This is a genomic window from Caballeronia glathei, from assembly GCF_000698595.1.
GTDB lineage: Bacteria > Pseudomonadota > Gammaproteobacteria > Burkholderiales > Burkholderiaceae > Caballeronia > Caballeronia glathei.
In genome coordinates this window covers 1-53,316 of sequence record NZ_JFHC01000060.1, presented here as the reverse complement: position 1 = coordinate 53,316, position 53,316 = coordinate 1, and the positions used below count along the sequence as shown (strand labels likewise).

29 protein-coding genes are annotated in these 53,316 nt (G+C 62.7%); 11 read left to right on the top strand and 18 right to left on the bottom strand.

Translation table 11 applies throughout. From position 1 onward, the window contains the following. From BG61_RS28890 to BG61_RS28855, 8 genes are all read right to left on the bottom strand, one after another. Window positions 1-4,351, bottom strand: a 4,351-nt coding sequence (locus BG61_RS28890; RefSeq protein ID WP_152565247.1) for a non-ribosomal peptide synthetase, incomplete at its 3' end; no start/stop codon positions are given. Window positions 4,352-4,692: 341 nt separating this feature from the next. Next, window positions 4,693-5,589, bottom strand: a complete 897-nt coding sequence (locus tag BG61_RS28885; protein WP_035924270.1) for a cupin-like domain-containing protein — start codon at window positions 5,587-5,589, stop codon at window positions 4,693-4,695. Window positions 5,590-5,611: 22 nt separating this feature from the next. Continuing rightward, on the bottom strand, window positions 5,612-5,797 hold the full coding sequence (locus tag BG61_RS28880; protein ID WP_035924271.1) for an MbtH family protein: 186 nt from the start codon (window positions 5,795-5,797) through the stop codon (window positions 5,612-5,614). Between the two features lie 222 nt (window positions 5,798-6,019). Beyond that, window positions 6,020-7,654 carry a cyclic peptide export ABC transporter gene (locus BG61_RS28875; protein ID WP_035924273.1) on the bottom strand — a complete coding sequence of 545 codons (1,635 nt, stop codon included), beginning with the start codon at window positions 7,652-7,654 and terminating at the stop codon, window positions 6,020-6,022. Between the two features lie 20 nt (window positions 7,655-7,674). Then, entirely contained in the window at window positions 7,675-7,878 is a 204-nt protein-coding gene (locus BG61_RS28870; protein ID WP_035924276.1) for an MbtH family protein, read from the bottom strand. A 13-nt stretch (window positions 7,879-7,891) separates the two neighbouring features. Further along, window positions 7,892-9,412 carry a 4-hydroxyphenylacetate 3-hydroxylase N-terminal domain-containing protein gene (locus BG61_RS28865; protein ID WP_035924279.1) on the bottom strand — a complete coding sequence of 507 codons (1,521 nt, stop codon included), beginning with the start codon at window positions 9,410-9,412 and terminating at the stop codon, window positions 7,892-7,894. Beyond that, a complete protein-coding gene (locus BG61_RS28860; protein WP_035924282.1) occupies window positions 9,405-22,691 on the bottom strand; it encodes a non-ribosomal peptide synthetase in 13,287 nt (4,428 codons plus the stop codon). The genes BG61_RS28865 and BG61_RS28860 overlap by 8 nt, the downstream gene beginning before the upstream one ends. A 4-nt stretch (window positions 22,692-22,695) precedes the next feature. Further along, window positions 22,696-23,982, bottom strand: coding sequence for an NtaA/DmoA family FMN-dependent monooxygenase (locus BG61_RS28855; RefSeq protein WP_035924314.1), 1,287 nt, complete (start codon window positions 23,980-23,982; stop codon window positions 22,696-22,698). Window positions 23,983-24,171: 189 nt separating this feature from the next. On the opposite strand from BG61_RS28855, the gene BG61_RS28850 reads away from it, so the two are divergent. Beyond that, window positions 24,172-24,534: a DUF6072 family protein gene (locus BG61_RS28850; protein WP_035924283.1), complete on the top strand. Its 363-nt coding sequence runs from the start codon at window positions 24,172-24,174 to the stop codon at window positions 24,532-24,534. A gap of 104 nt (window positions 24,535-24,638) precedes the next feature. Here BG61_RS28850 and BG61_RS39440 read toward each other — a convergent pair whose 3' ends face one another. Continuing rightward, window positions 24,639-25,334 carry a class I SAM-dependent methyltransferase gene (locus tag BG61_RS39440; RefSeq protein WP_051672844.1) on the bottom strand — a complete coding sequence of 232 codons (696 nt, stop codon included), beginning with the start codon at window positions 25,332-25,334 and terminating at the stop codon, window positions 24,639-24,641. A 107-nt stretch (window positions 25,335-25,441) separates the two neighbouring features. Between BG61_RS39440 and BG61_RS28840 the strand changes: the two genes are divergently transcribed. The 3 genes from BG61_RS28840 to BG61_RS28830 all read left to right on the top strand — a co-directional run bounded on the left by BG61_RS28840 (window position 25,442) and on the right by BG61_RS28830 (window position 34,826). Continuing rightward, the gene (locus BG61_RS28840) at window positions 25,442-26,536 is read left to right on the top strand and encodes a prohibitin family protein (protein ID WP_035924286.1); all 1,095 of its coding nucleotides are present in this window, start codon (window positions 25,442-25,444) and stop codon (window positions 26,534-26,536) included. 58 nt (window positions 26,537-26,594) lie between these two features. Next, complete coding sequence (locus BG61_RS28835) at window positions 26,595-26,798, top strand: hypothetical protein (RefSeq protein ID WP_035924288.1); 204 nt, start codon at window positions 26,595-26,597, stop codon at window positions 26,796-26,798. An 870-nt stretch (window positions 26,799-27,668) separates the two neighbouring features. Further along, window positions 27,669-34,826: a non-ribosomal peptide synthetase gene (locus BG61_RS28830; protein WP_075584248.1), complete on the top strand. Its 7,158-nt coding sequence runs from the start codon at window positions 27,669-27,671 to the stop codon at window positions 34,824-34,826. A gap of 87 nt (window positions 34,827-34,913) precedes the next feature. Here the strand turns inward: BG61_RS28830 and BG61_RS28825 are convergent, their stop codons facing one another. Next, on the bottom strand, window positions 34,914-36,605 hold the full coding sequence (locus tag BG61_RS28825; RefSeq protein ID WP_035924290.1) for a cyclic peptide export ABC transporter: 1,692 nt from the start codon (window positions 36,603-36,605) through the stop codon (window positions 34,914-34,916). Beyond that, window positions 36,593-37,480, bottom strand: a complete 888-nt coding sequence (locus BG61_RS28820; RefSeq protein ID WP_232255939.1) for an alpha/beta fold hydrolase — start codon at window positions 37,478-37,480, stop codon at window positions 36,593-36,595. Before BG61_RS28820 ends, BG61_RS28825 begins: the two co-directional genes overlap by 13 nt. A gap of 256 nt (window positions 37,481-37,736) precedes the next feature. On the opposite strand from BG61_RS28820, the gene BG61_RS28815 reads away from it, so the two are divergent. Further along, the gene (locus tag BG61_RS28815) at window positions 37,737-38,009 is read left to right on the top strand and encodes a DUF6900 domain-containing protein (protein ID WP_232255940.1); all 273 of its coding nucleotides are present in this window, start codon (window positions 37,737-37,739) and stop codon (window positions 38,007-38,009) included. Between the two features lie 60 nt (window positions 38,010-38,069). Then, entirely contained in the window at window positions 38,070-38,729 is a 660-nt protein-coding gene (locus BG61_RS28810; protein WP_035924294.1) for a hypothetical protein, read from the top strand. 169 nt (window positions 38,730-38,898) lie between these two features. On the opposite strand, the gene BG61_RS28805 is transcribed toward BG61_RS28810, so the two are convergent. Both BG61_RS28805 and BG61_RS44185 read right to left on the bottom strand, forming a co-directional pair. Continuing rightward, window positions 38,899-40,227: an ATP-binding protein gene (locus tag BG61_RS28805; protein WP_035924296.1), complete on the bottom strand. Its 1,329-nt coding sequence runs from the start codon at window positions 40,225-40,227 to the stop codon at window positions 38,899-38,901. 892 nt (window positions 40,228-41,119) lie between these two features. After that, window positions 41,120-41,275, bottom strand: a complete 156-nt coding sequence (locus BG61_RS44185; RefSeq protein ID WP_241486496.1) for a helix-turn-helix domain-containing protein — start codon at window positions 41,273-41,275, stop codon at window positions 41,120-41,122. Here BG61_RS44185 and BG61_RS44180 point away from each other — a divergent pair. Both BG61_RS44180 and BG61_RS28795 read left to right on the top strand, forming a co-directional pair. Continuing rightward, window positions 41,202-41,531 carry a carboxymuconolactone decarboxylase family protein gene (locus BG61_RS44180; protein ID WP_241486497.1) on the top strand — a complete coding sequence of 110 codons (330 nt, stop codon included), beginning with the start codon at window positions 41,202-41,204 and terminating at the stop codon, window positions 41,529-41,531. The genes BG61_RS44185 and BG61_RS44180 overlap by 74 nt on opposite strands. Window positions 41,532-41,810: 279 nt before the next feature. Next, window positions 41,811-43,565 (top strand): FAD-dependent oxidoreductase, encoded by a 1,755-nt coding sequence (locus BG61_RS28795; protein WP_035924298.1) that lies wholly within the window; start codon window positions 41,811-41,813, stop codon window positions 43,563-43,565. 157 nt (window positions 43,566-43,722) lie between these two features. Here the strand turns inward: BG61_RS28795 and BG61_RS28790 are convergent, their stop codons facing one another. After that, window positions 43,723-44,814 carry an SDR family oxidoreductase gene (locus BG61_RS28790; RefSeq protein ID WP_035924325.1) on the bottom strand — a complete coding sequence of 364 codons (1,092 nt, stop codon included), beginning with the start codon at window positions 44,812-44,814 and terminating at the stop codon, window positions 43,723-43,725. Between the two features lie 100 nt (window positions 44,815-44,914). Here BG61_RS28790 and BG61_RS28785 point away from each other — a divergent pair, with 100 nt between their 5' ends. The 3 genes from BG61_RS28785 (at window position 44,915) to BG61_RS28775 (ending at window position 48,445) form a co-directional block, all read left to right on the top strand. After that, a complete protein-coding gene (locus BG61_RS28785; protein WP_051672841.1) occupies window positions 44,915-45,790 on the top strand; it encodes a LysR family transcriptional regulator in 876 nt (291 codons plus the stop codon). A 1,151-nt stretch (window positions 45,791-46,941) separates the two neighbouring features. Further along, window positions 46,942-47,838 (top strand): fructose bisphosphate aldolase, encoded by an 897-nt coding sequence (locus tag BG61_RS28780; protein WP_035924303.1) that lies wholly within the window; start codon window positions 46,942-46,944, stop codon window positions 47,836-47,838. Between the two features lie 160 nt (window positions 47,839-47,998). Further along, window positions 47,999-48,445, top strand: a complete 447-nt coding sequence (locus BG61_RS28775) for a hypothetical protein (RefSeq protein ID WP_035924305.1) — start codon at window positions 47,999-48,001, stop codon at window positions 48,443-48,445. Between the two features lie 598 nt (window positions 48,446-49,043). On the opposite strand, the gene BG61_RS28770 is transcribed toward BG61_RS28775, so the two are convergent. From BG61_RS28770 to BG61_RS28750, 4 genes are all read right to left on the bottom strand, one after another. Further along, complete coding sequence (locus tag BG61_RS28770; protein WP_035924328.1) at window positions 49,044-49,448, bottom strand: GlcG/HbpS family heme-binding protein; 405 nt, start codon at window positions 49,446-49,448, stop codon at window positions 49,044-49,046. Window positions 49,449-49,928: 480 nt separating this feature from the next. Continuing rightward, the gene (locus BG61_RS28760) at window positions 49,929-50,873 is read right to left on the bottom strand and encodes an oxidoreductase (RefSeq protein WP_035924307.1); all 945 of its coding nucleotides are present in this window, start codon (window positions 50,871-50,873) and stop codon (window positions 49,929-49,931) included. 241 nt (window positions 50,874-51,114) lie between these two features. Further along, on the bottom strand, window positions 51,115-52,677 hold the full coding sequence (locus BG61_RS28755; protein WP_035924310.1) for an MDR family MFS transporter: 1,563 nt from the start codon (window positions 52,675-52,677) through the stop codon (window positions 51,115-51,117). A 9-nt stretch (window positions 52,678-52,686) separates the two neighbouring features. Beyond that, the gene (locus BG61_RS28750; RefSeq protein WP_051672840.1) at window positions 52,687-53,145 is read right to left on the bottom strand and encodes a MarR family winged helix-turn-helix transcriptional regulator; all 459 of its coding nucleotides are present in this window, start codon (window positions 53,143-53,145) and stop codon (window positions 52,687-52,689) included. Window positions 53,146-53,316: the final 171 nt, after the last annotated feature.

The following is a 53,316-nucleotide window of genomic DNA, read 5'->3' as shown; positions in this document are numbered from 1 at the left end:
CGAGCAGCTCGATGCCGTCGAAGGCCTCCTGCTCATCTGCCGAGCCTTGATTGTGGCGATAGTTGAGCAACGCGCTAAAAAGTGGAGCGGGGGCGGCTACGCCACTGCATCGTTGAGCGAGCGCGAGCGGCGCATGTTGATGCTGCAGCAGCGCCGCGAGACGCTCATGCGTGTCACGCGCGCTGTCGGCGACCGAGGCGTCGTTCACGTCGAGCCGGATCGGCAGCGTATTGATCAACAGCCCCAGGGCCTGATGCACGCCCGCTTGCATGCGCCCGAGCAGCACGGTGCCGAACACGATGTGACCGTCGGAGTCGACCGCGCTGGCGGCACCGAGCACGCGTGCCCAGGCGAGATGGCACAGGCTCGCGAGACTCACGCCGAGCTGGCGAGCCTGAGTGCGCAGGCTCGTATCGAGGGACGCGGGCAGCGTCAGGTGCGCTTCGGCGACGGACGAGCCGTCATGGTGGACGTCAGTGAGGCCGAAGGGCAGCGTGGGTTCGCTCACGTCGGCGAGCATGTCGCGGAAGAAGGCTTCATGCGCTTCCTGATTCGCACCGATATGCGCCTGTGCGACCAGATCGCGGAACGGCTGAGCCGCGCCGAGCGCATGACCCCGGCCGTTGAGGATCGCACCGATTTCCGCATGCATCACTTCCAGCGTCGCATGATCGCCGATCAGGTGATGCCAGTTCAATTGCACAAGCCAGCGCCCGTTTTCAGCTTCGCGCGCAATCGCGATTTGCAGCAAGGGAGCCTGAGCGAGATCGAGGCGTTGCGTGCGTGCATCGAAATGGCGCGCCAACTGCTCGGCGGCGTGGCCGTCTGTGAACTCGATCTCCGTAATCATCACGGGCGCCTCGCGCCAGACCACTTGAGCGGGCGTGCTCAGGGCGTCGTGGATGAAGGCGGTGCGCAGGATGTCATGCCGCTTGACGACCTGTTGCAGGGCATCGAGCCATGCATCGAGACGTGCACGACTGTCGAAGGCGAGGCGCGCGGTTTGCAGATACGGATCGCCTTCGGTGCTCAGCATGTGGTGGAACAGGATGCCTTCCTGCAGCGGCGCGAGCGCGTAGATATCTTGCACATTGGCGAGCCCGCCGGGCACCTGTTCGACGATGCGATCGATGTCGGTTTGCGTAAGCGCGATGAGCGGCAGCATCGCTGGCGTAAGCGCGGTGCAGTCGGGCGTAATCGCATTGGGCGGCACGACGATGTCGGGCTTGGGCGCGCTGTCTTCGAGCGAAGCCGCGAGCGCGCTGAGCACGGGCGTGGCGAACAGATCACGCACGCTGGCGTGCAGGCCGATGCGGCGCAGCCGCTCGACGAGCGTCACGGCGAGCAGCGAGTGCCCGCCAAGGGCGAAGAAGTTGTCGTGGCGGCCGACGCGCTCCAGGCCGAGCAACTCGGCCCACAGATCGGCGAGTGCGATTTCGGCTCGGCCCCGTGGTGCTTCGAAGGGACGCAGCGCGAAGGCCTCGGCTTGCGGATCGGGCAGCGCGCGGCGATCGAGCTTGCCGTTGGGGGTGAGGGGCAGCGCGTCGAGCACGACGAAGGCCGAGGGCACCATGTAGTCGGGCAGACGCGGGGCGAGATGCTCACGCAGGGCGCTGGCGTCGATCTCGGCAACCAGCGTGACATAGGCGACGAGCTGCTGATCCTGCGCATCATGATGTCGCGCACGCGCGATGACCACTGCTTCGCGCACCGCCGGATGGCTGGCGATTTGCGTCTCGATCTCACCGGGTTCGATGCGAAATCCGCGAATCTTGATCTGGAGGTCATTACGGCCGAGGAATTCGATATTGCCATCGAGGTGATAGCGTGCGAGGTCGCCGGTACGGTAGATGCGTTCGCCCGGAACGAACGGATCGTCGAGGAAGCGCTCGGCGGTGAGGTCGGGCCGATTCAGATAGCCACGCGCCACGCCCGCACCACCGATATAGAGTTCGCCCACCGCGCCCGGAGGCACCACTCGACGCCGCGCATCGAGCACATAAGTGCGCGTGTTGGCGAGCGGCTTGCCGATGACGGGCTGCTTCTGTTCAGCCGTGATCTCCGCGACGGTCGCATCCACCGTGCACTCGGTCGGGCCATAGACGTTGAAAGCGCGGATCTGTTCGGCGTGCGCCAGACGGCTCCAGGTCGGAGGCGTGAGTGGCTCGCCGCCCACGAGCACCGTCAGGGCCGACTGCCGTTGTTCGAGCAGACCGGCGGAGAACAGCGATTCAAGCTGAGTCGGCGTACAGTCGAATACGTCGATGCCAGCTGTATCGAGGAATTCGATCAACGCCATGGCATCGGTGCGCACGTCGGCCGAAATGATGACCAGCCGATGTCCGGACAGCAAGGCGGTGAGGTTTTGCACAGACGCATCGAATGCGATGCTGGCGTTCAGCGTGACGCTGGAGTGCGGGGCACAATGTGCAAACACCGTCGAATGCAATGCGTGATGCAGATTCAGCACATGCCGATGCTCGACCATTACGCCCTTGGGCTTGCCGGTGGAGCCGGACGTGTAGATCGCGTAGGCAAGATGATGCGAGGCGAGGCCGGGCACAAACGGATCGTCCTGCGGCAGTGCGTTATCGAGCGATGCATTGGGATCGAGCACGGCAAGCGCACCGGTATCTCCCAGCGCTTGACGGCCCGCGGCATCGGCGACCAGCAGCAGGGGCGCGACATCGCTGAGGATGTAACCCAGCCGCTCGCCCGGATAGGCCGGATCGAGCGGGATATATGCGCCCCCGGCCTTGAGGATCGCGAACAGCGCGACGATCGCGCCGATGCCTCGCTCCATGCACAGCGCGACACGGTCTTCCGGACGCACGCCCAGCGCGATCAGATGATGCGCGAGCCGATTGGCGCGCGCATTGAGTTGCGCAAAAGTGAGCGATTCGTCGTCGCAGACGAGCGCGATTGCATCGGGCGTGAGTCGAACCTGCTGCTCAAAGAGCTGATGGATGCACAGGTGCTCGGGATAAGGTGCGGCGGTGTCGTTCCAGCGTTCGAGCAGCGCCTGTCTCTCGGGCAGCACGAGCTCGAGCGTATGCAGCGGCGCATCGGGCTGGTCCAGCGCCTGTTCGAGAAAACGCGTGAAGCGGCGCGCATGGGCATCTGCGGCGGCGGGCGTATAGAGCAACGGGTTCGCGTCAAACATCAGTTCGATGCCGAGCTCGTCTCCCTCGTCATGTACGATCAGCGCGAGATCATCGGGTGTTCCATAGAAAGAGCGATTCAATCCGATCCGGCAGCCGGCGAAATCCAGTGCACGGCTGTACTCGGGCATGATGTTCACGGTGGGACCGAAGAGCGGCCTGTCGGATTCGATGCGTCCTACATCGCGTCGAATGTCTTTGACGCGATAGCGTTGATGGCGCAAGACGCGACGACTCTGCCGGGCAACCGCTCCGAGCAGGTCGATGATGCTCGTGCCCTCGTCCAGAGCCGCGCGCAGCGGCAGTGCATTGGACAACATGCCGGGCACATTCCTCGCCAGCCGTCCCACCCGGGCCGTGACCGGAAACCCGAGCACCACCTCGGGCTGTCCGCTCAGACGCGCGACATAGGCGGCCATGACCGCCGTCATGAACTGCGGCCATGTCGCGCCGTTTCGCTCGGAAATCTGCCGCAAACGCCTGGTCGTGCCGGATGACAAACGTATCTGCGCGATCGCCTGTTCGGAAACGTCCGCCGGAATCGGCTCGCGCGCCATGCATTCGGCGAGAATCACCGGCTCGGGGCAGTCCGCCAGATAGTCGCGCCAGAACTGCTGATCGCTCTCGAAGGCTCTGGAAGTGCGATAGGCAGCATCGTCGTCGAGCAGTTCGGCGAACCGCCCCCAACCGCATGGCGCGGGCTCCCGTCCTTCGACCAGCGCCGAATAGACCGCCGCGAGGCGCTGCGTGAGAAGAAAAAATGAAAAGCCGTCGAACGCAATGTGATGAATCCGCTGAAACAGGAAGAACCGTGCAGGGCCGGCCTGGAAAAGCTGGATGTCGAACAGGGGGTAACGGCCGAGATCGATGGCTGTGGCAAGCGCTGCCTTCACGTCCCGATCGATTGCCTCCACAGGGTCGGGCGCACCGCTGACATCGATTACCCGAAGCGTGAAGTCCTCGATCTCGTCCGGCACCACCTGATGCGGCATGCCATCCGTGATGATCAGGCGCACGTGCAGGGCTTCCGCCTCGCCGACTGTCTGCCGCAGGGCCGCCTGAAGCGCCTCGACATCGAGCGGCCCGATGATCTCCGTCAACTGCGCCAGGTTGAAGCGCGGATCACGCAATTCGAGTTGCTGTCGAAAGAAGATGCCCGATTGAGCAGGAGCAAGAGGAAGGCTGAGCATGACATCAATCCGTATGTGAGAGCACGCAAGTGCTCTGGAAACCGATGGTCAAGGACATCGTTACCAAAGACTCGTGGAAGAAATGCACGGTTGTTCGTGCACTTTTCCACTGGCCACGGATCCTTGCGTAGTTATCAGACTGTCAAACCTGACTGCCGTCGATATTCGGCTTGCGGGACCTCTTGCATTCGACACAGCAGGCTAATCCAATGCGAACAGGATGAGCCCGTTGAATTATGGTCGAATTAGAAGCTCTCCCACCTCCATGCTGACGAGCCGATGCAGCGACAGACAAGGGACGACGACACGCCCCGACCGCCGCAAGTTTCAGACGATATTGCTCAAGGATTCACGATTCGGGTAAGAGAGCCGAGTGCAACGAACGCTCTCATCCGAAGCGCCAGCATCAGACTTCGCTGTGCCCGGATTACGTCTTTCACGGCAGGGTCACTCAGGGATCCGAGCCGATTGAGTGGAGTGCGAAAGCAATGCGCCAGAGTGATGCCGAACCCGGTATCGGCGGGATCGACGCCATGCCACCAGAACGGCGGAATATAGAGGACGTCTCCGGGCTCGAGTGTCGCTTCGAATTTCGTCAGCGATCCATCAGAGGGAAAGAAGCGCGCCCGGTCATCCATGTGATGAAGGTTCGACCTGATCGGCCCGGCATACGCGTGCCAGTCTGCCTTGGACAGCTTGAACATCGATATGCGTTTCGAGCCGAGAATCTGCGTCGTCAGCGTCTCATCCGTCGTATGGTAATGCCATTCGGTCGAGGCATTCCGATAGATGAAAAGTCGGTCGCGCGCATAGGCGCGAGGCGGCAAATCCCGTTTCGCGTCGAGAAAATCATAGCTGCCCAGATCGGCTTTCCATTCCTGCGGAATGGGCAAGGCTCGAATTGCAAAAGTGTCGTCGGGCCCCGCATTGCGCAGGCACGAGATCGCCTCGTCGAGGCGGTACTTCGGAAGGTTTTGGTGCCAGAGACCGGCCGGGCTGGCGTTGAACGTATCCGAGACACTCACCTGGCGATTCGTCAGTGCCTCGAGATACCCGTGCGTCCCCCATTTCCTGAGAGCGGGCCAGTTTGCAACGGCATTTTTGACAACGATGGGTTGCTGAGGGCAAACGAAGCCGCTCCAGAACTGGTCATGTCCGAGCGTTTCATTGTCGACGGACGGAAGCTGAACAGCCTGGCCCGGAACGAGATCTATCACCTTCACGATGCGCTTTGCCATTTTCCACTCTCCGGATCAAGGCTCAATAGGACCGCAGATCGATCCAATGCGCATCGATGTAGTCCAGACATTGCTTGCGTGAACCACTCGGATGCTCCACGTCCCAACCAGCCGGAACGTCGAGATGAGCGGGCCAAAGCGAGCGTTGCCGCGATTCATTGATCAAGACACAGAACGTGCCTTGTTCGTCGTCGAATGGATTGTCCATGCTGTTGCTCCCTTCGTTCGTGCTTCGCGTTGAACGAAATATAGGCGCCGAGAGTTAGCAATGAATTAGTCGTCGCGTGGAGGAACCGGCGGCGCCGAACGCGGCGCGCCCTCAACGCGGCGAGCGCGTGGCGCAAGACATGAGGAATGCATCGCTATTACATATCGGCGTCGATTCCGGAGCAAGGGAAATCGAGTGTTGCCGCGTTGGCTCGCGGCCCGGTTATCGATCGACCGCCGTCGTCATCACGCGCTCGACTTTTCCTTCTTCCATCCAGACGACCTTGTCAGCGGCATTGAACCAGCGGTCGTCGTGGCTGACGGCGATGACCGTCTTTCCGGCCGCCTTAAGCCGTGGCAGCAGTTTCTCGTAGTAATAGCGACGGAACTGAGGGTCCTGATCGGCGGCCCATTCATCGAAAATCAGCACCGGCCGCCCTTCGGCGAGCGCGCTCACCATCGCCAGCCGCTTGCGCTGCCCGCTCGACAGGTCCGTGGTGCTGAAGCGCCCGAGGTTGTAATGAACCTTGTCGGACAGATCCATTTCCCTTATCAGCTCGGCGAGATCGTCTTGCGCGGCATCGAGGCCGTAGAGACGGTCGAACAGGTGAAAGTCGGAGAAAATCACCGAAAACAGCTGGCGATAGGCCGCCGCGTTGGCATCGGTGACGGTCTTTTCATCCCAGCGCACTTCGCCCGCATCCTGCGCGTACAACTGAGTGATCAGATTGAGCAGGGTCGATTTGCCGCTGCCGTTTCCGCCGGCGATGAACGTCACCTCTCCAGCCTTGATGAAGAGATCGCAAGGGCCGACGTGAAAGCCCTGCTGTCCGCCCGGATTCTTGTAGGTGTAGCTCACGCCGCGCAGCGTGATGCCGTGTGCCAATATGGGCGGAAAGGCCCCGGGACCCGATTCGGCCGCGCGCTTCGCCTGCTCCAGCTCGCGTTCGAGCGCGTCCAGGCGGTCGACCGCGAGGTCGGCACGGGAAACCGCCGGCAGTGCCTGGATAAGGCTGCTGATGGCGCCGCCGCAAAACACGATCACGAGGATGATCTTGGCGGGCGTCGATGCGTTGCTGATGTAATAGGGCATCAGAAACACCATGCAGCCGAGAAGGCCGTAGAAGAACGCATCGCTCAGGGTCTGGCCGCGATTGAAGCCGCGGCCCGAACTCGCGCGCAAATCCTGCACGGCGAGGGCGCGCTGCACGATGTAGTTGTCGAAGAGGTCCGTATCGCGGCGCGCATTCATCTTGATCTCGCGAAAGCCCCGCAGCAGATGGTCGAAGCTCGAACGAAAGGCGCTTTCGAGTTCCGTCGCTTCTTTCGACAGCGCCTCCGCATACGCATAGCTGCTGCGATAAAAGAACGTCGCGATGCCCAGAAACAGCAGCGTGACGGCAAAAGCAATCAGCGACAGGTAGCCGATATACAGCGCGGAAGACAATAGTTGCGTGACGAAATAGATCAGCACGATGACGGTCGGCGCGGCTTCCTCGATGGTCTGCAAGTCCCGGCCGATGGCGTAATCCACGCGGATGGGGCCGATGTTTTCATAGGCCTCCAGATCCAGCAACCGCACCGCCCGCGCAATGCTCAGGCGCTTCTGGAGGATGAAGTTCGAGATCACGGCGGTGGTGGCGTTAAGCGCATAGTTCATCGCGAGCAGCAGTGCGACGCTCGCGAAGACGAAGAACGCCATCAGATAGACATTGGGCCCCTTCGACTGATCGTAGTTCGCCACGGTCGTGACCAGCGCGATCACGCCGGACATCATCACGCCCGGCAGGGTCGAGGCGAGGAGCAGGGGCGTGCGATCGCGTCTGGCCTCGCCGAACAGCAGCTTGATGAATTTCATGTGTGTTTGCGGTCCCCTTGCTACGGCGCGTCACGCCGCAGGCTTACTGGTCGTATGTCGGTCCAGTTTTCGTTGATGTAGGCAAGGCATGCCTCGCGCGGCGCCACGCCGAACACGCTGATCCATCCGGCAGGCACGGCTGCGAATGACGGCCACAGGGAATGCTGCCCTTCATCGTTGCGCAGCACCAGGAACTCGCCGGTTTCGTCGTCGAAAGGATTCATCTCGTTCTCCGCTTCATGGCGTTTTCCAGACGGGGTTCACCCATCCGTTTTCGTCGTAGTCGGCGAGGCACTGATCGACCAGATCCGTCATCTGTGCCAGTGAGCCATCCGCCGACGCCATCGCTTGCAGATGCACCTTGACTTCTTCATGGCCGCCCATGTAGTTGCGCTCGTACAGCTCGTGACGGCCGGCGAACTCCGTGCCGACCGCGTCCCACATGAGCTTCATCAGCTTGATGCGCTCCCGGTGCCCGATGCCGTTGGAGCCGCGCACGTAACGCGCGAGATATCGGTCGATGTCGGGATTGTCGAAGTCGCGCGTGGAGGAGGGCAGGTAGATCAGCGAGGAAGCCACGATCTTCTGCACGATTTCCTTGATGCGCCCGTAGGCGTCGGGCGCGAGCGCGCGATAGGCCAGCGCGGCGTTCAGATTCGGCAGCACGGCGCCGTGGATCCAGCGCTCGGGCTGACGCGCCATCGTATTGGCGAGCGACCAGAACATGTGGCGCAGCGCAATGACTTCGCCGAGCATCACCTGATTGCCGCGGAACTCGTCACCGCTCGTCGCGTGCAGCACTTTCGAAAGCAGCCCGGTGAGAAAGTCGAGCTTGACCGCGTAACGCGTGCAGCCGTGAAAGCTCGTGCCATGAATGAACCCGGACGCGGTCGGAAAATCCGGCGGCATGGCGTCCGCGCCCAGACTCAGCACGTTTTCCCACGGGACGAATACGCGGTCGAGGATCAGGATCGCGTCGTTCTCGTCGAATCTCGAGCTGAGCGGCGAATCGAAGGGGCTCGAGACTTGCGCCGCCTGATATTCGTACGAATTCCGGCAGATGAGCTTGACCCCGGGCGCGTTCATCGGCGTGAAGAACATGACGGCGCGGCTCCTGTCGCTTTTGGCGATGCCGGCGTGATGGCTCAGGAACGTGTAATGGGTGAACGCGGCGGAGGTCGCGACGACTTTCGCGCCCGAGAGGATGAGGCCACCGTCGGTTTCCTCGTCGATGTGAATATAGACATCCTGTGCCTGCTCGGGCCGGGCGCGATCGATGGGCGGATTGGCGAGCGCGTGATTCACGAAGGGCACGGTCTCCTGCGCGAGCTTGTGCCACTGCCGCGCGTTGTCGGCATGGGCGCCGTAGTAATCGGCATTCACGTCGAGCGTATTCATGATCGACGCCTTGTAATCCGGCGTGCGTCCCATCCAGCCATAGGTGAGCCGCGCCCATCCCGCGATGGCCTGCTGCTGTGCGACGAGATCATCCACGCTTCTCGCGTGGCGAAAATAGCGGTGCGTGTAACCGCCATTTCCGGTGTCCGTCGCGCAGGTGAGTCCGGGCTGTTGCGCGGGATCGTGCAGGGCGTCATAGAGCCGGGCCAGCGAACGCGCGCTGTTGCGAAACGCCGGATGTGCCGCGACGTTGTCGATCCGCTCGCCGTTGAAGAAGACGTCGCGCCCGTCCTGCAGGCTGTCCATGAATGCCCGGCCGGTCAACGGGCGCGCCGCCAGATGTCGCGTTAGTTCATTCACTGTTTCTCACCCAGTTGGCAAAGAGATCACGAATGATCGGTCCGATGACGGTGAGCGCGTCGCCCAGCATCATGTGGTCGTGTTCGTAGGGCACGTCGATCACGTCGAGCGGGCCGCGGGCGCTCGCGCGCCATGCTCGCAGTGAAGACTCGCCGGACAGCGTCGCCGTGGCGCGCACGAAGGTCATCGGCGCGCTGAGCGGCGCGGGCCGGAACGACGCGGCGAGCGAGGCGTGGCACGCGGTCACGTCGACGAGCGCAGGCAATGCGCTCTGGGGAATGTGCGCAAGCGGGCTTTCGATGGCGCGCATATGGTCCATCACGCGATCCCATCGCAATGCGTCGTGCGATGCCTCGCTGAACGGATAGCCGATCATCGCCAGCACATTGCCCAGATGCAGGGCCGGCGCGAGCGTTTCGTGCCGCGCGTCCAGCGGCAGGTTGCTGTCGAGCAGCACGACATGCGCGACGGTCTCGCCCTGTGCTTCGAGGCTCGTCGCGATCTGATGCGCCACCAGACCGCCGAACGACCATCCCATCAGCCGGTAGGGGCCGCGAGGCTGGACCGTGCGGATATGCGCGATATAGCGGTCGGCGAGCCCGGCAACCGATGGCGGCGGCGCCTCTCCGCTCAGCATGGGCGATTGCAGCCCGTAGAGCGGGACATCGACGCCGATGTGCGGGATGAGCGTCGCATAACACCAGCTCAGTCCGTAACCGGGATGCACGCAGAAGAGCGGCGCGGCTGCACTCGCGTGCTGCAGCGGCAACAGCGGCGCGAGCGCATCCGGCGCGTGACGATCCCACAACCGCTCGCCGAGCAGGGCGACGGTCGGCGCTTCGAACAGCACGCGGATGCCGACGTCCACGCCCATGCGATCGCGGATGCGGTTGACGAGGCGCGCCGCACGCAGCGAATGCCCGCCCAGCGCAAAGAAGTTGTCGTCGATCGATATGGTGTCGCGCTCCAGCGTCTGCGCGAAGAGCCGTGCCAGTTCCGCTTCGCGGGCGTTGCGCGGCGCCTTAAAGCGTCGCGGCGCGCGCGCTGGAGCCGGCAGCGCGGCACGGTCGAGCTTGCCGTTCAGCGTCACGGGCAGCCGGTCCAGCGTCGTGAAGATCGTCGGAACCATGTAGTCGGGCAGGCTGGCGACGAGTGTGGCGCGCACCTGGGCTTCGTCGTAGTCCGGGCCGGCGACGAGATAAGCGGCCAGTTGCCCGTCGATCAGCGCGACGGCGCAGTCGCGCACCGATTTGTGCGCGCGCAGTGCGGCCTCCGCCTCGCCGGTCTCGACGCGAAAGCCCCGTATCTTGACCTGATGATCGGAGCGGCCGAGGAATTCCAGTTCGCCATCGGCCGACCAGCGCGCCAGATCGCCCGTTCGATACATGCGCTCGCCCGGCGCGCCGTAGGGATCGGCGACGAAACGCTCGCTGGTCAGATCGGGCCGGCCGATATATCCGCGCGCGAGTCCTCGCCCCGCGATATACAGATCGCCGGCCGTCCCCGGCGGGCAGCGGCCCAGCCAGCGATCGAGCACATGGACACGCGTATTCCAGACCGGCCGCCCGATGCCGGGACCGGCCCGGCTCGCTGCGAGCTCCGCCGATGTCGACCAGATCGTGGTTTCGGTCGGACCGTAGACATTGATCACGCGCCGGGCATGTGCCTGCAGTCGTTCGGCGAGGTGGGCGGAGAGCGCCTCGCCGCCTGTCAGCGCAACTCTGAAGCCGGGCTGCGGCATGGCTTCACGCCGCGTCGACATGTCTTCCATCTCGCGCAGCAGCGCGTCCCAGAGCGTCGGCGTCGCCTGCATCACGTTTGCACGGGATGAACCAGCGAGGCGCGCGAGATGACGCGGATCTTTCACGTCGTCGGAGGCGGCCAGCACGATCGTGGCGCCCGCGAGCAGCGGACCGAGTAGTTCGAGACACGCGATGTCGAAGCCCAGCGTCGTCACCGCGAGCAGGCGGTCGCCGGCTTTCAGGCCGATGCGGTCCTGCATCGCCGCAAGCAGGTTGACGAGGCCGGCGCGCGACACGGCGACACCCTTGGGCGTGCCCGTGGAGCCGGACGTATGGATCACATAGGCCAGATGTTCCGCGCGGGAGGCAGGCGCAACGGCGGCGAAACCCGGGCCGCCGCCGTCATGCGCCGGCAGCCGGTCGATCACGAGCGCCGGCCTTGCATCGGCGAGCATGGCGGCGATGCGCGCCTGCGGATAACTCGGGTCGATCGGCAGGAAGGCCGCGCCGCTCCTGAGAACGCCGAGCACGGCCGCGACGATGTCGGGCGTGCGCGGCAAGGTCAGCGCGACCAGATCGTCCGGTCCGATGCCGCGCGCGATCAGCGCTTGCGCGAACTGATCCGAGCGCCGCTCGACATCGGCGTAAGACCAGCGCTGCTCGCCCTGTTCTACGGCGATGGCACCGGGCGTGCGGCGCGCCTGCCGCGAGAACAGGGTCGCCACGTTTTCGTCGGGAATGGCGCGGGCCGTCCGGTTCCACGCGTCCAGATGCTCGGTTTCGGCCGGCGCGAGCAGATCGTGAGCGGCGATTGCGGTCTCCGGCGCCGCCGCGACCTGCTCCAGCAGGCGCACGAACCTGTCTAGCAGCGTGTGCGCCGCCTCGGCATCGAGCCGGCCGTTCCGGCAGTCCAGGCGCAGCGTCATGTGCGCTCCCGGAATCGCGACGAGCGTCACTGGATAGTGCGTGCTGTCATATCCCTCGATCCCCGCGACCTCGACGCCGTCCGCCGCGCGGTGCAGACGGTGGCCATCCATCGGATAGTTCTCGACGATGAGCAGGCTGTCGAACAATTCGTACTGCCCGGACTGCGCCAGGATTTCGGTGAGGGCGAGGTGCTGATGCGGCAACAGATCCGCGTGGCTCGCCTGCACGCGGCGAAACAGTTCCGGCCAGTGCTCGCGGGGTTCGAGCGTGACTCTCAGCGGCAGCGTATTGATGAAAAGGCCGACGCGCCGCTCGACATCCGGCAGTTCGGCAGGGCGGCCCGATACGGTGATGCCGAACGCGACGTCCTCGCGTCCGGTCAGCCGGGCGAGCAGCACGGCCCAGCAGCCCTGCAGGATCGTGCTGAGCGTCGCTTCCCGGTGCTGCGCCAGAGCGGCCAGTTTACCGGTCAGGCTTGCGGGCAGATCGATCCGCGCGGTACAGACATCCGCCGCATGCGAACCCGGTTCGGGACGGGTCAGCCGGGTCGGCCCGTCCAGCCCGCGCAGAGCGTCATGCCAGGCCGCGCGCGCGGCCGTCTTGTCCTGACGCTTCAGCCATGCGTGCTGGTCGCGCAACGGCAGGCTGCCTTTCAGGGCCTCTCCTTCATACAGCGACATCAGATCGGACACCAGAATCGGCATCGACCAGCCGTCCAGCAGCAGATGATGGTTGCTCATGACGAGCTGATGCCGCTGTGGCCCGGTTCTGACGAGGACGAAGCGCAGCAGTGGCGCGCGTTCGAGATCAAAACGGCGTTCGCGTTCGGACGCGAGAATGGCCGACAACGCGTGCGCGACATGCTCCGCGCCGGAGACGTCCGCCTCGCGCCACGGCGTGGCCACCGAAGCGGCGATCACCTGAACGGGCCGGCCGCCTGTCGTGCGAATGACGATCCGCAATGCTTCGTGACGCGCGAGCAGTGCACCTGCCGCGGCTTGCAGGCGCGCGGCGTCGAGATGCCCTTCGAGCGTGAGCGAGACTTGCGCGATGTAGGGATCGGGGCCCGACGCGTCGTATAGCGAGTGGAATAGCAGCCCTTCCTGCAAGGGCAGAAGCGGCAGGATGTCCAGCGCGCCGGGCACCGTCGCTTCGATTGCATCGATCTCGGCCTGCGTGAGATCGGCGCAGATATCGGACGGCGTCAGGCCGCCCGAGTCGAGCCGGGCGATGCCGCGCAGCGCGTCGAACCAGCGCTCGGCCAGCGCGCGGATGGCGGTCTCGTCGAACAGGCCGCCGGCAAAGGTCCAGTGCGCGTGCAGCTGCGGCCCCTCGTCACCTTCAACGACCTGCGCATCCAGCGCGACGGCATGAGACAAGGGCACATCGGCAGCGTCGCCGCCTTCGAGGGACAGGCCGCCGAGCGGCGACCAGGTGCCGCTCGAACGGCCGAAGCGGCCGAGATAATTGAACGACAGTTGCGCGCGCCTGCCTTGCAGATGCGCGGCTGTCTGCGCATTGAGGTAGCGCAGCAGCCCATAGCCGATCCCGTGGTCGGGCGGGCCGCGCAGGATTTCCTTGACCCGCTTCACGAGTGCGGCGAGCGCCGTGCTGCTTTGCAGCGCCGCGTCCGGTTCGACACCGTCGTCGAGATCGATGCGCACCGGATGCAGGCTCGTGAACCAGCCGACCGTCTGCGACAGGTCGAGACCGCTGTCGCCCGGCTCGCGACCGTGTCCTTCGAGATCGAGCAGGACCGGGCGCGTACCACCGCGCCAGCCGGCCACGGCGAGCGCGTAGCCGGCGAGCAGGACGTCGTTCACGCCGCCGCGAAACAGTGCCGGAACGCTGCCGAGAAGGCGCGACGTGGTCGCGGCGTCGAGCCGCAGGGTGATGCGGCGCGCGGTGGCCAGTGTGTCGGCGGGGCCGAGCGGGCGCGCACCCAGCGGGGCGTCGGGCGCGGACATGATCCTTCGCCAGTGATCGAGTTCGGCAACACGCCGCGCAGCGTGCGCATCCTCGTGGAGATGGCGCGCCCAGCGGCGGAAGGATGTCGGCACCGGTGGCAGAACGGGAGGCCGGCCCTGCGCGGCGCGGTCGTAGGCCTGCGCGAGGTCATCGAGCAGGATGCGCCAGGACACGCCATCCACGACGAGGTGATGAATCGTGAGCAGAAGCAGGCCCGTTGCCGCGCCCCGGTCGAACCACACCGCCCGCAACACGCGTCCCCGCTGCGGCGCGAGCCATCGTTCCGACGCCTGTTGCTGACGGGCGGCGCTGCGCTCGACATCGGCGTCGGTCGAGCCGCGCGCGTCCAATCGTTGCAACAGGGCGTCGGCATCCACGGCTTGCGCGGCCGCATCGAGTTCGCCGCCGGTCAGCCTCGCCCGCAGCAGCGCGTGCCGCGTGATCACGGCCTGCAAGGCCTGCACGAGCGAGCGGTGTTGCGCGCCGTCCGGCAAGGCCACCAGCACCGACTGGCTGAACGCCGCGATCGAACCGCCGCGTTCGGTCAACCAGTGCATGATGGGGGTGGCGGGCACGCGTCCGGCCGCATCGTCCGGTGGCGACGCCGCGCAATCCCGGGCATCCGGAAGGATGCCGGCGACCTGCGCCAGCCCGGCCGGCGTCTTGTGCCGGAACACCTGAGCCGGGCTCAGATCGAGTCCTGCGGCACGTGCGCGGCTCACGAAGCGAATCGACAGGATGCTGTCTCCGCCCAGCGCGAAGAAGCTGTCGTCCGCCTGCACGTCTTCGCGTTCGAGGACTTCGCCGAAGAGCCGCGCGATCAGGGCTTCCCGATCCGTCGCCGGAACGCGCCGGGCGGACACCTCGCGCGGCGGCGCCGGCAATGCCTCGCGATCGAGCTTGCCGTTGGGCGTGAGCGGCAGCGCGTCGAGCGGGACGAACGACGACGGCGTCATGTATTCGGGCAGGCGTTTCGCCACGGCCGCGCGGAGCGAGCGCACATCGAGAGTCGATACCGGCACGACATAGGCGATGAGTTGCCGGTCGCGCACGGCCACGGCGCATGCCCGCACGCCGTCTTCTTCCATCAGCACCGCCTCGATCTCACCCGGCTCGATGCGAAAGCCGCGCAGCTTGATCTGCTGGTCGGCGCGGCCGAGGAATTCGAGCTGTCCATCGGCTCGCCAGCGCCCGAGATCGCCAGTGCGATAAAGCCGCGTGCCGGCAGCGCCGAACGGATCGGCGACGAAACGCTCGGCCGTGAGATCGGGCCGCGCGAAATAACCTCGCGCCAGCCCCGCGCCGGCGACGTAGATCTCGCCGGTCACGCCGGCCGCGCACGATCGCAGGCACGCATCGAGCACATGGATCTGGCTGTTCCAGACGGGCCTTCCGATCGGCGGCGCAAGCGGGCCGGCGAGGTCGTCGCTCATCGTCGCGCACACGGTGACTTCCGTCGGACCGTAGGCGTTGATGAGCCGCCGGCCGTCCGACCATCGTCCCGCCGTGTCGGACGAGATCGCCTCGCCGGCGGTGACGATCGTGCACGAGGCGGGTATCGTGGCGGGATCCATCACCGCGAGCAGCGCGGGTGGCAGCGTCACGCAGGTGATGGCCTGCTCGCAGATCAGCCGGGCGAGGCGTTCCGCCGACATCAATGCCGGATCGGCGAGGACGAGGCTCGCGCCGCGCAGCAGCGTGACGAGGACCTCGGACACGGCGGCATCGAACGAGAGCGACGCGAATTGCAACACGCGCGATGCAGCCGTGATGCCGAACCGCTCGGCCTGCGCGCCGACCAGACTCGCTATGCCCGCGCGCGTCACCACGACGCCCTTCGGCGTGCCGCTGGAACCCGAGGTATAGACGACATAGGCCGGATGGCCGGGGGCGACGGCGCGCCGGAGGGCGCCGGTGGGCCAGCCCGCGAGCGACGGCAAGGCCGCAAGCGTGCGCGCGGGCCGCGCATCAGCGAGCATCGCGGCGATGCGTCCTTCGGGGTAGTGCGGATCGACCGGGAGATAGGCGCCGCCGCTCTTCAGCACGCCGAGCATCGCCACCACCATGTCGGGCGTGCGGGTCATGGTCAGGGCAACGATGCGCTCGGGGCCGATGCCGTGCTCGACGAGGAAATGGGCCAGCGCGTTCGAGCGCGTCTCGAGTTCGCGGTAACTCAGCCGGTCCAGGCCCTGCACCACGGCGATGGCGTCCGGCGTGCGTGCTGCCTGCGCGCTGAAGAGCGCCACGACATCGTCCCGTTCGACGGGATGCGTCGTCGCGTTCCAGCGATGGATCTCGTCGCGCTCGGCGCCCGAAAGAAGGTCGATGCGTCCGACCAGTTCGTCAGGCTGTGCGGCCATCGTCCGCAGGATCTGCATGAACGTGGCGAGAAAGCGCCGCGCATAGTGGGAGGAGACCCGCTCCGCGCGATGATCGATCCGCAGCTCCAGTTCCCGCCCCGGCGTGACCATCACGCTGACCGGATAGTGCGTCGTGTCGTCGACCGTCATCCCCGCCAGCACGACGCCGTCGATCTCGCTCTGCGTACGCGCGGCGGGATAGTTCTCAAACACCACGAGCGTGTCGAACAACTCGCCGTGCCCAAGGAGCGCCTGCACCTCAGGCAGTCCCACGTGCTGATGCGGCAGCAGCGCGGACTGGTCCCGCTGGATGCGTTTGAGCAATTGCGCGATCGTCTCGCCGGCGCGCAGCGTCGCACGCAGCGGAAGGGTATTGATGAGCAGGCCGACGCGCCGCTCGACATCGGGCATCTCGGCCGGCCGTCCGGCTGCCGTCACGCCGAAGACGATGTCCTGCCGCCCGGTCCAGTGAGCGAGCAGGATAGCCCAGGCGCCCTGCGCGAAGGTCGCCAGCGTCAGGCCGCGGTGTCGCGCGCAGTCCTGCAGGCGCGCCGTCGTTTGCGCATCGAGCTTGCCGGTGACGGACTCCTGCCGCGCGGCATGCGTGCCCGGACCCGCGCTCGCGACGAGACGTGTCGGACCGTCCAGCCCGGCCAGGGCCTCTTGCCATGCGTTGCGTGCGCTCTCGCGGTCCTGCTGCGCCAGCCAGACGAACTGATCGCGCAGCGGCGGCGCCGGGTCGAGCACGTCGCCCGCGTAAGCACGCATCAGCTCGGACACCATGACGGGCATCGACCAGCCATCGATCAGCAGATGATGAAGGCTCAACACCAGCCGATGACGGCCGGGGTTCATGCGCAGCAGGGCCGCTCGCAGCAATGGCGCCGACGTCAGGTCGAAACGATGTTCGCGGTCTTGCGCAAGCCAGTCCGCGAGCGCGCGTTGCGGATGCGCGGCGTCCGGGAGATCGATGTCGCGCCAGGGCGTTTCGACGGTGCCGTGCAGTGCCTGCACGACGCGCCCGTCGACGGTATTGAAGCTGACCCGCAGCGCTTCGTGCCGCCCGACCAGCCTGTCGACGGCAGCGCGCAGCCTGTCCCGATCCAGCCTGCCTTCGAAGTCCAGCACCAGTTGCACGATGTACGGGTCCGGACCGGAAGCATCGTACAGGGCGTGGAACAGCAGCCCTTCCTGCAGCGGCACGAGCGGGAAAATGTCCGTGACATCGGGGATGTCGGCTCGCAGCGCAGCCACGACATCCGCGGGCATGCCCGGCCACGCTGCGTTGGCGGGTTGCTCGTCGCTCAGATCGCGCGCGGCGACGGCGAGCGCCGCCGGTGTCTTTTCCCGAAAGACGTCCGCCGGCGTCAGCACGAGTCCTGCCTTGCGCGCGCGGCTGACCAGCTGGATCGACAGAATGCTGTCGCCGCCCAGTGCGAAGAAGCCGTCGTCCGCACCGACGGTCGCGAGGTCGAGGACTTCCGCGAACAGCTTCACCAGCGCCGCTTCGCGCGGGGTGACAGGCAGGCGCGTCGCGGATGGCCGTGCCTGAAAGGCCGGCAGCGCCTTGCGGTCGAGCTTGCCGTTGCGCGTGATGGGCAGCCTGTCGAGCCTGACGAAGCCCACCGGCATCATGTAATCGGGCAGGCGTTGCCTGAGCGCCGCGCGCACGCGACGCTCGTCGTAAGTCGCATCGGCGACGACATAAGCCACCAGCCGGCTGGCGGCGGCGCCGTCCTGCTGCACCAGCACCGCGCAGGCGCGAACCGGCGGCAACTCGGACAGCACGGTTTCGATTTCGCCGAGCTCGACGCGCAGGCCGCGCACCTTCACCTGCTGATCGGCGCGGCCGACGAATTCCAGTTCCCCCTGTTCGTTCCAGCGCGCGAGATCGCCGGTGCGATACATGCGCGCGCCGGGCTGGCCATAAGGGTCGGCCACGAAGCGATCGGCCGTGATGCCCGCCTGCCCGACATAGCCGCGCGCGAGCACGTGGCCTGCGATATACAGATCGCCCGCGACGCCGATGGGGCAGACATGGAGGAAGTCGTCGAGCACATGGATCCGCGCCGACGCGCGCGGCACGCCGACCGGGACCGGATGCTGCAGGCGCCGGTCCGGCGTCGCCCGGAAGCTCGTGACGAACACGCTGGCCTCGGTCGGGCCATAGCAGTTCAGTAGCGTCATCTCCGGGAAGCGCCGCAAGACCCGCTGAAAGCTCGCGACCGACGCCACGTCGCCGCCGGTGAGGATGGTGCGCAGCCCGCTCAGGCACTCCAGGTCTTCCGTGACCAGCAGATTAAAGAGGCTCGTCGTCAGCAGCAGATTGTCGGCGCCATGCCTGGCGATTTCGCGGCGCAGATCCGCAGGCGTCAACTGCTCGCACGAGGCTACGACGAGTTCGTCGCCGCGCAGCAGGGCACCCCAGATTTCATAGCTGCTGGCGTCGAACGCATAGGCCGACTGAAACAGCACGCGTTGCGGAGGAAAGTCCAGGAGATCCATCGCCATGTCGACGATACCGGCATGCGTCACTTCGATGCCCTTGGGCTGTCCGGAGGAACCGGACGTGTACATGACGTTCACCAGGGCCTGCGGCGCGACGTCGATCGCGACGGGGCTGTCGTCGCCCTGGTCGAGTATTGCGGGATCGATCTGCAATGCGGCCACGGGCCAGTAGTCGCCGGCGGCACCGGCGTCGTGCAGCACTAGCACGGTTCGCGTGTCGTCCAGCACGCGCTGCCGGCGCTCCGGCGGCTGGCCGCGATAGAGCGGCAGATAGCAGCCGCCCGCCTTGACGATGGCAAGTGTCGCGACGATCAGTTCCAGCGAGCGCGCCATGTCGACCGCGACGCAAGTCTCGCGCGCCACGCCATGCTTGCCGATCCGGTGCGCCAGCCGGTTCGACATCCGATCGAGCTGGCGATAGGTCAGCGCGCGATCGCCAGCGCGCAACGCGATGGCGTGAGGCTGGCGGTCGGCGATCTCCGCGAAACGTTGCGGGACAGACTGCGCCTTTCGTTGCCGCTGCCGCGACGGCGTGCCGAAAGCAAGCATTGCCGCGCGTTCCCCGGGCGCGAGCATGGCATGACGCCCGATGCCCGCGTCCGGATCGGCGATGGCCTGATCGAGCAGGTATTGGAAGGCGGACGCCATGCGGCGGGCCGTTGCCGCGTCGAACAGGTCGGCGGCGAACTCGAGACTGCCTTCGATGACGCCGTATCCGTCGTTGTATCCGTCGCCATTGCTGCCGTGGGCGATGAGCTCGAATGCGAGATCGAATTTCGCCGCGGCATTGCCGATGGCTCTGGGCGTCGCTGTCAGGCCTTGCAGCGCGAGTTGCTCGCTGTCGCCGTATTCGAGCGTCAGTGCCACCTGGAACAGCGGATGGCGCGCGACGCTGCGCTCGGGATTGAGCGCTTCCACGATGCTGGAGAACGGCACGTCCTGATTGGCATAGGCAGCGAGATCGGCCTCGCGCACGCGCCCGAGCATCTCGCGAAAGCCGGGATTGCCGCCCGCATCGACGCGCAGCACCAGACTGTTCACGAAGTAGCCGACGAGATCCCTGAGTTGCTCGTCGAAGCGGCCCTCGGCCGGCGTGCCGATGAACACGTCTGCACCGGCGCCGAAGCGCCGCAGCACGGCCACCAGCGCGGTCTGCAAGACCATGAAGAGCGTCGCGCGGTGGGTCTGGGCGAACCTCGCCGCGCGCCGATGCAAGGTCTCGTCGAACCGGAACACGATGCGTTCGGCCTTGCCCAGCGCGTCGGCCGGCCGTGCGCGCACGCGGGGCAACGGCAACTCGTCCGGAAGGTCGGCCAGCGCATCGCGCCAGTACGCGAGCTGACGTTGTCCGAGGCCGCCCGCATCGTGCGATGACCCGAGCAGCTTGCGCTGCCAGGCCACGTAATCGGCGTATTGAACCGGCAGCGGCGTCCAGCCTGGTTGCACGCCGGCGTGCCGCGCCGCATAGGCCGTGGACACCTCGCGCAGAAACGGCCCGAGCGAAGCGCCGTCGAACGCGATGTGGTGAAAGTTGAAAACCAGCACGGCGCGATTGCGCGCCCAGCGAAGAAGACGAACCCGGAAGGGGGGCCGGCGTTCCAGATCGAACGGTGTCCCGGCTTCGGCTGCGATCTCGCCATCGAGTTCCGCGGGCGTCACGTCCGTCACAGCGAGCAGTTCATCGAACTCGTCGGGCGGCAGGACGTGCGGGTGCGGGCCTCGATCACCATGACGAAACAGGGTGCGCAGGGTTTCGTGCCGCGCGGCGATATCGAGAATCGCGAGGCGCAGCGCGTGCGCGTCGCATGATCCCGTCAGATCAAAGGCATAAGGCAGGTTATAGGCGGCCGCAGCCGCGCCCGTTCCAAGGCGCCCCATAAACCACAGTCCCCGCTGGCCCGCCGACAGCCGGACGTGCTCGCGCGACGCGTCCGCCGACAGTCCGAGGCGCCGGGCTCCGCCGGTTTCGAGCAACGCCGCGAGTCGTTCGACGGTCGGCGCGCGGAACACATCGCTGACGCTCGCGTCAATCTTCAGAACGGCGCGTATCCGGTTCGCCAGGTGTCCCGCGAGCAGCGAATGGCCGCCGGATGTGAAGAAGTCGTCGTGGATGCCCATGCCGTCCAGCCGCAGCACTTCGGCGAAGAGTGGCGTGAGCGCGATCTCGAGCGGCGTCCGGCCTGCGGGACCACGCGAGGCCTCACGTACCGCTTTGGGCAACGCGGCGCGGTCGAGCTTGCCGTTGGGAAGGAGCGGCAGCGCCGCCACGGTGACGAACGACGAGGGCAGCATAGGGTCCGGCAGCCGCCGTGCCAGTGCGTCGCGCAGCGCGGATTCTTCGTATCCGGCAGCGGGCACGACATAGGCGACGAGCCGGGCGTCGCCCGGCGCATGCTCTTGCAGAACCACCGCCGCTGCCGCAACCTGCCTGTGCGCGAGCAGCGCAGCTTCGATCTCGCCGGGTTCGACGCGCAAGCCCCGAATCTTGACCTGCCTGTCCGCGCGGCCGAGATATTCGATTTCGCTGTCGCTGCGCCGTCGCGCGCGGTCTCCCGTGCGGTACATTCGCGAGCCGGATGGGCCGTGTGGATCGGCGATGAACCGCTCGGCCGTCAGACCGGGCTGCCCGAGGTAGCCTCTTGCCAGCCCCGCACCCGCGATGTAGAGCTCGCCCGCCTCGCCGGTGGCGCAGGGCCGCAGACATTCATCGAGCACGTAAGCCGAGGTGTTCCAGATCTCGTGGCCGATCGGGGCGCCATTCGTCATTGAGGCGGCGGCATGCAGGCTGTCGCCGCTCGCTTCCGACGACCCGTAGTAATTCACCAGACGGGCATCCGGCACGCTCGCCGCGAAGCGCTTCGCCAGCGCGGGCGGAAGCGTTTCGCCGCTGCATATCCAGAGCGGACACCGGTTCAGCGCGGCGTGATCGGGCTGATCGAGCAGGGCGGCGAGCAGGCTCGGCACGACCGTGATCCGGCCGATGCCGAGGCGCGCGATCTCCGCCGCCAGCAGCGCCGGATCCTTGGCGACTTCCGCATCGGCCAGCGCGACGGTGGCGCCCGCGATGAGGGGCGCGAGCAATTCTGTGGCGCCATCGATGAAGCTCATGGAACTCTTGGCGAGCACTGTCTCGCCGGGCGCGAATGCGTACGTGGCGGCAACCCAGCAGAGGCGGTTGACCAGCCCCGCATGCAGGCCGACCACGCCTTTTGGCCGCCCTGTGGAACCCGAGGTATAGATGACATAGGCCGCATCGAGCGGCTGCGGGCGCACGCCGATACGATCGGCCGTCTTGCCCGGGGCGTCGTGATCGTTGCCCGGCAGATCGACGATATGCAGTACCGGTATGTCCTGCACCGTCGCGGCCAGTTCGCCGGCAAGCCGGGTGCTGGTCAGCAGGCACGAGGGCCGCGCATCGCGGGCCATGAAGGCGAGCCGGTCTCGCGGATACGCCGGGTCGAGCGGCAGATATGCCGCGCCGCTTCTGAGCACGCCAAGAATGGCCTGCACCATGGCGAACGAACGCGGCAGGGCGATCGCAACGATGTCACCGGGGCCGAGGCCGCGCGCCATGAGCTGATCGCCCAGACGGCTCGTGCGCACATGCAGCTCGGCATAGGTCATTTGCCGCGCGCCTTGCAGCAATGCCAAGGCTGTCGGCGTGCGCGCGGCCTGGCGCTCCAGGAGATCGCATACGGTCAGCGTCGCCAGTTCGTCAGCGGACCAGCGCGCTGCATCGTGGCCGCCTCCGATCTGGTCGGTCAACGCATCCATTCCGTCAGTGATCCTGATAATGACTTGCGACCAGTCCGCGCGCGCGCAGTTCGGGGATCACGGCGCGACCGAATTCCTCGAAGGTGCCCGGGAAATGCGTCGGCGTGATGACGAAGCCGTCGCAGCAGTCCTCGAACAAGGCCTGCAGTTGATCGGTGACGTCCGTGGCGGTGCCGACGAGACGCGGCGTGCCGGTGCTTCCCGACAGTGCGACAGCGGCCTCGTCGACCCGGACGTCCGGTCTGGCATCGAGCAGATTCGCGAGCCACGCAAGCGTGCCGCCGGCGTCGACCGCGGGCCGCTTGTTCTGGGTATCCAGAATCGGCTGCAAGGGCGCATCGCCTGAGACACTCGACAGATCGAGGCCCAGCATCGCCGCGAGATAGCTTCTCGCCGCTTCCGGTGCGACGAGCGTATCGAGATGCGCGGCGCGTGCCGCGGCGATCTCGCGCGTTTCGCCGACCACGGGCTGCACGGCCGCCATCAGGCGGATGTCCTCAGGCGAGCGTCCCATGCGTTCGGCACGTGCACGGATGTCGTCACGCAGTTCGCGCATTGCGGCGGGCTCGCTCTGGATCGCGAAGATGACTTCCGCCCAACGCGCGGCGAAGTCTCTTCCGCGCGGCGATACGCCGGCGGCCATCAACGTGGGGCCCGCGCGGTACGGCAAGGTCAACGGGCCGCGTACGTCGAAGTGACGGCCCTTGTGATTGATCTGCCGGATTTTCTCGGCACGGGCATAGATGCCGGACCGCTTGTCGGCGATGAGCGCGTCTTCGTCCCAGGACGTCCAGAGCTCGCGACAGACTGTCAGCACTTCTTCTGCTCGCTCGTAAAGGTCGCGGTGATCGAGGGAAGTCAGATGCGCGAAATTGATGGCATTGCTCGCCCCGGCCGAGGTCACGACATTCCACGCGATGCGGCCATGGCTGAAATGATTGAGTGTACTAAGTGTCCTGGCGAGATGAAAGGGTTCCATAAACGTTGTCGACAACGTGACCGTGAACCGGAGGCGACGCGTGACGCCTATCATCGGCGAGACGAGCAGCGCGGGATCATGACGGACGGCGCCGCTCGCTCCGCGACTCGTCATCGTCTCCCAGACGCCGTCATCGCCCATAGGAACAGCAAGCGATTCCGGCACGAAGGCATAGTCGTAGCCATAGCGATCCAGGCTGCGAGCAAGGTTCTCATAGAGCACTCGATCGCAGAAATCGGTTTCGCTATAGGGGTGACGCCACATTGCGCCGAAGTGACTGCCCGGCATCAGCACATAGGCCGACAGGAGCATGTGCCGGCGGGTCACGACGCTGACCTTTTCGCCGTGTCACACGTTTGTGATGCCCTTATTGAATCATTTCCGCTGCGGATTATGACGGGCATGCGACACCACCTATTTTTCTGGTAGTCAGCGGAATTTCTGCGTATATTGCTCTAGTGTTGTTGAAGTTGTCAATTGAGAACCCTTGGGGGCAAGGACATGAAAGACAACATTTCAGTTGCCGAAACGCCTCGTACGGAAAGAACGGCAAATGGCACAAACACCACTGTGGTGCGCAGCACGAGTCCTGCGACGAATGGCGTCAAGCTCGTAGGAGAAGCGTTCGTTCCGGGCGCGAGCCTGTTGATGGATGGCAACGTCGTCAACGGCGCGGCGCACGTTGCCGCGGGCATCGGGATCAAGATGCTTTTCGGGCCGGTGGGCCTGCTGCTGGCAGCGGCTGATTCGTACTCGAAATCAGTTACCGACAAATATCTCTGGGATCATGTCGGCGATCTGGTCAATAAGGCCAAGGAAAACCGAAAGGCCAAGGCAGAAGCGGCGAGTCCGCCCGCAGACTGATTTTGATCGGCTTGCAGTCCGAGAATACTGCAAGCATCACTGAGCATTTCTTTCCGGTAAGCGTCGACATTCGTTGCGCATCCGAAGAAACTCGTGCGCTCGTTTCAACGCTCCGGTCGCTGAAATACCCGAAGCTCGTGCCCATAGATCAGACGGGGTAGATACTCATCATGCACGAGAGTGAGTCGGTGATCGCCGGCCCAGGCTTCGACCGCACCTTCGGGAACCTGCTCCACCCACTCGCGCGTGAAAATGTAGTCGTCGATATTGTGGGCGAGCCGTCGTCCGCCGGGGCGCGCGGTCATGTCCTTGTAGAGAAAAACGCCGCCTGGTTTTACGCGCCGGACCGCGGCGGCGAATACGTCGCTCCTGTCTCGTGGGGGCACGTGGTGCAGGACGTCCACCATCGCGACGGTGTCGAACGGACCCTCCGGCGCCTCGGCGACAGAGCGGATAAGTTCGAAAGTCAGAATGTTTTCCGCGCCGAGACGCTGCGCCGCGGCACGCGCCGATTCCAGAGGCGCCGCCGTGACGTCGCAACCCACGCCGCGGCGGATTTTCTTCATCGCTGCGAGCAGTGCAAGCAAGGATCCTGCACCGCAGCCCACGTCGAGCACGTCAGCGCCGTCGCGGACGAATTGCAGCAGCTTGTCGAAAGGACAGACGTAGGGGCGAACAGCGCTCAACCATCGGAGTGGCGTGGGCGTATCGCAATAGGCCGCATAGAAGAAACGCCGCAGTTGCGCGGGCGTTGCAGAGGCGTCTATCGAGGGGATGGAAGTAGATGCGTGAGCGAGCATTTCTGTGTTCGGGTGTCGTCCGATCTTGCGCTTGATGTTACTATGCAGAAACTTTTTGCGCCGCCAAATTATTCGAATTCTTTGTTCTCCGCACAAGTTGATGTCAGATGAACACAGCGGATCCAGTCGACGACGAGGCTTCCGAACATCCGAAACAGCGCGTGTTCAGGCACGTCCGGTATCGGATGAGCCGCAGCGAAAAGTTCATCGCGGTGATGCTGTTCATCGGCGTCATCGTGCTCGTGCTGATTCCCTTCACGTTCATCGTGATACCCGCGGGCCACGTCGGCGTGCTCTACCGCTTGCTTAGACACGGTACGGAAACGCGCTTTGTCTATCATGAAGGCCTGGGAATCAAGTGGCCGTTTGATCGAATCTATACCTACGAAGTCAGAACGAAGACGCTCGATGAGAGCGTCCACGCACTCGCCCAGGTCGGCCTCAGTGTACAGGTTCAGGTTTCTGTCCTGTATCACCCGGTGCCCGATAACGCCGGGAAGTTGCATCAGGAGATCGGCTATGACTATGTCGAGCGGGTGGTGCGTCCGATTTCGCTCGGTGCGGTGCGCGACATCGTCGGAAAATCGGATCCGCACGATCTGTATCGCATCAACGTAGAAGAGCTAGAGAGCCGGATACTCGCCAAGATGCACCGATCGCCGGCTGCGGCCGGACTCATTTTCTTCGAGCGCGTCGTCGTGCGCGACATCGTTCTACCGACCGCGGTGAACGACTCGATCAACAGAAAGCTCACGGAAGAGCAAAATGCGCAGACCTATAAATTCCTGATCGCGCAGGCGCAGGACGAAGCGGAGCGCAAGCGGATCGAAGCCATCGGCATTCAAACTTTCTACTCCATCGTCGCCAATTCCCTGACGCCTCAGCTGCTGACCTGGCGAGGCATTGAAGCAACCGTCCAGTTGTCCAATTCGAGTAACTCGAAGATCGTCGTCGTCGGCGGCGGGAAGGATCAACTCCCTTTGATTCTCGGAAGCGATATCGCCAAACAGCCGGATCTTCCCGCGCCTGCGGTGGTCGACCCTCAGTCGCATCAGCTACCGCCATGGCGTGAACTTCCAAAGCTTTTTCCGAAAGCGGGCGGCGAGGGCGGGTCTGGCTCTGAAAGCCGTGGCGGCAGCATCGGCCCCGGGAATGACAGGAGCTCGTCTCAGGCTGCCAGCCAAGGCACGAAGAAACCTTGATTGATTGTGATGTCAAGCTGCTCGACGATTGCAGCCGCGACGATCACGGGAGGGCGTCATGATTGTCATTCCTAGCCTCGTTTATCTGGTTCTCAGCCTGCTCGTCGCTTATCGCGGCCGACGCACGCGTATCGGCTATTTTGGAACTTTTCTCCTGAGCTTGTTCCTCACCCCGGTGCTCGTGTTCGTGGGGCTCCTGCTCCTGACCCCTTCGCCGGAGAATGTCGAAATTGTCTATCGCGGAGACAAGCAGAAGGTCTAGCGAGTCATCCGGGCGGTCATTGCTTCAGCAATACCAGCGCATCAGCTCGAATCGGTCCGAGCGGTCACTTCGCGTGTCGACCTGCACATGATGATTGACTGAAGCAAGCGATAGCCAACGGACGTCCCCGCGTCGGGGAAGTGAGTGACGTAAAGCGATTGAAGCACCCATTTGCACGGACTACGCGTCTATGCCATAACGACAATAGAAAGAAAGCCGACCCGTCCGTCATGCACTTCTGCGAGCGGCCGGGCTGCATGCAAACGGATGGCCGGCGGCGTCTCGCGGGATTTTGGGTCGAATGTGTCGACCATCGAAATTGGCTATCTTGAGACGCTTTCGCCGCGGGGATGGGGATCGATATACGGGCAGTTGTGGCGCTGCCGGAGCGCTGTTGTGCCAGATGCGGCAGCGCAGGATAACGCTGGAACAGATCCACACCGACTGCCGGTTGCGCACACGGCTCCGCGCCTGCATCCGATGCACGAATAATTCCTCGACAACCCTCGTTTTAACTTGTTTAATTCGGCGATTGGGAGCGGGAAAGTGGTGCATGCAAGTATCCACTCAAGCGATGTCGAGATTTCGTCGAACAGCATTGGATCGATTTGTGTTCCTATCGAACCTTTTTATGCTGGGTCGGAGTGAAAAAGTGCATCGTCAGACTTATCGATCTTCTTCCGTCGATCGACGACGAATCTATGTCAAACATGATGAGTTATGGGGTGACTTCGTTGCGCTCACCAACCCCTGGTGATTAGGCAGGCGGTTCAAAAAAATTCATTCGTTGGCTGAACAAGGACCACGCAAGGTGCTTCATTAAAAGCATGACTCAGCGATCACGCGTTAAGACACTTATTGTGGATAAACATGCTCAGTCTTCCTCTCACGCCCGCCCAACTGGGAATCTTCTTTCGACAGCAAGTCGATCGGCGGGATCCCCGATTCAGCGTAGCGCACCTGACCGAAATTGTCGGGCCACTTGATATTGATCTGCTGGAGTCGGCTTTTCGACAAACCATCGCGGAGGCCGACTCAGTACAGGTTCGGCTGCGCGGCACGGAGGGGTTGCCGCATCAGATATTGGAGACGGTCAACTTTAAGCTTCAAGTGCTCGATGTCAGCGAAGCCGCTGATCCGCTACAGTCGGTTGAAGATTACGTAAAGGCCGAGCTTGCCACTGCGATTGATCTTGATCAGTGGCCATTGTTCAAAGTGGCGCTGCTTCGGGCTGCTCCAGCGCGATTCTTCTTATTTCAACGCTTTCATCACATCGTATTCGACGGCTATTCCTTTTTTCTCTTTATCGAGAGGCTTGCAGAGCTTTATTCGGCGTTGAAAGGCGGATCCCGACCTTCTCCGGCCAGATGGAGTCGACTAACCGATTTACTCGCGGATGATGAGGCTTATCGCGCATCAAGCGCTTTTGAAAAGGACCAGCATTTCTGGAGCGAGTATCTGGGGAATTTGTCCGAGCCCCCGATTCTCGCCGCGGGCGTGCAGAACCCATCACCTGAGACTACGACAACTAAAGCCAGGACCCGCCTGTTGCCAGAAACGGTAGCACGTCTGCGCCAGATCGCCCGTAATGGTGGCACTTCGTGGCCACAGTTCATCACAGCGCTGATGGCCGCCTATTTGGCGCGCGTCAGTGGTCAGCCTGATGAAGTGGTCCTGGGAATGCCCGTCACGGCACGGGTCGGACGAACCGCCAAGAATGTGCCTGGCATGATGTCCAATATCCTGCCGCTGCGGGTGCCTGTCGATCCTCGGTCAAGCATTACCGACCTGCTCAAGCAGGTTTCCATCCAAAGCCTCCGCGTATTGCGTCACCAACGCTATCGGATCAAGGATATCCGGCGAGATCTGGAACGCCTCGAAATAAGTCAGCGACTCTTCGGGCCGATCGTGAATATCATGCCCAGCTTCAATAGTGCGATCGCCTTCACGGATTGTCAGATTGCTTCAAATCGCACCTTTTCAGTCACGCCTGATGACCTGACATTGCACGTGCATGACGAGGGGGAGGAAGCGGGGCTGAGACTGGTGTTTGATGCCAGCGCAGCACTTTACACCTCCGAAGCAGTGCGGACGCATATGCAGCGGTTCACGCAGTTTCTGGAGCATGCAATCGCGCAGCCTGACGCACCGTTGCATACTCTCCCACTGCTGCTGCCCGGTGAGCGCACGCTCCTTGAGAGATGGAACGACACGGCTGCCCCCTTCCCCCAGGAGCAGTGCGTCCACCAGCTGTTCGAGCATCAGGTCGCGCGCACGCCCGATGCGATCGCGCTCGTCTTTGAAGACCGGTCCCTCACCTATGCGCATCTCAATGTACAGGCCAACCGGCTCGCCCATCAGTTGATCGCGCTGGGCGTCGGTCCCGAAGCGCGCGTGGCATTGTGCATGGAGCGTTGCCCGGAGCTGGTGGTAGCGCTGCTGGCCATTCTCAAATCGGGCGCCGCCTATGTGCCGCTCGATCCGGCCTATCCCGCCGAGCGACTGGCCCACATGCTCCGGGACGCAGCCCCCGTGCTGCTCATCGCCGATGCCGCCGGGCGCGAGGCCCTCGGTCACACCAGTGACCTGCCGGTACTCGATCCCGTGGCCTTCGATGACACCCTGGACGATCACGATCCGCAGGTCCCGGGGCTCAATTCCCGCAACCTCGCCTATGTGATCTATACCTCCGGATCCACCGGAACGCCCAAGGGCGTCATGGTCGAACATGGCAATATCGTCAATCTCGCCCAAGCGCAGATCGAACTCTATGATATTCGTCCGGAGAGTCGCGTCGTCCAGTTCGTTTCACCCGGCTTCGACGTCAGCGTTGCCGACGTGTTCATGACCCTGGCCACGGGCGCCGCGCTTTATCTTCCAGTCCATGATGACTGCCTCGCGGCCACGTCGTTAATAGAGTACATGCGCCGGCACGCCATCACCCATGCCCAATTGCCACCAGCGCTGCTGCAGGGACAAAATTCACTGGCACTGTTGCCGAGGCTTCAGGTACTTGTTCTAGGCGGAGAGTCGCCGGGTGTCGCGCTGATGCGCGCGGTGCAATCCGATATCAGAGTCTTTAATGCCTATGGCCCAACCGAGACCACTGTCTGCGCAACGGCGTGGTGCAGGCCGCACGAGTTTGACGATAACAATGTGCCTATCGGCCGACCGCTTGCCAACACGCAGATTCATCTGCTCGATGCGCACGGCCAGTTGATGCCCCCCGGTGCCGTCGGGGAACTGCATATCGGCGGTGCCGGCGTCGCGCGCGGCTACCTGAACCGCCCGGAGCTGACCGCCGAACGCTTCCTCGACGATCCCTTCAGCAAGGTGCCCGGCTCGCGCATGTACCGGACCGGCGACCTCGCCCGCTGGCTGCCCGACGGCAACATCGAGTTCCTCGGACGCAACGACCATCAGGTCAAGATCCGGGGGTATCGCATCGAGCTCGGCGAGATCGAGGCGCGTCTGGCGGCGCATGAAGGAATCCGCGAGGCGGTGGTGCTGGCACGCGAGGCCAGCGGCGGCGACAAGCAGCTGGTGGCCTATTACACGCTCGACACAGAGGAGGAAGCGCCCCAGAACCAGCAGTTGCGCGCGCATCTGGTGCAAACGCTGCCGGAGTACATGGTGCCAGCGGCCTACGTCATGCTGGAAACGCTGCCGCTCACGCCGAACGGCAAGGTGGACCGGCGCGCGTTGCCGGCGCCGGACGACGGCGCCTTTACCCGCCGTGACTATGAGGCGCCGGTCGGGGACACGGAAACGCTGATCGCGGCGATCTGGGCCGAGGTGCTGGGACGCGAGCGGGTGGGCCGGCACGACAACTTCTTCGAGCTGGGCGGCCATTCGCTGCTGGCGGTGACGCTGATCGAACGGATGCGTCAGGCGGGCGTGCAGGCCGATGTGCGGGTGTTGTTCAGTCAGCCGTGGGTGGCAGCGCTGGCGGCTCCGGCGCAGGGCGTGCGGAACACGGTGGCGGTGCCACCGAACGGTATTCCCGCCGGATGTGCGGCGATCACGCCGGAAATGCTGCCGCTCGTGACGCTGAGCGAGAAAGAGATCGAGGCGGTGGTGGCTCAAGTCGAAGGCGGTGCACGCAACGTGCAGGACATTTACCCGCTTGCCCCGCTGCACGAGGGGATGCTGTTCCACCATATGGCCGGCGGCGAGGGTGATCCGTATCTGCAGAGCATGATGATGGCCATGCCCGAGCGCGTGCAGCTCGGGCGCTTTGTGCAGGCGTTGCAAACGGTGATCGAGCGGCACGACATCCTGCGCACGGCAGTGCTCTGGGAAGGTCTGCCCGAGCCGGTGCAGGTGGTGTGGCGCCACGCGCGCCTGATCGTCGAGGAGGTTACGCTATCGCCGCAGGATGGCGAGATCGAGGCGCAGTTGGCCCAGCGCTTCGATCCGCGACACCACCGGCTGGACGTGCGGCAGGCGCCGATGATGCGGATGTACGTGGCTCGCGATGCGGCCAACGGCCGCTTGCTGCTGCAGCTCCTGGGCCACCACATGGTGATGGACTATACGGCGCTTGAGCTGATGCTGGAGGAGATCGAAACGATCCTGCGTGGCGAGGCGGAGCGCCTTCCCGCCCCGCTCCCGTACCGCAACTTCGTCGCGCAGGCGCGGCTCGGCATCAGCCAGGGTGAACATGAGGCGTACTTCCGTGAAGCGCTTGGCGACGTGGACGAGCCCACGCTGCCGTATGGCCTGAGCGACGTGCAATGCGACGGCTCGGGCATCGCGGAGTTCAGGACGAGGCTCGCGGCCGGACTGAGCCGGCAGTTGCGCGAGGAGGCGCGCAAGCTGGGCGTGAGCGTAGCGAGCCTGTTTCACCTCGCGTGGGCGCGAGTGCTGGGGCGCGTGTCGGGCCGTGAGGACGTGGTGTTCGGCACGGTGCTGCTGGGTCGCATGCAGGGCGGCGAGGGCGCGGGCCGCGTGCTCGGCATGTTCATCAATACGCTGCCGATTCGGGTCCACCTGCATGATGTGAGCGTCAGCGATGGCGTACGGCACACGCATGCGGCGCTGTCGACGCTGCTACACCATGAGCACGCCTCGTTGGCGCTCGCGCAGCGCTGCAGCGGCGTGGCCGCGCCGTTGCCGCTGTTCAGCGCGCTGCTGAACTACCGGCATGGCGGGGCGTCCGATCGCGCGGACGACGCGCGCACCGTCGAGAGCGGGCTGGCGGTGCTGCACGGCGATGAGCGCACCAACTATCCGCTGTTGCTCTCGGTGAACGACTTTAGCGACGACTTCGAACTTGTCGTGCAGGCCGATACGCGTGTCGATGCCTCGCGTGTGGCCAGCTACATGGACTGCACGCTGGACGCGTTGGCCCTGGCGCTGGCGAAAAGTCCGACGCTGCCCGTACGCGGGCTGGAGATGCTGCCGCTTGCCGAGCGCGAACGGTTGCTGGTGAAGAGGAACGACGTCGCGATAGAAGTGCCGGAAACCACGGTGATGGCGATATTCGAGGCGCAGGTCGCGAAGTCGCCGGACGCCGTGGCAGTGACATACGAAGCCGTGCGCGTGACATACGGAGAGTTGAATGCCCGCGCAAACCAGGTGGCACATCATCTGATTGCCGCGGGTGTGCAGCCCGACGACCGGGTGGCGATCTGCGTGGAACGCGGCATCGAGATGGTTGTCGGCGTGCTGGGGATCCTGAAGGCAGGCGCAGGATACGTGCCGCTGGATCCGGGCTACCCCGTCGAGCGACTGGCCTTCATGCTCGACGATTGCGCGCCGGTAGCAGTGCTTGCGCAAGCGAGCGTGCGTGAAGTGCTGGGCGAACTGTCGGCCCCGATGATCGAACTGAGCGCTCAGGCATTCGAAGCGCAACCGACCCACAACCCGGTGGTAGCGGATCTGAACTCGCAGCACCTGGCCTACGTGATCTACACCTCCGGCTCGACGGGCCAACCCAAGGGGGTGATGATCGAGCACCGCAACGTGGTGCGGCTGTTTTCCGCCACGGCCCACTGGTTCGAGTTCGGAGCGAAGGATGTCTGGACGCTGTTCCACTCGTTCGCGTTCGACTTCTCGGTGTGGGAGATCTGGGGCGCGCTGCTGCACGGTGGCCGGCTGGTTGTGGTTCCGAAGCTAGTGAGCCGCTCGCCGCAGGATTTCTATCGCCTGCTTTGCGAGGAAGGCGTGACGATCCTGAACCAGACGCCGAGCGCGTTCCGGCAGCTGATCGCCGCCCAGGGCGAAAGTAACCTGTCCCATCAACTGCGCCAGGTCGTCTTTGGCGGCGAAGCCCTGGAACCGATGATCCTGCAGCCGTGGTATGCACGCGAGCAGAATGCGGCTACGCAGCTGGTGAACATGTATGGGATCACGGAGACCACGGTGCACGTGACCTACCGCGCGCTGAGTGTCGAGGATGCGCGGCGCTCGGGCCGCAGCCCGATCGGCGGGCGGATCCCGGACCTGCGTGTGTACGTGCTGGACGGTCAAAGCCAGCCGGTGCCAGAGGGCGTGACCGGCGAGATATATGTGGGTGGCGCGGGAGTGGCGCGCGGCTACCTGAACCGTGCGGATCTTACCGCACAGCGATTTGTGAACGATCCATTCGGCAGCGATTCGCAAGCGCGGATGTACAAGACGGGTGACCTGGGTCGCTGGCTGGCCGACGGTACGCTCGAATACCTGGGCCGTAACGACGACCAGGTGAAGATCCGGGGATTCCGGATCGAACTGGGCGAGATCGAAGCGAAGCTGCTGGGATGCAAACGGGTACGCGAGGCCGTGGTGGTCGTACGGCAAGACAGTTCGGGTGAGAAACAACTGGTCGGGTATGTGGTGGGCCATGACGGAGCCGAGCTATCGGCGGCGGATTTGCGTGGACAGCTGTCAATGGTGTTGGCCGACTACATGGTGCCGAGCGCCTTCGTGAAGCTGGAAGCGTTGCCGCTGACGCAGAATGGCAAGCTGGACCGGCCTGCGCTGCCGGCGCCGGATCGGTCCTCGGTGGTGACGAAGGAATACGAGGCACCGCAAGGGAAGGCTGAAATCACGATCGCGCGGATCTGGCAGGAGCTTCTCGGTGTGGAGCGAGTGGGGCGTCACGATGATTTCTTCGCGCTCGGAGGCCATTCGCTGAAGGTGATCACATCGTTGGCGCGTCTTGCCGGCGTGTTCGATAAAAAAATCGCACAGCTCGACTTCTATCGCCAGCCAACGGTTGCGGGCGTCGCCGCCTTGCTTGCTCGCGATACGGTTGCAACGGAAGCACTGGTGCCGTTGATCGCGCGCGGTGCTGCGCCAACACGCCTGACTCTCGTATGCGCGCCGTATGCGGGCGCTTCCGCAACCATGTTCCGGCCTTTCGCCGATGCACTATGCTCGCGTGACCCGACGCTCGCAGTGCGCGCAATCGCGCTACCGGGCAACGAGCTTGGCAGTAACCCGCAAGATTACGGATCGGTGGACCAGATGGCGCAGGCCTGCGCCGACGAGCTTATCGCAACGAACACCGGCGAGATTGCGGTGTACGGCCATTGCGTGGGCAGTTTCCTGGCTTTTGAACTGGTACGCCAGATCGAACGCCGGGGGCAGAAGGTCGCCCTCCTTACTGTTGCGGCGGCTTTTCCGCTTCCACGGCTTTTGCGCAGGCTGCCGATGCCCGCACCCTGGAGCTTTACCAGCGACAGGAAACTGCACGCGCTGATCAAACGCTGGGGCGGGCCGACCGACGACGTGGATCCGGAGGTCATTGCCTTCATGATGGGCAATTTCCGCAGGAATGCCCAATTGACTTTTGAGTATGAGAGACACCGGGAAGACGACAAGATCGCCTCGCCGATACTTTGCATCGTCAGCGCCGACGATCCCCTGACGCGCGGATATGCGCTTCGTTTCCGCGCGTGGTCCGCCCTCTCGGATCGGACGGCGTTGGCAGTATTGTCCGAGGGGCAGCACTACTTCGTCGGCACGCGTCCCGAACTGGTCGTGGACGTCGTCTGCAAGCATTTGGGTGACCGCGAAGCGTTATGGCAAGCAAGCGAATGAGCCGAACCTCTTGCTGCGTCGGCTGGCACGAATCGCCGGTCTAGTTGGCAAGAGCGCTGATTTCGCGCTCTGGATAACCCCATCGCGTTAGTCGGCCACAGCCGAGCCATTGCGTCTGGCATACAAGCCCGCCTTCAGCGTTTCGGCGGACACGTCGACAAGGCGGCCCTGCGCGACCTGTACGAGCCGGTCGGCACACTCGAAATAGGCATCGTCATGAGAGATGACGATGACCGTCTTGCCCTTGCGCTTGAGATCGGGGATCAGCTCCGTGTAGAACACGCGCCTGAACACGGGGTCCTGATCAGCGGCCCACTCATCGAAAAGATAGATCGGACGGTCTTCCAGATACGACGCGATAAGCGCCATTCGCTTGCGTTGTCCGGACGAAAGGCTGGTGGTGCTGAACCTGTTGCCGCTGATGCTCACCTTGTGGTCGAGCTCGAGTGTGTGCAGATAATGGGTCGCCCGTTTCGCGATCTGAGCCTGATCGTGACACAGGATTTCGTCGAACAGGTGAAAGTCGGCAAAGACAGCCGAAAATTGCTGACGATACTGCACCAGGTTACGTTTATCGATCTTTACGCCGTTCAGTTCGACATGCCCTTGCTCGGGTTCATAGAGTCCGAGCAGCAGCATCGCGAGCGTAGTCTTGCCGCTGCCGTTTCCTCCAATCAGGTAGATCACCTCGCCTTGCCTGATCGAAAGGTCGATCGGGCCAAGCGTGAACGGACGATCTTCGGTCAGCCCCGGGTAGCGATGCGACACACCGGCGAACCTGAGTAGCGGAGCGCCCTCGACCGTGACAGCGAAGGGATCGTCTTGTGTCACGGGAGCGTCATCATCCGGCGCGTGCGCCAGCTCCGCATCGAGAATGCGGATTCGCGCCAATGCGATGGACGCCTGCCGCAAAATTGGCAAGGTGGTCATCACTTCGCTGACGGGTTGAATCAGAAACAGGAGCAGAAGCGTGAGGGTCACCAGAACGCCTGGCGATTGCGGAAACCAATGCGGCATGACGAGCAGGATCAGGCCGATCGCCACGTAGAACAACATGCCGCCGGCATTGGCGACGAGCGAATAAATGAGCATCGCTCGCGTGAACGAGCGCCGGAACCGATGCGCGGTAGGATGGACTACGTGGTCCGTGAAGTACTGGGCTCGCGAAGTATTGAGCTGCAATTCACGCGTGCCTTCCAGCAACGAGCGGAAATGCCGGAAGATGATGTCGAGCTGATCGCGGACCGCCTGCATCTCGCGCAGCGGCCAGCGCTCCACGCAATGGTAAATCACTGCCGCGGTGACGAGAAAAAGAAAGAAGCACGCAAATGCCTGCCAGGAGAGCCAGGCCATATATCCAAGGCATACGGCGATCAGGACCAGGTGTCCAAACGTGACTGGAAGCATTTGCGCAGCCTGCGCGAACGTGCCGACGTCCGTCGTGAGGATGGCAAGCAGGCGTGGCTTCCCGAGCGCCTCCAGCTTCTTGTAGGGCGTATGCAGGATCTTCCGGCACAGTTCGATGCGCAAGCCGCAAATGACCTGCTGCCCGAAGTCCATGATGAGTATCTGGGAGCTCGTTCTAAAGAGCAGTTGCGCTGCGCAGACCGCGAAGAAACCGATCGCCAGTCCGCGCGTCGGCATCTGCCCTCCGGCGACGCTGCTGATCAGTCGTGCGATTTCGGCGCTGCAAATGGCCCCGGCGAACCCGGCGATCACGGCAATCACGACGCGCCGCAAGGACTGGCGTCGAATTGTCGGAGGAATCACTGCGAACATGGCTGATCTCCGCTTGCGGCAGGCGACAGCGAAGCAAGAAACGCCTGGATCGTCTGGTTGAATTCCCCGGGATTATCGGTCATCACTGCGTGGCCTGCGCCGGATATCGTCGCGAGCCGCCCTTTGGGCAAGGCATGATGGGCCATGCGCAACGCGACCTGCGGCTTGAGTATCGCGGACCCGACGCCTCTCACGACGAGACTTGGACATCGCACCGACCGGAGCATGGTCCAGACGTGTTCCTCGCGTGATCCATCGTTCAGTGGCCGGTCATCGGCCACGGCCCTGTCCAGCTTCGGCTCGTAGGCACCCGTGTGCGTCGGGCGCAAGGCGTGCGCCGCCATGTAGTGTAGCGCGCGGGCGCTTGCGAGCGGGCGCCGGTCCTGCAGCCATTGCGCATATTCGGCGATCGAGTTGAACCGGGTCGGAGTCTCGCGTATTTCAGTGCGCACCTTTTGTGAACCGGCGGAATCGGACTCGGGTCCAAAATCGACCAGGACCAGTCCGGAAGCGAACTGTTCGAGCATGCCAATCAGATGAAGGGCAACGCTGCCGCCGAGTGAATGACCGACGAGTACAGGCTGTCGTATATTCAATGCCATCAGCACTTCGAACACGTCACCCGCCAAGGTCCTGGGATCATAATTGCCATTCGGGTCCCAGCTCGAATCGCCATGGCCGCGAAAGTCGATGGTGACGAAACGGTGGTCGGAAGGCGCAGCTTCCGTCAAGGTGCGCCACACGCCACTGCACTCGCCGCGACCGTGAAGCAGCACGCAAGGCCTTCCGGTGCCGCCTGAATCTTCGATGGCGATGTCGAAGCCGCCATTGCGAATCCTGACGCTGCGCCGCTGCATGAAAGAGGGTCGTTTCATGGTTGTCACCTGTTAGGAACGCTGCCGCTCGCCGTCGACGAGTTGGGACTGGATCAAGCAGGGACAGCTTGCCGGTTGACAGTTAGAGGAGAATTACGGCCCTGGGCCAGCCGGATGCCGGCAGAGGTCCATATCGGTATGACGTGTCGAGGAAGGCGCCCTTGCGGCATCTGTCCACGCCGAATCGTGCTAACCAGATCCTAACTATTGCCGCATAACCTCATGTCATTCACGATGCCCAGTCAGCGGTGCTCTCATGGAACGTGATAAGACGATTGAACGATTGTTGAGCGGGGACAGGGAGGTGACTGAAATGAGCATGATCATGGAAAGCACGAGGAACGATGCGCGTGAGGAAGTGCTGCGCACCATCTCGAACGAAGTGCTTGGTATCGAATCTTTCGAACCCACCGGAGCCCCGTCTGCCGGCTTTAGAACCGTCAGCGTTCGAGAGCTCGGGCGGGCGCTCGAAGCCGCCTATGAGGCTGGACTCTTTGTCGGGCGCGCGGTAGGTTATAACGCTCTTTGAAGCGACGAGATGTAGCGGTTACGACGACACACGATAAGGGCCTTTCGAGAGGTTGCGCATATGAAAAGTTCAGAACAAGTCTACGAATTGCCGAATCCGCAGATGGATGAGATTGCGGTCACTCAGGATTTCGTGAACTCCCCGGAAGAACTCGCCTCGATGGTCGCCGGGGTGCTGGGAGTGAAGCGATGTGTCGTGTCGATTCCGATCGACGAGCGGATCGCTGAAGTGTGCGCCGATCACGTCGCGTCATTCGGCGAGGTGCATATCGGGGCGAAGACGGCAATCGTTGAATATTCGGACAGTCGCGACAAGATGTTTTCCATTCTTGCGCTGAAAGGAAAGGCGATTGGTGTCGTGCAGGTTTCGGGCCCACGAAGCGGGCGGCAATTCAATGAGGATGACCTGAACGCGCTGCGGATTCTCAGCGTATTCCTCACAAAAGCGATTGAAGCGGACAGACTACAGAAGCTCGTTGCCTCGCCTTTCGCACAGATGTCGCTGAGGCGGCCGTCGGACCAAACGATCGGTGACATCGTCGCTCAATCGATTCAAAACCCGAGTCAGCTTTCGAAGATTCTTGCAAGATCATTTTATCGAGAGATGACGCGTGCGGGTTTCAACTTCAATCAGATCATCGGAGCAGCTACGGAGATCATCTCCGAACTTGCCAGTAACGTGCGCAAGCATAGCGACCGAAAGCAGCGGCACAGCGACTAATGTACTTGGGCTGGCTCCGGCGCAGTCCCGGAAAAACCAACCGCCTGCGGTGTCGGCCGAGAGGCGTTCGGCGGGGTGCATCGAACTTCATATGAAAGATCGCGCGTGCACCCTTGGGCGAATGAAGAGCGCACTTAACGACTCTGGTGCAGCACGCACATCGCATCCTTCAAGGCACGGCGATGAAGCCGACCGACGCGACAATGCCCGTTTGACCATCATCGCGATTGCGCAGGCTTGCCATGCCATCATATCGGTTCACGATGGCCTGCACGATCGAGAGCCCGAGGCCGCTACCCTCCGTCTGGGTGTTCGCGCGGAAAAAGCGGTCGAATACGCGCGGCAATAGCGCCTCGTCGATGCCCGGCCCGGTATCGACGACTTCGATCCAGACCATGCTGTCGCGCAGATGCACGCTCAGATCGACCTTGCCTCCATCGGGCGTGTAGCGGATCGCGTTGCTCACCAGGTTGCGTAGCGCAATGCCGATATCCGCTTCGTTTGCACGCACGTGGGCGCTTGTCATCTCCTCGGCGCCGATGTCGATGCCGCGCTTCATCGCGATCGGCAGGACTTCTGCCACGACTTCGACGACTACTTTCGATACGTCGACGCGAGTCAGCGTATCGGGCTGCAATGCTGCATCGGCGCGCGCGAGTCGCAGCAATTGCGCAATGAGTCTGCCACTGCGAGTGATGCCGCTTTGCAGTTCACCAAAGCGCTCCCGATTGCCGGGCGCGATATGCGGCTGGAGATTGTCGGCCTGCAATTGCAACGCGGTGATCGGCGTGCGCAATTCGTGCGCGGCGTCGGCGATGAACTTTCGTTCGGTCTCGATGGATTGCGCGAGACGTTCGATCATCATGTTGATCGAAGCGATGAACGGGCGAATCTCGGTCGGCACGCCGGATGTCGACAGCGTCTTGAAATGCGTCGGGTCGATGGCCTGCACCTGCGCGCCCAGACTCGTCAGGCGCCGCAGCGCGCGCCGGACCACGAGCAGGACGGCAATCCACACCAATGGCACCAGCACGATCATCGGCCAAAGCGTATTCATCGAGCGCGCTTCCGTGAGTTCATGCCGCACGCGGGAGCGCTGCGCAACCTGAATCACCATGGAAGGTTCGCGCAGCGTGTAGATGCGCCAGTTCTCCCCGTTCACACTTCTCGTCGCGAAGCCCGGCTCGGCATCGCGTGGCAAGGCCAGCGAAGGTTCCGTCGAACGATACGGCGATGTCACGCCTTCCTTCCAGATCGTGACGACGATATCGCCCTCGGGTTGCGAACCGCGCGCGGCGATGGTGGGCAACGAATCGGCCAGTCCACTGCTGTAGAGGCGTGTTGCGGCCTGCTCGAGCCGCAGATCGAGCAGCGCGCTCATGCCCGCTCTGGATAACTGGTAGGAACTGATGCCCTGCACCACGCCGACGACGCTAACCAGCACGCACAAGGCGAGCACGAGTTGATTTCTTAGCGATCGGATCTTGGGCAGGAACATGTGTATGCAGTACGTCATCCGAAGCGGGATGTGAACGGCAGGTGAGACGCCATGGGAGCAACCGTGCATCGCCCTTGTCGTCGCGAGCCGATTCTACACCGGTCCCGGATATGCTCTTCCCAAGCGCAACGCCTGTTGATGCTGCTCATCGTATTGCCGGGTGCAACCGTTGCCAAAGCAGATCGACCCACCCCGGACAGTGCAAGGAGCCACGCGTAACCGGCCCTGTCTTGGCTATTTTCGGCAACGGAATAGGCAACGGCATAGACGGGCGCGAGCAATCATGCGTGATCTCGAGGCACGCATCTCGCTTTTTCGTCAAATTGCTCAGATCAATAAGCAGCACTGGAAACATGAGCGCTCTCCTTTGTTTGAGCTCCTTGCCGCCAACCGCACTTTTTCCTTGCGGGACCGAAACAGCCCGACAGGTATACGGCGACCTCACTGATCGTCACTGTAGCTGGCGTGAATGAGCGCAAAATGAGCACCGGATTGGTGCGATGCACCTCGCTTACGAACGGGCCGCGAACACCGGCGCTTAGGAAGGATCGCTTACCCGGGCAGACGGTTCGAAGGTGACGCAGCGAGGACTCGGGCGCCCGGCGTTCGGCAACAACGTCGACAACCAGCCTTCCAACACGCTGCTTTCGCGGCAGATGCGGCGGCGACGACGAATGTAGATGGAAAAATCCGGGGGCTCGATGCGGGATCGTCAAGCGGCGGCGCCAGATACGGCGAGCGGTCCCGTTCAAGGGCCTGTAATGCAGCGCGAAGCCCGTGCGAACCGGCCTTGTCGAGAATACGTTCTTTGGGTCGTTGTCGTTTGGTCACGACACTTGTGAGGCACGGTGCCGAGGAACCTGCGCACTTTTGAAGCATCGCGCTACTGCCTTCAGGCAGTTGGCCGTGCGGAGCGTCGCCATGCGCCGGGCGTGACCCCCATGCGTGGTGTAAAGGCCCTTCGGAAAGCCGCTATGGACTGGTACCCGACGAGTTCAGCCACGGATTCGGTGCCGAGCGAAGGGTTCTTGAGAGCGTTGGCTGCAATGCTCATTCTGATGTCTGCCAGCATCCGGGCGGGCGAGCCGACAGGCGATTCGAAGCGCGACGCGCTCGTCGCGTTTGTTAGCAAGCTGCAACTGAGCAGGGGCACGCTCTCGCAGTCGGACTTCGAGGCAATTCGTGCAGCGCAATACACGGAGACGCAGTTGGCAGACATTTCACTTGCGATCGCACTGACAATCTTCACCAATACGTTCAATCGTATCAACGACACCACTGTCGATTTTCCGCCGGTGAAGTAATCAGCAAGTCGGGGCGGGCGTGAGCGCTCGCCCGCCTGAATCGTGACTACGAGCGCCGACGGTGCTTACCCGATTTTCACCGCGGCCCTTCATTTGTCCCGAGGACGTCATTCGTCTTCTGAACGCGGGCCTTACGCTGACAAGCATATTGTATGCAATTGCATAACTTCTTGTTGTGGCGATGTAATAAGCTGCTGGCGCGGGCGTTGTCTGCCGCGATGACATCTGCCGCGATCGCGACCCGGTTCTGTGTTCAGGCATGCGGCGAAGAGGCTTACTATGAACAGCGACGCTACTTCTCACGGTGATGCGCCTGAGCGCCAACCCGATGCCGGGACAGAAGGCACGGGTGAATTTGCATTCGAGGAACAGACGCCACAGGGCAATCCGCGCTTCGGCCAGATGTTTCCGGTGCTGACCGATTCCGAAATCGAGCGTGTACTCCGGTTTGGCACGTCTCGCAGCTACGCTGCCGGCGAAACGCTCTACCGGGCAGGCGGCGCAAGCCCCGGCATGTTCGTGCTGTTGTCGGGGACGATACGCTACGTCCGCCGGGATGGAATGGGCCATCGCGGACTGCTTCGCGCCAGGGTGCAACGGGGCGAGTTCACCTCCGACATCGGCATGCTCTCAGGCAAGCGGGGCCTGGTCGATGCGGAAGTGATGGAAAATGTCGAGGCACTGGTTATTCCGCCCGATCGGTTACGCGCGCTGATGATCGCCGAAGCCGAGCTTGGCGAAAGGATCATGCGCGCGCTGATCCTGAGGCGTGTCGCGGCCATCGAGCGCGGACAGGGGGCGGTGCTCGTGGGCGCGCCCGACGATGCCCGGCTAGTCGCGCTTCAGTACTTCCTGCGTCGAAATGGCCATCCGCACATGACGCTTGACGTACATGATGCAGAGGCCATCGCGCTGCTCGAGCGCCTGACTCCCGCGAGCGGCGACATGCCCCTCGTTCTGTGCGCGAACGGCACCATGCTGCGCAATCCGGATGAGGCACAACTGGCATCCTGCCTGGGCCTTATTCCGGAGTTCGATCCTGCACACATCTACGATCTCGCGGTGGTGGGCGCCGGGCCGGCCGGGCTCGCGGCGGCCGTGTACGCGGCGTCGGAAGGTTTGTCGGTAGCCGTTTTCGATTGCAGGGCGCCGGGCGGCCAGGCGGGTACGAGTTCGCGCATCGAAAACTATCTTGGTTTTCCGACTGGAATTTCCGGTCAGGCGCTGGCGGCCCGAGCGTTTAATCAGGCACAGAAATTCGGCACGCACATTGGAATTCCGCTCGAAGTGAAGACCTTGCATTGCGAACGCTATCCGCTCGCAATCGAGCTTGCCAACGCCCGGCGTATCGCGGCGCGTACGGTAGTGATTGCGAGCGGCGCTGAATACCGGCGTCCGGCGGTGGAAGGACTTGCACGCTTCGAAGGTCGCGGCGTCTATTATTGGGCAACGCCAATTGAGGCACGGCTGTGTCGCAACGAGCCAGTGCTGTTGGTCGGCGGCGGAAATTCGGCGGGCCAGGCGATCGTTTTTCTTGCTTCGCAGGTTGCCCATGTGCATGTACTCGTTCGCGGCCCGGATCTCGCGCGCAGCATGTCGCGATATCTGATCGAGCGCATCGAATCGTTGCCCAACGTGACTATAAACACAGGCGCGGAAATGATCGGGCTGGAAGGTGATGAACGACTCGAACGAGTCCACTATCGGCAAGGCGATGGTCTCGAGCGGCGCCTCGGGACGCATCATCTTTTCCTTTTCATTGGCGCGGAGCCCAATACGTCCTGGTTGCGGACGTGCGGCGTAGTGACGGATCAAAATGGATTTGTATTGACGGGCACCGACGTCGGTGCGGTTGCTGCGACGCGCACCTTGCCGCTTCAAACCAGTGTGGACGGGGTATTCGCCATTGGTGACGTGCGATCGGGATCGACGAAGCGTGTCGCGGCGGCCGTGGGCGAGGGCGCCGCCGTCATAGCGCAGATTCACAGTTTTTTGGCGACGCGCGCTGACTCGGCTGTAATACGCTCAAGGTAGTCACCCGCGCCGCAGCGCCCCTGCGTTTGCCTACGCGAAGTCACTGCGGCCAACCTCATGAAGTGAGGCAGGTTGATTGCGGGCAGGTCTGACCGTAGTGCCGTCCGGCAAGTTCCGGCGCGAGACGCGATCACGGTCGGAACCCGTTTACCGCAGCTTACGGGATCAACTTTTGATGTCTGAGTTGCGACAGCCCGCGGATCAAACCATCGTGAGTGTCCATGCATCCGTTGAATCCGGCCTGTCGAATTTTGATCGTACTCTGCACCGTGTCGTAGTCCATCTTCAGGCAGGCATCGACGAATGGCCATGACGCCAACTTGTGCCAGGGGGTGTCGCGCAGCCTATGGCGTGTCACCATTGATTGCCACAGATCTCCCTTGTCCGCCATTTGATCCACAAGTCGCATTGGTTGCGGAGGAGCGACCTTCATGTCGAAGAAGGTGGCTATTTCCGGCCAGAGGTGCTCCCAGCGGAAGTTGTCGCCGTTCGTCACGTTGAAAATCTCGCCTCGCGCAGCATCATGGGTAATCGCCCACGTCACCGCCTGCGCCAGCACATCTGCGTCGGTTGCTTGCAGCAGCGAGCGCCATGCCCCATTGGTACCGGGGAACCGCAATGGGATCCCTAGTTCCTTGCTCACGGAAGCATAGGCGGCTAGCCCCATCAACAGGTTCATCGGGGAGCCGATACTTGGGCCAAGCACGGCGTCAGGTCGAAGCACTGTCCACTCGTACCCCATCTCGACCGCCTTTCGTTGCAGGAGGTCCTCTTGATCGTTATAGAAGATGGGCCCCATGAAGCGTGGGTCTCGCTCTTTGGCGGGCGTTTTGTAGGGTCCGAGATGAGCACCATAGGATTTCCCGCCACCGATCAGGACGACACTGCTCAATGGGGATCCAGCTTGCCGGAGACGGTCGAGCGCATTGGCAAGCATGTCGACGTTGGGACCCACAGTGGCCGCCATGCTTTCGCGCTCGACGTACGCACAAAAAACCATCGCCGTGACATCAGACAATTTCGTGAGGTCAGCGTTCGGGCTTTCGGTATCGAGCAAGTCGGCCTGGATATGCGGAGGCGCGACGCGCCCGTCCACCAAATGTGTTGGGGCTGGCGAACGTCCGACGGTCGTGATCCGCCAGTCGGGCATACCCAGAATGTGATTTACGACTCCGGTCCCGACCACTCCATAACCACCGACAACGAGAAGATGCTGCTGCGGGTTCCCTGTTTTCACGCCTGTTTTCATGCCTGTTCTCTCCCAAATGAAGGCTATCGGCATCGTATGTCCGCAGCAGTTGATACACTAGCCATCTCATAGGGACATCACTATTGATTTGAGGTAACCAATGAGACGCGAAGTAAATCGCGCTGACGAAATGGCCGTATTCGTCAAGGTGGTGGACCTGGGCGGTTTCGCAGCCGCCGCGCGAGTACGTGGCCTGGCTCCGTCCGCGGTTAGCCGAATCGTCTCCAGGCTTGAACGCAGACTGGGGGTCGCGCTTTTGCGCCGCTCGACTCGACGCATCGCGCTGACTCCGGAAGGCGAACGGTTTTACCGTCGCTCCCAGGCTGTTCTTGCAGATCTGGACGCCGCTGAACGCGAGGCGTCAGGGGGCGCCCTTCCAATCGGCCGCGTACGAATATGCAGCTCAGCGAGCTATGTCGCGCATGTGCTGGGCCCCCTCCTGCCTGATTTGCTTCATCGACATCCCGGCCTGTCCATCGACATCGTGCAAAGCGATGCCTTGAGCAATCTCATCGCGGAGGACATCGATATCGCGGTGCGTGCGGGCCCCATGCCGGACTCATCGCTTGTCGCACGGTCCCTTGGAGCAACGCGCCTCATTCTGGTCGCGACCCCGCGGTGGGCCGAGCAGTACGGCAGGAAAGGTGCCATAGAGCCCAACGGCTTGATCAGCTTCACCTATGCGCGTGCAGCCGACACCTGGCTACCGGCGGCCAGCGACGAATCCGCTCGTGTTCGCATCAACGATGGTGAAGGCATGCGCCAACTGGTTCTTGCCAGTGTGGCTGCTGCTCGCCTAGACGAGTTCACCGTTCGGGAAGACCTGGCCGCAGGACGCCTGGTGCGACTCGACGACGACCGGCATCCGGAGGCGCTAGACAGCTTTCATGCTGTATGTGTCGGGAAATCTGGGGTTCTTCCCGCGCGCGTTCAGGTGATACTCGACTATCTGAGTTGCAAGGGACGCGTATGCTGACCTGCCAAGACTGCGTTCGACGTTGGAGGTCATCGTGCATATGCTTCTACGTCAGGATTGATAGGCTGCGGGCTATCGTCGAGAACATACTTCGCGATCGAAAATCTCATCAGGCTTCCCGTTTTGAATAATCGCATCATAGATATGTTTGGGGACGGCTGAATACAAGCTCAGGCCGCCATCCGCATACCGGACTTCCAGCATCCTGGCGGCGCCTTCGCAATTCACGGAATATATTTTTGCCCATGGTGCGAAGCAACGTAGTAAGCGGATCAATAAATCTAAACCCTTGGCAGACAAGACTGCGGCCGCGCCCGAAGGGAAACGGCTTCTCCCGCCTATCCCGAAAGGCTTCCAAATCTATGCGTCGAACGCAAATAGAATGGCCACATCGCGACTGTCTAGCGGCGTCCCTTTCAGGGTGAACGTACGACGGTCGTTTCTCACCGAACCCCTGCGGGCGTGTCGAGAGCGCCCACGCGCGGCGGGTTTTCAGCGGATGGACGGTTCGTCGCGCACTAACGGTGTGCCTCGAGCGAGAAGGTCGGGTGCCGATGTCATGCACGACAAGGAATTCGAAGCCATCAGGGCAGCCTGAAAGCGAGGGATGACGCTGGCAAAGGACTGCGTTGCCTGAAGCGCACGCCTGCGGACGAACGTATGTATTTCCAGACGCTTGGCTTCGGCCTCAGCTCACGCGGTGTTGAGGGGCAAGGGGCCAGTGACGTGGCACACAGACTTTCCCACCCGATTTCATGATATTAGGGGAGCAGTCGCCGCGTCTTCACGCAAACGGGGCTGTGCGGTGTGCCCGGTCAACGTAATCACATTCGTGGTGAACACGAAGTGACGTTCGTCGCGCTGACAGTCTGCCGGAATCCTCCGTCCCGAAGACGCCGGCGTTGCCGGGAAAGATGGCGAGGGAAGGATGCACGACCGATACAGGTTGTTCATCAGGATCGGGCCGTCCTCGACGGCCCGTCCCTGGCTCGGTCGAAGGGCGACCTGTTCGGATTGGTCGTTGATTGCGGCTTTTTTGTCAGGGACATGCTGGAAATGCGCAGTCGAGTTATGTTGCAAAACCAGTAAACTAACTGCCGGGATCGTGCGCTCGCGCGTTCCAGCGTTTGAACTTTCAGGAGGGAAGGGTCGTGGCTAACGAAAAGATGCTGGCGCAAATGGCGAAGAAGCAGGGTTTCATCGCCGCTCTGGATCAAAGCGGCGGTTCGACGCCGGGTGCTCTACGGCAGTACGGGGTTCCGGATGACGCCTACAACGGCGACGCCGAGATGTTCAAGCTGATGCATGAAATGCGCGTGCGCATCATCACCGCGCCTTCGTTCACAGGAGAGAAGGTGATCGGCGCCATTCTCTTCGAAGCTACCATGGACGGTCAGGCGAACGGCAAGCCGGTGCCCGCGTTCCTGTGGGAAGAAAGAGGCGTGGTGCCGTTCGTCAAGGTCGACAAGGGCCTTGAAGCTGAAACCGACGGCGCGCAGATCATGAAGCCGAACCTTGGCCTCGATGCCCTGCTGGAACGCGCGGTCAAGCTCGGCGTCTTCGGCACGAAGATGCGTTCGGTGATCCACCAGGCGAACGAGAAGGGCATCGCCGCCGTGGTGGAACAGCAGTTCAAAGTGGGCGCTCAGATCATCGGACACGGTCTCGTGCCGATTCTCGAACCCGAAGTATCGATCAAAAGCCCGGACAAGAAGGGCGCGGAAAAGATTCTGCGCGATGAATTGCTCAAGGGCCTGGACGCGCTGCCCGAATCGAGCCAGGTGATGATCAAGCTGACCATCCCCGATGAAGCGGACTTTTATCGTCCGCTGATCGAGCATCCGCATGTCGTTCGCGTGGTCGCACTGTCGGGCGGCTATGCGCGCAGCGATGCGTGCAAGCGCCTGGCCGGGAACCACGGCATGATCGCGAGCTTCTCGCGCGCGCTCATCAACGAACTGAAGAAATCGATGAGCGATGACGAGTTCAACTCGACGCTCAAAGACGCCATCGACGAAATCTACGGCGCGTCTGTGGAGAAGGTCTGACGCCTCGACGACGATGAGGCCAAAGCCATGTGCCCGGCCTCTGCGCAAAAGAGATCACGGCAACGCCGGGCGAGTCAATTCCAGCAATGGGATTCCGGCCGGTTGCAAGTCGCATGCAGCCGGTCATTGTTGCAGTGGAGCCGTTGTGGTGGGAGCCGCCATGAATACCAAACAAGGTAAAAAGGGACATCTCGAGTCTGCCGCATCGCATCACGAGCAAGCAGCGCGATTTCACCGGGAGGCAGCGCAGCATTACGAGGCGGGCAAGGATTACGATCATGCGGCTCATCAGGCGGTGTTGGCGCACGGCCACGCACTGCATGCGATCGACGAGGCCAGTGTTGCCGCCAAGCATGCAGGCGCTCCATCGCCGGCGGGGTCCGTTGAAAGTGGCCTGACTGCCGCGCAGCATCATGCAGCGGCGTCGGAGCTTCATATCCAAGCGGCGCAACATCTGCGGCGCGCGGTGAAACTCTTCGATGCTGACCGCAGCGCGGTCGCTCACGAGACGCAGCTGGGGTTTGCACTTGCGTTACGGGCGGTGGCGCATGGCAACGAAGCGGCCAAGCAGCATGTCACGTCGCTGCGGGAAAAAGGCGCGTCTTGATGTCGTTGACTTAGCGGCGGGGCGCAATTGTCGTTTGGCTGAAAGCGGGCGACACCGCCTGAGCAGCGCTGCTTTGCTGCCATAAATCCAATGGATTAGGTAGGATAGGACCCACCAACATGGTGATACGAGTATTTCCATATGTTTGTACATACAAACTCGTTCGGCCATTCCCGGGGACCGAGGGCGCTCGTGACGCTGGTCCCTTTCCTGTATTTCCCGACCGCCCTGATCCAGCGAGGAGCGGTGTCGGAGCCTTCGCATTCGTCACGGCGACAGTGCAGGAGTTCGCCGTCGACAGTAACGATGCGCTACCCGCGATATTAATGCCGCCGCCCCGTATTGCGGGCAGCAAGCGTTGCTCGCGCGCGAGGTTCACCGCGCGGCGTATATCGGCGACGCCCGCACAGCAGACAATCACTGCGGGACGCCGGTCAATCATCGCATTCGAGATCGCTCGCGCTTCGTGATAACCGGCATCGTCCGGCACGATAACCTCTCTGCGCATGGCGGCCGTCATATCTTCAATTGCATCTTTCGACATGGTCGGCAATGCACTCCTCCACCCACGATGATCACCGCAGCCTGGAGCGCTTCATCAAAGCGCGCCATCCGCACCGGACTTCGCGATGATTGCGTCTTCGGAAGGACTTGCTCCAGAAACGCCGATGCCGCCCACAACGCGACCGTTGATGAGCACTGGAACGCCTCCTTCCAGGATGCCATTCAGTAAGGGCACCGAGAGCCGGGCGACGCGACCGCCGTTGATCATGTCTTCAAACATCTTTGATTCCCGGCGACCCAGTGCGGCGGTGCGGGCCTTCTCCATTGCAATGTACGCGGTGATCGGTGCAGCGTCGTCCGTGCGCTCGAGTGCGAGAGGGTGTCCTCCATCGTCAACCACGGCGATGCTGACTGTCAGCTTCTTATGTGCTGCTTCTGTGCGTGCAGCAGCCATCACAGCGGCAATCTCGGAAGATGTCAATACGTCCTTTGTCTGCATATCAAAGCTCAATCGGAAGGGGAGATCATCCATGAGGAACAGTGGCTACGACAGAGCATCGACACTTTGATCCGATTCGGTCCACCGGGCGATGAGAGGTGGTCTCCGGATCAAGGTGTCATCATATTGGTTAGGGCTCTTACGAGCCACGTTCCTTCCTGGGAAAACAACTCGTTCCATTGTTTATTCCACTCAGTAGTCTGAGAGATGGCCCCGCGCGGACAGGAGCGAGGCCTGAGTGGATGGAACCCTTCGCGCCGTCGATCGACGCGGTAAAGAAGTACGTCGTGTCGAGCACCCTGAACCGGGTCGATTGGAACGCGGAGCTAGTGCGCGGGGATCCAGGGAGCGGCGTTCAGCAACTCAAGCGAGAGCCGGGTAAGGGACTGTTCGTGCGGGGGCGTGAAGCTCCCGCTGGCCTTGGCGGAGTCGGGATTGATCGATGAGTACGCATTCGTGGTGCAGCCCAGGCTAGCAGTGTTATCCGAATGCCGTCCCGGTCAACACTTCACAGGCCTGCCATAGACGTCTGGCATCGGCTTCGTTCCATGCCAGAGACGCAACCTTTGCCGGTCCCACCCGTTCGCCGCGAGTCTCGAACAGGCCGAGCGGCCCATAGTAGCCGCCGTCGACGACATCGGGCGCGGTCGCAGCATAGAGCGTCGGAAGCGCGCCGGTCAGATCGCTGTTGAACAGGGCACCGATGAGGCTGCTCAGGACGGATCGGGCTGCGCGCGCTGCGGCTGAACGGCCGCCACGGAACAGGTTCGTATTCGCCACGCCAGGATGAGCGGCAACCGACATCACGCGCGATTGCGCCACGCGCAAGTACCGATTGAGTTCAAACGAAAACATGAGGTTGGCCAGTTTCGACTGCCGATAAGAGGACATCGGTCCATAGTGACGCACTGCCTGGAGGTCTTCGAAGTTGAGTCGACCCGTCTTGTGTGCGATAGAGGCAATCGTTACGACGCGAGGTCGTTCCGGTGAATTATCCGCGGCTGCTTCGAGCGCCGGCAGCAACAGGGCGGTCAGCGCGAAATGCCCGAGCACGTTAGTCCCGAACTGAAGTTCAAAACCGTCGGTTGTTTCGACGCGCCGGGGAGGCGCCATGATTCCAGCGTTGTTGATGAGAATGTCCAGCGGACGGCCTAGCGCGAGTTGGCGCTCGGTAAAGGCGCGCACCGATGCGAGACTGGAGAGATCGAGCTGTTCGAGTTGCAATCGTGCTCCAGGCAATTCCCTTTGCAGGCGAGCAATTGCGTCTGTGCCGCGCCGCTTGTTGCGGCATGCGAGAACAACTTCCGCGCCCTGGCGAGCCAGGATGGCGGCTGTGTGATAACCGATGCCGCTGTTCGCACCGGTGATGATGACGCGCCGGCCATTCTGAGGCGGGATGTCATCGAGGCTCCACTGTTTGCTCATGTGATTCGCTGGTTGCGAGGGATGACAACAGGCAGAAGCCTGCAAGATGGCGATGGTACTAGAGCACCCGTGCCACGCTGAGGGCCTGTTCGAAGCGTACGCGCTTTTGGCGTGGCGTCTGTTCGGGTTGAATGCGGGATTGCTCCAGGTCCATTGAAGCGCAGTCACTTGTTGGCCATTCCTTACGCTGGTTAATACTGTCAAACGGTCCGCTCGCCATAGCGGAGCCGCCATTTCTGGCCTAACTTTTTTTAGCCGACGGTGGCTCAGTCCAGCGTTGAGCGCTGGCTTCGTCGTATGCATCCAGTGTGTCGCGCGCGGCCACGCTCGGTTTTTCCCGCGTCGGTGCATCGTTTGCTTTGCCCGCAACGGGAATGAGCCACGAGCTAAGCACGGCAAGCACCGCGATCACGAGGAAACCCCAAAAGCTCAAGTTCAGAGCGTGATACAAGACCACGCGAACGTCCTGGCTGCTAGCAAGCTGAGCAAGCCCCGTGGGCTCATTAAGAAGATTACGAAGTTTTATGGCCAGATCGCCACTGTCGTAGTGCGTGATTCCCAGATTGAGAATGGCGCCGAGCGCGGCGGCACCCAGCGTATTGCCGAGGCTGCGCGAAAATATGATCGAGGCGGTAGCGCTTCCGCGCATTGACCATTCGACACTCTCCTGAACCAGTACGATGCCGGTTATGCTGACCAGTCCCATCCCAAAGCCCATCAAGAATGACGCCGCTGCGGCAATTGCGGGATGACTGTGCGGCGTCAGGAACAAGAGAAGGACAGCCCCGAATGGAAAAGCCAGGCTGCCCACACGCACGCTGTGGCGGATGCCGAAGTATTTGAAGAGTCGGCTCGAAAGGATAACGGCAAGCGGCCATCCTACGACAAGCGAGGTCAAGGTGAGACCCGCCGTGATGGGTGAACGGCCAAGCACGCCTTGTACATAGATTGGCAGGATTGTCGTAAGTCCGATCAATGCCATGCCGGCAAGTAGCGTCGCGGCATTGCTGGTCGCGATGAGACGACGAGCCCACAGGTCGATCGAAATGATTGGCACGGCGACACGCCTCTCGTGCAAAACGAACAGTGCTCCAGTCACGAAAAACAAAAGAGTGAGACCGGTGAGCACCCAGAAGCCCGATCCTTCCATTTCCGTGAGTATGACCAGCAGGGAAACGATTGCCACTGAAAAGAGGAGGGCGCCAGCATAATCGATCCCGACGCGGCGACGCTCCACTTTCTCGCGCAGAAATAGCGAGAAGCCGATGATCGTGAACACGCCGAATGGCAAATTGATCCAGAAGATCCATGCCCACGAGATTCGGTCGATGATGATGCCGCCGGCGAGTGGCCCGACGACCGCCGAGATAGCCCAGACTATAGCAATCATGCCTTGTGCCTTGCCACGTTCGTCCATCGTGTACAGATCCCCGATGACCGTCATCGCCACGGGGTAGATGGCACCCGCGCCGAGTCCCTGCAGCACACGGAAAGCGATCAGCGAAGGCATCGACCAACTGAAGCCGCACAGCAGAGAGCCCGCGAGGAACAGCAATATCCCCGCCAACAGCACTGGCTTACGACCGAACAAGTCCGAGAACTTTCCATAGATGGGGGTCGTGGCCGACTGTGCGAGCAGAAAGGCAGCAAATACCCAGCTGTAATAACCGAAGCCGCCGAGTTGGCCGACGACATGCGGCATGGCAGTTGCCACGATAGTCGCCTCGATTGAAACCATGAATGTCGCCAGCATGATCGTGCCAAGGATCAGTGAGCGCTGCGTAGCGGAAACTGAATTTTGCATGCTGGTTCACTAAAATTCGATTCGGCCAACCGCGTCGAGCACAGTACGGAGATTCGCCGCGCTTCCTCTACCAAATGCGCTTTCGAACCTGTCCTGTGCCATCTGCCAGTAGACAGTCGACTCCTGCAGCTTTTTCAGGCCCCTCGGTGTCAGACGCACGATTTTCACTCGCTTGTTGTCCCGGGCGGGCTTCACCGAAACCATTCCGTCTCTTTCCAGAGGACGGAGGTTATGAGTTAAGGCACTTCGACAGAGCACAAGCTGTTCGGCAAGTTCGCCCATCGTGGGTGAGCCCTCACGTTTGATGCAAGAGAGAATCGACCGTTGGGTCGCTTTCAAACCGCAGGGTGCCATGTAGGTGTCGTACAGCAGCGAGACGTTCCGCATGGCTCTGCGCAACGCGGTCGCGTTGCAACGTCCACCTTGCGTCATCGGCTCTCTCTGAAGAGCATGCTCGTGATCGCTCATCTCAGCTTCAACCCACAACGTTGCGCGAATGCCTAAGAGCAAATTTATACATGCATATGCACACCTCCGCAAGATTGAATATTCAACTATCGATCGCTTTTCCCATAGCTGTCTTGCGCTTGGATGTCGATGCATGCTTCTTTCGCGTAAGCGTGGCGCCAGCAACGTCTT

Excerpts from the sequence above, each read along its gene's own strand:
- BG61_RS28885 (WP_035924270.1), bottom strand. The coding sequence starts at position 5,589 with ATGGCAAAGCGCATCGTGAAGGTGATAGATCTCGTTCCGGGCCAGGCT.
- BG61_RS28880 (WP_035924271.1), bottom strand. The coding sequence starts at position 5,797 with ATGGACAATCCATTCGACGACGAACAAGGCACGTTCTGTGTCTTGATC.
- BG61_RS28875 (WP_035924273.1), bottom strand. The coding sequence starts at position 7,654 with ATGAAATTCATCAAGCTGCTGTTCGGCGAGGCCAGACGCGATCGCACG.
- BG61_RS28870 (WP_035924276.1), bottom strand. The coding sequence starts at position 7,878 with ATGAATCCTTTCGACGACGAAACCGGCGAGTTCCTGGTGCTGCGCAAC.
- BG61_RS28860 (WP_035924282.1), bottom strand. The coding sequence starts at position 22,691 with ATGGATGCGTTGACCGACCAGATCGGAGGCGGCCACGATGCAGCGCGC.
- BG61_RS28855 (WP_035924314.1), bottom strand. The coding sequence starts at position 23,982 with ATGCTCCTGTCGGCCTATGTGCTGATGCCGGGCAGTCACTTCGGCGCA.
- BG61_RS28850 (WP_035924283.1), top strand. The coding sequence starts at position 24,172 with ATGAAAGACAACATTTCAGTTGCCGAAACGCCTCGTACGGAAAGAACG.
- BG61_RS39440 (WP_051672844.1), bottom strand. The coding sequence starts at position 25,334 with ATGCTCGCTCACGCATCTACTTCCATCCCCTCGATAGACGCCTCTGCA.
- BG61_RS28840 (WP_035924286.1), top strand. The coding sequence starts at position 25,442 with ATGAACACAGCGGATCCAGTCGACGACGAGGCTTCCGAACATCCGAAA.
- BG61_RS28835 (WP_035924288.1), top strand. The coding sequence starts at position 26,595 with ATGATTGTCATTCCTAGCCTCGTTTATCTGGTTCTCAGCCTGCTCGTC.
- BG61_RS28830 (WP_075584248.1), top strand. The coding sequence starts at position 27,669 with ATGCTCAGTCTTCCTCTCACGCCCGCCCAACTGGGAATCTTCTTTCGA.
- BG61_RS28825 (WP_035924290.1), bottom strand. The coding sequence starts at position 36,605 with ATGTTCGCAGTGATTCCTCCGACAATTCGACGCCAGTCCTTGCGGCGC.
- BG61_RS28820 (WP_232255939.1), bottom strand. The coding sequence starts at position 37,480 with ATGAAACGACCCTCTTTCATGCAGCGGCGCAGCGTCAGGATTCGCAAT.
- BG61_RS28815 (WP_232255940.1), top strand. The coding sequence starts at position 37,737 with ATGGAACGTGATAAGACGATTGAACGATTGTTGAGCGGGGACAGGGAG.
- BG61_RS28810 (WP_035924294.1), top strand. The coding sequence starts at position 38,070 with ATGAAAAGTTCAGAACAAGTCTACGAATTGCCGAATCCGCAGATGGAT.
- BG61_RS28805 (WP_035924296.1), bottom strand. The coding sequence starts at position 40,227 with ATGTTCCTGCCCAAGATCCGATCGCTAAGAAATCAACTCGTGCTCGCC.
- BG61_RS44180 (WP_241486497.1), top strand. The coding sequence starts at position 41,202 with ATGGACTGGTACCCGACGAGTTCAGCCACGGATTCGGTGCCGAGCGAA.
- BG61_RS28795 (WP_035924298.1), top strand. The coding sequence starts at position 41,811 with ATGAACAGCGACGCTACTTCTCACGGTGATGCGCCTGAGCGCCAACCC.
- BG61_RS28790 (WP_035924325.1), bottom strand. The coding sequence starts at position 44,814 with ATGAAAACAGGCGTGAAAACAGGGAACCCGCAGCAGCATCTTCTCGTT.
- BG61_RS28785 (WP_051672841.1), top strand. The coding sequence starts at position 44,915 with ATGAGACGCGAAGTAAATCGCGCTGACGAAATGGCCGTATTCGTCAAG.
- BG61_RS28775 (WP_035924305.1), top strand. The coding sequence starts at position 47,999 with ATGAATACCAAACAAGGTAAAAAGGGACATCTCGAGTCTGCCGCATCG.
- BG61_RS28770 (WP_035924328.1), bottom strand. The coding sequence starts at position 49,448 with ATGCAGACAAAGGACGTATTGACATCTTCCGAGATTGCCGCTGTGATG.
- BG61_RS28760 (WP_035924307.1), bottom strand. The coding sequence starts at position 50,873 with ATGAGCAAACAGTGGAGCCTCGATGACATCCCGCCTCAGAATGGCCGG.
- BG61_RS28755 (WP_035924310.1), bottom strand. The coding sequence starts at position 52,677 with ATGCAAAATTCAGTTTCCGCTACGCAGCGCTCACTGATCCTTGGCACG.
- BG61_RS28750 (WP_051672840.1), bottom strand. The coding sequence starts at position 53,145 with ATGAGCGATCACGAGCATGCTCTTCAGAGAGAGCCGATGACGCAAGGT.